Genomic DNA, 56,566 nt, shown 5'->3' on the forward strand with positions numbered 1-56,566 from the left:
CAATGTCTCCAGACGTCATGTCTTCAGCTGCCAACCAATGTCTTCAAACGAAGAGCGGCCGCCATAGCTCCGGCGGCCGCCGATGGCGAGGCTATATGCGCCCGAGAACAACCAGAATGATGATGATGATCAGCACCAGCCCGAGACCGCCGCCGCCATAATAGCCAGTGCCGTAAAACGGTCCGCCGCCGAGGCCGCTGAAGCCGCCAAGCAACGCGATGATAAGGATGATAATAAGAATGGTACCCAGGCCCATATGCCGTCTCCTTGCGCTGCCGCGCCATTCACGCCGCGCGGTTCGAAGACAGAAACTCGCGGCAAGCCGTCCTGTTCCCCAGCGATTTTCATGCGACGGCTAGGGAACGAAACCCATCATGACGGCGTTTGCTGAGGTTCAGGTGCAAGCCGCAGCGTGCATCGCGCCCTAGGCGGAGAATTCAGTGCGGGATCGCCCTTAAGACACAGCCTGCAGCTCATCGACCTGAACCCGCCGGTAGGCGGCGGCCGCCGCCATTCCCGACAGCAAGCTGGAGCGTGCCATCAACACCTTCATCCGCGACACAGAAACCGAACTGCTGTTCAACCGTTCAAGCCGCATCAAGCACAAGCCCGACACCACCTTCGGCAACGTCAAGGCCGATGTGATCGCCGGCAAGGAACCGCATTTCCACCGCGGCAATTTCTGCTCGGTTATCCGCAACTCCGCGTGGCGTTAGAGCAGCATCATTCTCGACGCGCATGATCAAGATCGGCGGCGGGCTGCTGCTGTTCTACGCATGGCTGCTATGGGGATCGAAGCCGCTGTTGTAGATTGAATTGCGGCCTAGAAAATGATCGCATGCGACCCGCGCTGCAAGGACCTTGGCCGGATCACGCAAGGTCGGGATGTAACGAGGCGCAGGAGGATCGATGGCTGACGCGTCGTCCGAGGGAAATTTCGGCTGCCAGCGCTGCTGGCCTATGTCGCCGGACGACACCTGGGAGGCGCGCGCCGGCCTGTCTCACCAGGCCACGCTCATCGACGAGTCGCATCTGATCGCCTCGGTGCTCGGCTGCCCCGTCTGTTCGCAGCGCTTCGTTTCCGTCTTCATCGAGACCATTGACTGGGTTGGCGGCGACGATCCGCAATGCTGGGTCCAACTGCCGCTGACGCCTGATGAAGCCGAGCGGCTGACACGCGAGCCTGTCACGGAAGGCGATCTTCACGGCCTCGGTGGCGACAGGCGCTCTCTCCTGAAAGGCTTCCTTAGGGGAGGTGTCGAAAAATGCATGTGGACCAAGGGCCTGTCCATTGGCTGGCACGACTAGCCGCGAAGGCGACCATCGGCTGAGCGCAGCGTCCGTCCTGCTCACGTCGCCTTGCCGGCCGGCGCGCCTGTGTCTTCCTCCGACATATCGTCGAACGAAGCGTAGTTCATGTTGTAGAGCCGCGCATAGAGACCCTTGGCCGCCATCAGCTGCTCATGATTGCCGCTTTCGACGATCTCGCCATTCTGCAGCACGATGATGCGGTCGGCGCCGCGGATGGTGGCAAGCCGGTGGGCGATGACTAGGCCGGTGCGGCCTTCCAGCAGCGTGACCAGGGCCTTCTGGATCAGCATCTCGGTGTAGGAATCGATGCTGGCCGTAGCCTCGTCGAGCACCAGAATCTTGGCGTCCGCCACCAGCGCACGCGCAAAACTGATCAGCTGCCGCTGGCCGAGCGAGAGATTGCCGCCGCGCTGCTCGAGCTCGGTGTCGTAACCGTCCGGCAAATGTTCGATGAAGTCATGCGCGCCGACGGCCTGCGCCGCCCGCACCACCTCTTCGCGGGTTGCGGAAGTCTTGTGGTAGCGGATGTTTTCCAGCACCGTTCCGGAAAACAGGAACGGCTCCTGCAGCACCATGGCCACCTGGTCGCCAAGCGAATCCTGCGTGACGTCGCGCACATCGTGGCCGCCGACCCGCACATCGCCCGACCAGACATCGTAGAAGCGGTGCACCAGCGCCATGCAGCTCGACTTGCCCGAACCGGTAGGGCCGACCAGGGCAACGGTCTCGCCGGGATTGACGCGGAACGAGACATTTTTCAGCACCGGCTGGTTCTGACGGTAGCCGAAGGTGACGTTCCTGAACTCGACTGAACCGTCCATGTCGCGCGTCAGCGCCACCGCGCCTTGCCTGTCGCTGACGTCGACCGGCACGTCCAGCACTTCGGAGATGCGCTGGCCCGACGCCATGGCGCGCTGCATGACGCTATACTGCATGGTGAGCGAGCGGATCGGGTCGAAGAAACGCTGGATGTAGAACAGGAACGCCACCATGACGCCGATGTCGAGGCTGTGCGACAGCACCATCGAGCCGCCGCCAACGATGACCGTCGCCATGGCAATGCCGGTCAGCGTGTCGACGATCGGCACCATCACCTGCGCATATTTCGCCGAGGTAAGGTGCGTTCTGAGATTGGCCAACACCTTCTCGTCATAGAGATCGAAATTGACGTGCTGGCGCTCCAGGCTCTGCACCGTGCGCACGCCATGGATGCCTTCGGCGAGCGCGCCATTGGCGATCGAATTGGTCTCATGCGCGGCCATGAAGGCGACCTTGGCGCGCGGCAGCCAGAACAGGCGCACGATGAACAGCGCCGGCATGGTCGATAGCGTCAGCAGGCCGAGCCGGAAATCGAGCCAGAGCAGAACGGTGACGATACCGAACAGAAGCACGATGTCGCCGACCGACATCACCGACGTCTCGAGGAACTCCTGCATCGAATTGACGTCGCCCTGCAGGCGCGACATCAGCCGTCCGACTTCGGTCTTGTCCATGAAACTGAGCGACACACGTTGCAGATGGCTGAACATGGCGCGGCGCAGGTCCGACAGCACGTTCTCGGCCACCTTGCCGACGACGCTTTCCTGGACATAGCTGGCGGCATAGTTGATCAGGATGATCAGGGCGAAAGCGCCGATCGCCCAGTTCATTACAGCGCGGTCGGGTCGGCCCGCCGCCATGCCATGGTCGATGGCGTAGCGGATGACCAGCGGGATCGCCAGCTGCGTCAGCGTGAACACCAGCACTGCGGCGACGGAGATGAAGATCCGGCCCTGATACGGTTTTACGAAGCTCCAGATGCGGCGCACGATGCGCGGATCGTAGGCCTTGCCGAAAACCTCTTCCTCGTCGCGATGCGAGCCGACGACGGCCTTTGTCGGCCGGCCGCTGGTGTCTTCCTTCTCGTCGTCGTTCTGTGTCGACATCATGCGGCTCCCACGGCCATCGGCAAATCGTCGTCCGGCCGCAGTTGCAGGTCGTAAAGCGCGCGGTAGCGTCCCTTGAGCGCCAGCAATTCCTCGTGCGTGCCGCGCTCGGCGATACGACCGTTTTCGACGAACAGGATCTGGTCGGCATGCATCAGCGAACTCAGCCGGTGCGAGATGATCAGTGTCACGCGGTCCTTGGCGAAGCGCTTCATCGCCGTGCGGATCCGCTGCTCGGTACCGGCGTCGACCGCCGCGGTAGAATCGTCGAAGACCAGAACCGAAGGCCGCAGCATCAGGGTGCGGGCGATGGTCAGGCGCTGGCGCTGGCCGCCGGAAAGCGAGGCGCCGCGCTCACCGACGACCGTGGTGTAGCCGGCCGGAAGCCCGATGATGTAGTTGTGCAGCTGGGCATACTCGGCCGCTTGGCCGATGCGGGTCTCGCGTGCCCACGGATTGCCATAGGCGATGTTGTTCTCGACCGAGGTGGTGAACAGGAACGCGTCCTGCTGCACGACGCCGACCGCCTTGCGCAGCGATTGCAGCGTGACCTCGCGGATGTCCTGCCCGTCGATGGTGATCGCGCCCGACGTCACGTCGTAGAAGCGCGGGATCAGATGCGCGATGGTCGACTTGCCACTGCCCGGCGGGCCGATAATGCCGACGCTCTCGCCGGACCTGGCTTCGAAGGAAATGCCCGACAGCGCCGGCCGGCCGCCTGTGCCCGCATAGCGGAAGCCGACATTGTCGAAGCGCAGCACGCCTTCGCTGACGACGAGATCCTTGGCGCCGGGCGCATCCTGGATGTCGAGTTCCGCATCGAGCAGTTCGAACAGCCTTGTGCCGCAGGTCGAGGCGCGGGCAAACGAATTGACCATCAGGCCGAGCTGGCGCACAGGCATCTGCAGGATGGTCATGAAGGTGAGGAACTGGGCCAGCGTGCCGACGCTGATCTCGCCCGCAATCACCTTCTGGCCGCCGAACCACAGCACCAGCCCCATGGCCGCCAGGAAGGAAAAATTCATCGCGCTGGTGTTGGAGACGCGGATGTCGACGCGCTGATCCGCAAGCTCCAGCGCCGACTTTTTGGCACGGTCGAATTTTTCAAGTTCGTGCCGTTGCGCGGCGAAGGCGCGCACGACGCGGATGCCGCCGAGATTCTCGTCCATCACCCGGCTCAGCACCGACAGGCGCTCTTGCAGCGTCAGCCAGGTGCTGCGCAACCTGAGCTGCGTGACCGAGGAGCGCCAGGCGACGAACGGCACAAAACTCAGGCTGAGCAGCCCGAGCTCGATATCGGTGCTGATCAGGAGGTAGGAGCCGACACCGATCAGCACACCGAGCAGCACCACGCGCAATATGCCGGTGGAAAAGAACATGCGCACGCCGTCGAGGTCGAGCAGGCCGAGCGTGATGAGGTCGCCGGTGTGGACCCTGTCATGGAAGGAGAAGCTCAGCCGCTGGATCTTCTCGTAGAAGGCCAGGCGCAGCTCATAGCCTGTGCGGTGGCCGACGGCCTCGCCGTAATAGTTCTGCGCCATGGTGAAGAGGCCGCGCAGGATCGAGACGACGAGCAGCGTGATTGCCGTCGTCCAAAGCGCCTGCTCCGCCGCCGCGCCGCCGCCAGCGGCCACCACGCCTTGCGCCTGGTCGATGGCGTGGCCCAGCAGGCGCGGGATGAACAGCTGTAGCGTCGCGGCGATGAAGGTCGAGACGATGGTGATCGCCACCTGCCAGGGATGGCGCAGCGTCATGCGCACGATGCGCAGCAGTGTGCTGAGGCCCTTTCCCCAGGAAGCCTCCGCCACATGGGCAAACGATTTGCCGCGCTTGGCCGCGCCGCTGGTTGCATCCGTATTCAAGGAAAATATCCAGCCCGATCCGGACATTAGCCCGGACGAATGAAAGCAGACTCAGTTTCAGATGCTGCGATGGTACGCCTCCATTTTGACCGTTCAAGGGCCAATGGCGGCATCGCACTGTGCTTGAGGGCGGCGCATGACATATGAGTTGAGGCTAAGATTGCAGGTTTGGCTTATGGCGCATTGCGAGGCATTGTCCCGCACGTGTCAGCCCGCCATCCAGCCGCCATCCACCATCAGATTGATGCCGGTGACATAGCTTGCCATGTCGCTGGCGAGGAACAGCGCGGCACCGGCGACGTCACTCGGCGTGCCGAGCCGTGGCCAAGGCGTGCGGCTGTGCGAATAGGCGAGCGCGTCGGGATCGTTGGCGACGCCCGGCTTGCCGGTGATGATCTTGCCGGGCGCGATCGCGTTGCACACGATCAGGTCCTCGGCATGGTCGACGGCGATCTGCCGCGTCATCTGCACGATGCCGCCCTTGCTCACCGAATAGGGAAAATCGCCTGGGCAGGCGACCATGCCGTGCTGCGAGGAAATGTTGATGATGCGGCCGCGAACCTCGTTCACCGGCGCCTGGCTGAGCATCTGCATGACCGCGCGCTTGGAGCCGTAGAAGAACCCGGTCAGATTGACGCCGATCACGCGGTTCCATTGCTCAGGCGTGGTCTCGACCAGATTGGTGCTGGTGTAGACGGCCGCATTGTTGACCATCACGTCCAGCCGCCCGAAATGCGCGGCTGTCGCGCCGACCAGCGCATCCACCGCGTTCCAGTCCGAAATGTCGGTTGCGACATGCATCGTCATCCCGTCGGTCGACTGGATCAGATCGACAGTGCTTTGGCCGCCTTCGATAGGCACTTCGACCGTGTCGGCAATGACGACGGCAGCACCTTCCGCCGCGAATTTGAGCGCGATGGCGCGGCCGATGCCGGAACTTCCTCCGGTGACGATAGCGACCTTGTTCCCGAGCAGAGGCATTTTTTCTCCTTTGAGCAATTCCAGGAAAAGTGTGAGCGGTTTTCTGTCCGGAATTGCGTAAAAACAAAGAGATAGAGCGGTTCACCGTTTCCCTGAAACGGTGAACCGCTCTAGTGTTCCCGGCGCACGACCTTGCCTTGCCCCGAACCGATCAGCGCCTGATCGCGCACGATCTCTCGCCCGCGCAGAAACACATTGGTCAGCCGCGCTTTGACGCTCCAGCCGTTGAATGGCGTGTAGGCCGCGCGTGAAACCTGCCCGGCGTCGGAGATGGAACTGGACTGGCGCGGGTCGACGATCAGCAGGTCGGCGTCATAGCCGGTAGCAATGCGCCCCTTGCGCCGGCCAAGCCCGAAACGCTCCGCCGGATTGCGTGCGCACATCCGCACCACATCAGGGTACGTGATCAGCCCCTCGTCGACCAGCTTCAGCATCACCTGAAGCAGCGTCTGCAGCCCTGGCATCCCCCCGGGTATATCGGCGAAAGCTGAGTAAACGGCGGCCTTTTCGGCCGGCGCATGCGGAGCGTGGTCGGTGGCGACGATGTCGATCAGCCCACCCTTCAGCGCAGCGCGCAAGGCTTCGACGTCCTGTCGCGATCGCAGGGGTGGCGAGCCCTTCAGCCTAGCGCCTTGCGTCTCGTAGTCGTCGGCGGTGAAGAACAGGTTTTGCGGTGTCGTCTCGACGCTGGCGTCCGCCCTGTCGCGCAGCCGGCTCCACGCTTCGACGCCCGGTTCCGAGTTGATCTGCCGGACGTGGATGCGCGCCCCTGTCGCGGCGGCGGCAAGCACGGCGCGCGCAACGCCGCCGGCTTCCGCCAGCGGTGGCCGGCTGTCGAGAAAGGCGGCGATAGTCCCCGTCTTGTTGCGCTCATTGGCGCCGGTCAGCATCGACTGATCGCCCGGCGAAATGCCGATCAGCGTATCGGCGTGGCCAAAATGTCTGAGCGCCTCGGCAACGCCGTCGAAATTCCGAAACAGGAAGTTTTCCGGCACATCGGCGGTGAACAGTTCGAACGACACGGGCGAGAGATCAAGCAGCCCGGCGATGCGCGACAAATCGCGGCTGACGACGGCCTGGAAGCCGACATCGACGTGGAGCCGGCCTGTCGCCATCGCCATCTTGTCGGCGAGCTCTTCAGCGCTGGCCGTCCACGGTTCGTCGGTCGGCATGTCGAGCACCGTCGTCACCCCGCCAAGGGCTGCGGCATGCGTGCCCGAGGAAAAATCCTCCTTGCGCGTCAGGCCCGGCTCGCGCAGATGCGCATGCGCGTCGACCAGCCCGGGCAGCAGCAGGCAGCCGGAAGCATCCAGCACCGTCGCGGCTTCCGCCGTGCCGCCGGGTGTGATCAGCGCCGCGATGCGGCCGCCGGCGATGCCGACATCGCGCTGCTCCTGCCTGTCGGCATTGACGACGGTCGCGCCCCTGATCAGCGTCTCGAACATGCCGCCTCGCTTCCGTTAGGCGCGCCGCTCGAAGCCGGCATGGTTCTCCAGCCAGAAGCGGGCGATGTCCTCGCGCCGCATGAAGGCGGCAGCCAGTTTCGTCTCCACATGCTCGATCACCTCGCGCAGCCCGGACGCCCGGTTGGGCTGGCCCATCCAGCGCGCATGGATGCCGATCGTCAGCATGCGGCCGCCGGTCTCGTCGGCTTCGTCGAGCATATAGTCGATCGCCGAGCGGCAATCTTCGGCGAAGTCGCGCGGATTGCTGTAGCCCGGCGCGACGAGGTAGCGGCTGTCGTTGAGCGTCTTGGAGTAGGGAACGACCAGGATTTCCGTGCCCTGATGGTCGAGGAAATACGGCAGGTCGTCATTGCAGGGATCGGAGTGGTAGAGAAACCCGCCTTCGCGCACCAGCAGATCGCGCGTGTTGACGCTCGGCAGCGAGCGGCAGTTCCAGCCCAGCGGACGCCGTCCCATCAGCTTCTGGTAGAGCGCGATTGCTTCATGCAGATGGCGCTCTTCCTCGCTGCGCTCCATCGTCGTGTAGTCGATCCACCGCAAGCCATGGCCGAGCAGATCGTGCCCGCGCGCATTCATCCATTCGGCCACCGCCGGGTTGCGTTGCAGCGCGACCGCGCAGGCGGAGACGGTGATCGGAATCTGGTAGCGGTCGAACAGCCGCGCCAGCCGCCACACGCCGGCCCGGCTGCCATATTCGAAATGCGTCTCGGTGCCGAGGTCGCGCACGGGCGGGCTGGAGGTGAGATTGTACTCGCCCCAATTGTCGTTGCGACCGTCGTCCAGCCAGGAATACTCCGAGCCTTCTTCATAGTTGAGCACCAGATTGATGGCGAGCTTCACGCTGCCCGGCCAGGTCATGAACGGCGGGCGCGGGCCGTAACCGACGAAGTCGCGCGGTTGCTGAAAATCGGTCGGCATCGGCTCTGCTCCTCAGCTTTCGTTGGCGGCGATCCAGTCGATGTAATCGTGGAAGGCCTGCCTCGCCGGCGTCGGTCGCCAGTCGGTATCGCGCTCGATGCGGGCAAGATCGTATTCGCCCCACATGCCCGTCTTCAGCACTGCGTTCATGGTGATGTTCGCCGTCTCCTGCGGGCTGACTTCGCTCTTCAGGCCGGGGAACCGTTCGGCGGCCCAGCCGATGAAATCGCCGACCGTCTGCGTGCCGCCGCTGCCGATATTGTAGTGTCGGTAGCGCAAGGTCTCGGCATCGAGCAGCGCCATGACAGCCTTGGCGACGTCGCTCGACAGCACATAGTCGCCGAGCGGCTCAAGACTGTTCGGCCGGATCGTCTCGTTGCTGAGCGCCATATGCGCGATGCGGTTCGGCAGATGACGCACATTGCGGCTGCCGGTGACGCGGTCCATCGACCCGTAGACCGAGGACAGCCTGACCGAGATGGCGGACAGGCCGAACAGATCAGCATAGCGGTTGGTGACCATTTCGGCGGCGAATTTCGAGATGCCGTAAAGCGTCAGCGGCGCGACATAGCCGTCCTCGGGCAATGGCTCGCCGCTCCAGTCAGGGCCGTTATGGCGATAGACCGAACCGGAGCTGACATAGACGAAACGCTTTATGCCGGGACGGCTGCGTGCCCATTCAAGCATCCGCACCGTGCCCATCAGATTGACGTCGACGATGGCAGCCGGATCGTTGGCTTCGGGCGGTTGCGTCGGGTCGCTCGGGCGCGAGTTCGGCGTCACCGTCGCGCCATGGACGATTGCCGTGATTCCATGCGCGTCGAGCGCTGCCGCCCATTGCTTGGAATCCAGTATGTCGGCGGTGAGCACGGTTAGGCGCTCCCGCACCGGCGCGAAGAACTTTTCCGCGATCGCGTCGAGGCCCGAGCGGTCGAGGATCACGGCGCGGGCTTGCGGATCACGATCCAGCCATTCGCGCGCCACCACGCTCATGACAAAGCCGGTGCCGCCGGTGACGAGCAGCGTCATGGGAACTCCCTTGAAATCGATCTGAAGGATTCAGCGCGTCGCATAGCCGCCATCCACGAGCATGTCGGAGCCGGTGACGAAGGACGCGTCCGGCGAAAGCAGGAAGGCAGCCGCCGCGGCGATCTCCTCCGGCTCGGCGATCCGGCCGAGCAGATGCGCCGGCCCGAGTGTGGCATTGGCTGCCTCGAAATCCGCGAAGCGGCGCAGCAGACGCGTCGTCGCCACCGCGCCCGGCGACAAGCTGTTGACGCGGACCTTGTCGGGCGCGTGGTCGACCGCCATGGCCTTGGCGAGATGGATCAACCCGGCCTTGGCGGCGCAGTAGGCAACCGCTTTGGTGGTGGCGACACGGCCGAACTGCGAGCCGATGAAGACCACCGAACCGCCGCCGCTTGCCGCGATCAGCGGCACCGCGAACTTGCTCATCAGGAAGGCGCCGGTCAGCCCAACATCGAGCTCGCGCCGCCACGCGCTCTCGTCGAGATCGACGACGGTGGCGTTGGTCGACGGGGCGGCAGCGTTGTGCACCAGCCCGTCCAGCCGACCGAATTTTTGTCGCGCGAATTCGACTGCGGCCCGGGCGGAACCGCTATCCGTCACATCGCATTGGCAGGCGGCCGCCGAAGGGCCGAGCTTGTCGGCAAGTTGCGTCGCCGGTTCGAGATCATAGTCGGCGCAGACCACACTTGCGCCCTCGGCAATGCACCGCCTGGCGATCGCCGCGCCGATGCCGCTGGCGGCGCCCGCGATCAGGATGACGCTGTCTTGCAGGCGGCTCATAGCGGTCGTCATTAAACCCGTTCCTCGACGGTTTGCACGATCTTCGCCGCGATCGGCCGGCGCAGCAGATTGTAGCAGGCGGCAAGCGTCACCAGAACCGCGCCGCCGCCCAGCAGCAGGAACATCGCCGGTGCGCCCATATGCGCCATCAATCCGGCGGAAACGCCGGGCGTCGCAACATTGCCGATCGAGTAAAGCAAAAGCAGCGTTCCGGAGGCGCCGACCATGTGCCGGCTATGCAGCTGCGAGGCGCCGAAGGCCATCGCCACCGGATAGATCGTCAGCGCCGTGGCGCCGTAGAGGAAGAACAGCACGAACAGCAGCGGTTCGGAGAAATTGCCAAGCCAGGCGATTGCCGCGCAAAGGATGACCGACAGCGCGCCTTGCGCCAGCAGGATGAGCCGTCTTTCAAACCGGTCCGACAGCCAGCCGACGGGCGTCTGCGCCAGCATGCCGGCAATGCTGATGGTCGTGACGAGGCCGACCGTCGTCCCCGCCGACAGCCCGATCTGGGCGCCGTAGATCGGCGTCAGCACGAAGATGTTCATGTTGGTGATGCCACCCTGGAAGATGGCGACGACCGTCACCGGCGCCAGCCGGAACAGCGCCAGCGGGCCGAGGCGCTTGACCGGCCCGCTCGCATGCTCCGGCTCGGTGGGAGAGGCGGGCAAGGCCGGCCAGCGTCCGCCGACGAATTTGGAAACCAGCGCCAGCAGCACCATCGCCGCCGCGACCGGAAACAGATGCGGCGATTGCGGCCCGACCAGCGCGACGAGAAGTTGTCCGAGCAGCACCGCGATCGCCGTCGTCAGCATGTACAGCGAGAACATCGCGCCGCGATTGTGCTGCTCGGCATAGAGGTTGATCCAGCTCTCGCAAACGACGAACAGCGACGCCATCGACAGGCCGCCGAGCAGGCGAAAGCAGATCCAGCTCGGCAGGAAATCGGTGAAGACGAAGCCCGCCGCCGCCAGCAGCGCCAGAACCAAGACCACAACGAACGTCCGCTCATGCCCGTAGTGGGCGACCGCCGGGCGGGTCACCAGACAGCCGACGAGAAAGCCGACGGGATAGGCGGTGAGCACGATCTGCACGACATCGGGGGAAACACCGGGCTTGCCGAGGTGCAGCGAGACGGCGGTGGTCAGCATGGCGCTGCCGATGCAGGCGAGACAGATACCGGTCATGATCGGCAGCAAAGCGCGCGAGCGCTGTGCGTTTTGCCACAGCCGCATCGCGGATTGGGCGATCGACCTCATGGCTGCGCTGCTCCCCTGGCCGCGCCGCCGCCGACGCCACCCTGAGCGAGAGGCTACACGGGGCAGCATTTGCTGCAAACGAAGATAGATACGGCTATGGCTTTGATTTTTTTGGCCATGCTGGCGACGGAAAGCGGCATCTTGGGCCGCGGCAGGGCTTTACAGCGGTTTTGTGCCGTCCATAGCATGGGTAAGTCGCCGACATCGCAAGCTGCCTGATCGAAAGCAGCAGGGAGGAATTCCATGACGATCGAACGTCTTGAAAACGGCCAACGCTTCTGCCGGGTGCTCCGTTACAACGGCACCGTCTATGTCGCCGGCCTGACGGCGGACGACCTTTCCGGCGATACCACGTCGCAAACCAAGCAGATCCTCGCCAAGATTGATGCCCTTCTGGCCAAGGCCGGCAGCGACAAGAGCAAAATCCTCAGCGCCCAGATCTGGCTGCGCGACATCGCCGATTTCGAGATGATGAATACGGCCTGGGACGCCTGGATCGACCGTAGCGCAATGCCGGTGCGCGCCACGGTCGAGGCGCACCTAGCCGGCGACCAATATCGCGTCGAGATCATGGTCACGGCGGCTGTCGGCTGAGGCCGTTGGGGCGGGCAAACCGAATGCATGAACTGGTCATCAAAGGTGGACGCGTCGCGCTCGACGACGGATGGGCCGAGCGCGACATCGGCATCGATGACGGCCGCATCTCAGCCATCGGCAATGGCCTGTCAGGCGAGACGCTGATCGATGCAGCCAAGCGCTGGGTCATGCCCGGCGGCATCGACGCGCACTGCCATCTCGACCAGCCGGTCTGGGGTGGGGCGGGTAATGCCGACGATTTCGAGTCCGGCACCATTTCGGCGGCCTTCGGCGGCACGACCTGCATCGTCCCGTTCGGCATGCCGGGTCCTGATATGTCGACCATTGGTGCCATTGATAGAGCGCTCGATCGTGCCGCGGGCCGCGCGGTGATCGACTACGGGCTGCATGCCGTGGTGACCATGGGCACCGGCGCCGATGTCGAGCAGCAGCTCTCCGAGCTTGCCGGCCGTGGCATCGCCTCGGTCAAGCTGTTCATGACCTACCAGGGCTTTGCCGTCGACGACGATCTTTTCTTCAAGGTGCTCGATACCGCCCACTCGCTTGGCTGGATCGTCATGGTCCATGCGGAGAACGACGCGGCGATCCGGCGCACGCGCCAGCGGCTGATCGATCTCGGCCGCACCGACATACGCTACCACGTCGTCGCCCACAGCGAGACCATGGAGCGCGAGGCAACGCATCGCGCGCTCGCCTTCGCCGAAATGACCGGCGCGCGCATGACCATCGTCCATGTCTCGTCCTGGCAATCGGCCGAAGAGGTGGCGCGGGCGCGGGTGCGAGGCGTCGACGCCATCGCCGAGACCTGCCCGCAATATCTCTTCATCAGTGGTGCCGACCTCGACCGCCCGGCAGTCGATGCCGCGCGCTTCGTCTTTTCGCCGCCGCCGCGTTCGACGCGCAGCCATCAGCATTTGTGGCAGGCGCTGATCGACGGCGGCATCGATCTCTGGTCATCCGACCACTCGCCCTATTTCTTCGCCGACAAGATCGGCAAGGCGCAAACGCCTGGCTTCACCACCACGCTGAGCGGCATTCCCGGCATCGAGACCCGTCTGCCGTTGCTGTTTTCGGAAGGTCTGTTGACCGGTCGGCTGACGCTCGACCGCTATCTCGATCTCACCTCGCGCAATGCCGCCGCTATCTATGGGCTCGCCGATCGCAAGGGCAGCATAGCGGTCGGGCTCGATGCCGATCTGGCGCTGTGGGACCCCGAAGCCACCTGGACGCTCGGCCATGCCGCTTTGCATTCGCGCGTCGACTTCACGCCTTACGAGGGCAGGAGCGTGACCGGCAAGCCGACCACCGTTCTGGTGCGCGGCGTGCCGGTGATCGCCGACGGTGTGTTGAAGGCACATCCGGGTTTCGGACAATTCCTGCCGCGCACCGCAGCCGATCCGGCCCGCTCCGGAAAACCAGTCGAGGAGACGACGCCATGGCTCGATGCCTGACCATAGCGGTCTGCCAGACCGGGCCGATCCAGCGCAGCGCCACGCGCGCCGAGACCGTCGGTCGCCTCGTCCATTTGCTGGAGCAATCGGCCGCAGCCGGCGCGCAAATCGCCATCTTTCCCGAAATGGCGCTGACCACCTTCTTCCCGCGCTGGCGCATCGACGATCAAGCCGAGATCGATGCCTTCTTCGAAGGCGCAATGCCCGGGCCGGAAACGCAACGCCTCTACGCCGCTGCTGCGCGCCTCAAGGTCGGCTTTGCGCTCGGCTATTGCGAACTCGCGCGTGAAGACGGCCGCACGCGCCATTTCAACACCATGGATCTTGTCGGCCCTGACGGGCGCTTCATCGGCCGGTACCGCAAGATGCATGTGCCGGGCTCGGCCGAACCGGAGGAAGGCACCACCACGCATCTGGAACGGCGCTATTTCGAACCGGGCAATCTCGGCTTTCCGGTCTTCGACTATGGCGGCGTTCGCGTCGGCATCGCGATCTGCAACGACCGCCGCTGGCCGGAAACCTATCGCATGCTCTGCCTCAACGGCGCCGAAGTGGCGGTGCTCGGCTACAACACGCCGCTGCTGCTCGACGAAGCGCCGGCGCTGGCGCACCTGCGAATGTTCCACAACCATTTGCCGATGCAGGCCGGCGCCTACCAGAACACGCTGTGGGTGGCGGCTGCCGCCAAGGCCGGGCTCGAAGACGGCCAGGCGCTCATCGGCGGCTCCTGCATCATCGCGCCCACCGGCGAGATCGCGGCGCAGGCGATTTCGCTCGGCGACGAGGTCATCGTCCATCGCGCCGACCTCGACCTCATCGCCACCTGCCGGAAAGTGAATTTCGACTTCGCGCTCTATCGCCGGCCGGATGAATATCGCCTCATCAGCGAGCCCGTCCGGTCGCATGTCTGACATGGCTCGCGATCGATCCGCTGGGTGCGCGACATGACGCCATCGCCGACAGTCCCGCTATCGCTCAGTGAGATCGTTGAGAACGGGCTGTGCATCGGCTGCGGGCTCTGCCAGTCGCTCGTCGGTCCGGCAGAGATCGAGATGATCATGACGCCGGAAGGGCGGCTGCGGCCAGTCGCCCGCACGGCGCTCAGCCATTCGACCCTGACGCGGATCAACGCCGTCTGCCCGGGAACGCGGATCGCGGGGCCGCCGCCGTCGCAGACGGATACCGCCGCGCTGACCGACACGGTGTGGGGGCCTGCCGAGCGTCTCAGCCTCGGCCATGCCGGAGATCCGACCGTGCGGTTCCAGGCATCGAGCGGCGGCGTGCTGACTGCACTCGGCCAGTTCCTGCTCACCTCTGGCCGCGTCAACTTCGTGCTCCACGTCTCCGCGTCGCGAACCGCGCCGATGCGCAGCGAGCGGCGGCTGAGCTTCGACGCCGCGTCCGTTCTCGAAGGTGCCGGCTCACGCTACGGACCAGTCGCGCCGCTTGGGGACTTCGGCGAGATCCTTAATCGTGGCGAACCCTTCGCGATGATCGCTAAGCCTTGCGACATTACCGCCGTGCGCAATCTGGCCCGGCACGATCCGCGTGTCGACGAACTCATGCGCTATGCGCTGGCCTTCGTCTGCGGTGGCGCTTCCGACCTGTCGAAATCCGAACAGGTGCTGCAACGTTTCGGCCTCGCCGAGGACGAGCTCGCGCTGTTCCGCTACCGTGGCTACGGCAATCCCGGTCTCAACCGAATCGAGACCAGCGACGGCCGCGCCTTCCAGCTCACCTACCGGCAGCTGTGGGAAGACGAGGACAGATGGATGATCCAGCCGCGCTGCAAGATCTGCCCCGACGCGATCGGCCAGGTCGCCGACATCGTCGCTTCCGATGCCTGGCTGAATGGCGGGCCGGCGGTCGATGACGAGGCCCTCAACGGCATCATCGTGCGCACCCCGCGTGGCCTGGAACTGTTCGATGCGGCAGTAGCGGCCGGTGCGTTGGCGATAAAGCGCGAGACCAGTTTTGCCGAACTGGGCGAACTGCAGTCGCATCAGACACGCAAGCGGCGCGCCGTGTGGGCGCGGCTGAAGGGCATCGAGATTGCCGGCAAGCCGGTGCCGGTGGTGACCGATCTTGCGCTGGAAGATTGCGCGCGGCAAAACACGCCGGCCGACAACCTCGCTGAGGGCCGCGGCGCCCGCGACCGCGCCAAGCGCGGAAGGCTGGGCGAGCCGCATCCCGTACCGCGCCCGAGCGAGACAGCGATGGTAAAGGATGGATGTCCATGAGCGAACAGACCGATGTGATCGTCATCGGCGGTGGCATGGCCGGCGCCGGCGCCGCCTTCGAGATCAGCCGGTCGGCCAAGGTGGTGCTGCTCGAGCGCGAAAGCCATTGCGGCTACCACACCACCGGCCGCTCGGCAGCAAGCTTCACCGAGAATTACGGCAACGGCGTCATCCGCCGTATCGTGCTGGCAAGCCGCTCGTTCCTGACCGAACCGCCGGCCGGCTTCGCTGACTATCCGCTGCTGAGCAAGCGCGGCATGATCACTGTGGCGCGCACCGATCAACTCGACCTTTTGTGTCAAGACCTCGAGGTAGCGCAGGCGCTGGTTCCGTCGATCGTCGCCATGACGCCCGCCGAGGCGATCGCACGCGTGCCGGTTTTGCGCGCCGACTATCTCGCCGGCGCCTATATCGAACCGCATTCGATGGACATCGACGTCAACGGCCTGCACCAGGGTTTTCTGCGCGGCGCCCGTGCGCGCGGCACGCGGATCGTCACCAATGCCGGCGTGAACGCCATTGGCCACCAAGGCAATCAATGGCGGGTTGACACTCCGGCCGGAGCCTTCCTTGCGACGCGCATCGTCAATGCCGCCGGCGCTTGGGGCGACGAGATCGCCGTCATGGCCGGCGTGCGTCCCGTCGGCCTGCAGCCCAAGCGCCGCACCGCTTTCAACATTCCAGCACCTGCTGGCGTCGATATCACCGACTGGCCGCTGGTCAACGATGTCGGCGCCGAGTTCTACTTCAAGCCGGATGCCGGGCAGCTGTTCGTCTCGCCGGCCGATGCTACTCTGTCGATGCCGATGGATGCCTATGCCGAGGACATCGATGTCGCCATCGGCGCCGAGCGTCTCGAACGGGCCACCACCATCGAGGTGCAGCGTGTGTCGCGGTCTTGGGCCGGGCTGAGGACGTTTGTCGCCGACGGTTCGCCCGTCGTTGGCCCCGATGACGAGGTGCCGGATTTCGTCTGGCTGGTCGGGCAGGGCGGCTACGGCATCAAGACCTCGCCGGCCCTGTCGCGCGTCTGCGCCAGCCTGATCGCCGGCGGCGGCCTTCCCGACGATGTTGCCAGGCAAGGCGTGTCCCTGGCCGATCTCACGCCGCACCGGCTTCGCGAATCGCAACGCAAACAGGTTGCTTCATGAGCGATACCGCTCTGACGGCTGGCGGCAGGCTGGCGGGGCGTTTGCTGGAGACGCTGGCGCAAGCCACCACCGATGCGCCGGGCATCACGCGCGTAGCCTACGGACCTGGCGAGCGCTTTGCCCATGATCTCATGCGCGACGAGGCCGAAGAACTGGGCACGGTCGCGCGCGTCGACGCGGCCGGCAATCTCTATTTGACGCTGGGAGGTCGCGACCCCGCTCTGCCGGCGATCGTCATCGGCTCGCATCTCGACAGCGTCCCGCATGGCGGCAATTTCGACGGCGCCGCCGGTGTCGTGGCCGGTTTGGCGGTGATGGCCGAACTGGTTGGACAGAGCATCCCGTTGTCGCGCGATCTGATCGTGCTGGCGACGCGCGCCGAAGAGGCCGTTTGGTTCCCGCTGTCGTACCCGGGCAGCCAGGCCGCCCTCGGTCTGCTGGACCCAGCAGCATTGGAGGCGAAGCGGTCGGACAGCGGCGGCACGCTGGCTGACCACATGCGGGAGGAAGGCTTCGACCCCGATGACGTGCGGCGTGGCGTGCCAGGCATCGATGCATCTCGCATCGCTGCTTTCGTCGAAGTGCACATCGAGCAAGGACCGCGCCTGATCGCCGCCGGCGTGCCGGTCGGCATCGTCACCGGCATCGCTGGCGGCTTCCGCTATGTCGACGCCAAGTGCTTCGGCGCCTACGCCCATTCCGGAGCGGAGCCGCGCTTTGCCCGGCACGACAGCGTGCTCGGTTTCGCCGATCTGGTCGTCGGCCTGGAAGTGGAATGGGATGCGCTCGAGCGCGACGGCCACGAGGCAACCATCACCTTCGGCCGCGTGCAGTCCGACCCTACACAGCATGGTGGCAGCCGCGTGCTCGGCCAAGTCGGTTTCACCCTCGATGTGCGCAGCGCCGAGGCCGTTGTTCTCGAACGGATCGAGGCGCGGCTGCACGCCCTCTTCGCCGAAGTCGGCACGAAGCGCGGCGTCACCTTCGAGGCCGGGCCGCGCTTCACCTGGGACCCAGCGACGATGTCGCCGACGCTGATTACAAGGCTGGACCGCGCTGCCGCTGATTTGCAGATGCAGGCACCGCATGTGCCAAGCGGGGCAGGACATGACGCGGCCACCTTCGCGGGCGCCGATATTCCGACCGCCATGCTCTTCGTGCGCAACGAGAACGGCAGCCACAATCCGCATGAAGCGATGGAGATCGCCGATCTCGATCAGGCGATCCGTCTGCTCCTGCGTTTCGTCATCGACTTCGACACGGACCAGCCATGAACCTCGCCGCCTTGCTCGTCATCGACCTGCAGAACGAATACCGCCCAGGCGCTGCCTGGCCGGTCGTTGGCTACGATGCCGTGCTCGCCAACGCCGCGCGCCTGATTGCTGCTGCCCGTGCAGCCGGCATTCCGGTCATTCACGCGCAGGCCTGGGTTAAGCCGGAGGAGCGCTCCGGCTATGCCAGGCAGGAAGAGATCCTGACCGAGGAGTTCCGCTCGGCCGTGGCCGGCAGCGAGGGCGCCGACATCTGCGCCGAAGTGGCTGCGCTGTCCGGCGACATCGTCGTCCACAAGCATTGGCCGAGCGCCTTTCGCCGCACCGATCTTTCGACGCGGCTTGCCGATCTCAAGGTGGAAAACCTTGTTGTCGCCGGCGTGCTCACCGACAGCTGTGTTACCGAGAGTGTGTTCGACGCGGTCTATCAGGGCTTTCGCGTTTGGCTGGTCAAGGAGGCCTGCGGCAGCATGAGCGAGGCCATGCACCGCACCGGCATGCTCGACATGGCCAACCGCCTCTATGGCGGCGGCATACTGCGCATGCCTGAGGCGCTCAAGGCGCTCGCCGGTCAGAGCTTCGACGGTTGGCGCTGCACAAGGCCGGTCGAGTTCGTCTACACGCTGGAGACCGTCGACCGGCTCTACGAAGCGCTGTGATCGGCGCCGCAGCCGCAGGCGCCTCTGACGATCGTCCTTGAAGCGGCGGGCTTGAGAACCGCGCCCGGCAGCGCCCCGGTCGCCTTGCCGTCACTCCATACGGATACGCCGTTGACGAAGACATGCTCGATACCGGCTGCTGGCTGGCGCGGCGCTTCGAAGGTCGCGGTGTCGATGATCGTTTCTGGATCGAAGATCGTCAGATCGGCGAAATTGCCGACCGCCAGCGTGCCGCGCTGCTCAATGCCGAATTCGCGCGCCGGCAGGCCCGTCATCCTGAACACCGCCTCCTCCAGGCTGAACAGGCCAACATCCCTGGCGTAGTGGCCAAGCACGCGCGGAAACGTGCCCCACAGGCGCGGATGCGGGTGGATGTCGTGCGGCAGCCCGTCTGACCCGACCATGCTGCGCGGATGGGCAAGGATGGTGCGGACATCGCTCTCGTCGAGCTGGAAATAGACCGCACCCGCCGGCAGCAGCCGCTCGCCCGCCTCGCGCTCGCTGCACTTCCATTCGCGGGCGATGTCGGCAATCTCGCGATTGGCCATTTCTGGATGCGGCGTCGACCAGGTGATGAGGACCTTGAGGCCGGTGTCGCAGCGCTCCAGCCGCAGCACGGTCGAGCTCGCCGCATAGGGATAGACATCCATGCCGATGTCCATCGTCGCGCGTGCCCGGTCGATCCGCTTCAGCGACGGGCCGCTCTTGCCGAAATTGGCGCGGCCTGTGCACTGGTGATGCGAAATGAACAGCTTGCCGCCGGCATGGCCGGCAATGTCGATCGCCTCCTCGATCGCCTCGTCCATCGTCTCGAAATAATTGCGCGTGTGGGTGACGTACGGCCCGCCGAGGCTTGCCGCCGTCGCCGCCAGCGCCTTGACCTCCTCGGTCGAAGAGTTGACCGCCGGCGGATAGTCGAGCCCTGTGCTGAGCCCGAACGCGCCCTCGGCCATCGCTTGTGCCACCGCCTCCTCCATCGCCGCCGTCTCCGCCGCGTTGGCAGGGCGATCGGTCACCGGCATGCAGCGCTGGCGCAAGGTGGTGTGGCCGACGAGCAAAGCCGCGTTGGTGGCGGTACCCAGCTTCTTCAGCTCAGCGACATAGTCGGCGAAACGGTCAAAGCGAAAGTTCTCTTGGCCGCCGACCAGCGTGAAGGGCGGCGGCGGCGCGCGGTCGAGCAGCAAAGGCGCAAGGCTGATGCCGCAATTGCCGGCGATTACCGTCGTCACGCCCTGGCTGATCTTCGGCACCATGCCGTCGGGCGCCAGCAGCGCGCCGTCATCATGCGTGTGCACGTCGATGAAGCCCGGCGCCAAAATCTTGCCCGCGGCATCGATCTCCTGCTTGCCATGCGCATCGGCCAGATCGCCGATGGCGGCGATCCGGTCGCCGTCGATGGCGAGGTCAGCCTGGAAACGATCCGAACCGTCGCCTGAAATCAGCGTCGCATTGCGGATGACGAGATCGTATAGCATCGGTCAGCCGTCCGGATTGGCGGCGATTTCTTCGCGGCGGCGCGCGACATAGGCGTCGAGCTCCTCGCGGATCGCCGGGTCCATCACCGGTTCCTCGTAGTCATGCAGCGCCTGCTGCCAGAGCTCTGTAGCGCGCTCCAGAGCATCCTTGCCGCCCGCTTCCTCCCAGGCGCCATGGTTCTGCCAATTGGACAGCATCGGCTGATAGAAGGCGGTGGTGTAGCGCGACATTGTGTGCTCGGCGCCGAAGAAATGGCCACCGGCCGGCACCGACTTGATGGCTTCGAAGCCGAGATCGTCCTCCTGGAACGGCAGCGGCCGCAGGAACTCCATCATGTTCTGCAGGATTTCGACATCGAGCACGAGCTTTTCGTAGGACGCCGTCAGCCCGCCTTCGAGCCAGCCCGCCGCGTGATAGATCAGATTGGCGCCGCCGAGCACCGCTCCCCATGTCGCCATCTCGGTCTCGTAGGCGGCCTGCAGATCGACGACGTTCGAAGCGTTCGCATTGGAGGTGCGGTAGGGCAGATTGTAACGTCGAGCCAATTGCCCGGCGATGATGTTGGCCTTGGCGTTCTCCGGCGTGCCGAAGGCTGGCGCGCCCGATTTCATGTCGACGTTCGACGTAAAGGCGCCGTACATCACCGGTGTGGCCGGATTGACCAGCTGCGTCAGCACCACGCCAAACAGCGCCTCGGCATTCTGCTGGCAAAGGGCAGCCGCCAGCGTTACCGGCGTCATCGCGCCCATCAGCGTGAAGGGGGTGACGGTCACCGGCTGGCCGTGCTCGGCCATCGCGATCAGGCCCTCGGCCATGGCGTCGTCGAACAGGCGCGGCGAGTTGATCGAGATGATCGTCGTCACGCCGGGCGAAGCCCGCATCTCCTCGACGCTGATGCCGCGCGCGATCGCCATCATGTTGATGCCGTCCATCGCCCGGGCACGGCCGATCGCCGTGCAATGGAAGGAGAGATCGCTCAGCGTCAGATTGGCGTAATAGGTGTCGAGATGGCGCGCATTGGCCGGCAGTTCCATCGGCGCCACCACCTGATTGCCGATGATGTGGATGGCGTTGAAGTGGTGCGCCAGCCGGATGAAATTCTGGTAGTCGGGCAGATTGCCCTGGCGGCGGCCATTGATCCGGTCATGCACATTGGGCGGACCGGCAACCAGCCCGAACACCAGCGAATTGCCGCCGAGATGCACCTGCTTTTCGGGATTGCGGCTGGTCAGCGTGAAGGATGACGGCACCGCGCGCAGCGCTTCAGTGACCAGGCTTTCATCGATCCTGATGGTCTTCTCCTCGCGGTCGACAATCGCGCCGGCCGCCGCGAACAGGTCCATCACCCGCTCGCTCATCACGCGGATGCCGAGCTCCGACAGGATGCGCATCGAGGTGTCGTGCAGCTGCTGCATCCGCTCCTCGTCCAGCAGCTGCATCGGCGGATAGGGGTTCTTCACATGCTGCCACGGCAGTTGCGCGATGCCGCCGCCGCTGCGCCCGAGCTTTGATCTGCGGCCACCGCCGCGCCTGTCCTGCGTCATCTCTTATCCCCCTCGGCTCTAATAGCCGCGCTCCGGATTGACTGTGTTTTCCAGCTTCTGGCCGCTGCGGTAGCGCTTCAGATTGTCGGCGAACATGCGCACGGATTTGACGTCCCAACCCTCGTAGACGGCCGCGCAATGCGGGGTGATGGCGACATTGTCGTAGCCCCACAGCGGATGGTCGGCTGGCGGCGGTTCGGTCGCAAAGACATCCAGTGCCGCGCCCTTGATCCGCTTGCCGTCGAGGGCTTCGAGCAGTGCCGCTTCCTCGGTCACGCCGCCGCGCGAAATATCGATGAGCACGGCGGACGGTTTCATTGCGGCGAAGGCCGCCTTGCCGAGCAGGCCGCGCGTGCTGGCCAGCAGCGGCACGCAGCAGACGATGAAGTCGGCGCGACCGAGCAGAGCAAGCAAGGCATCCGGGTCGTGCACCTCGTCGAGGCTCGGCATCGGCTTCGGCCGGGCGCGGATGCCGAGTGTTTCCATGCCCATCGCTTTGGCGCGGCTGGCGACGGCCGTCCCTGTCTTGCCGAGGCCGATGACGAGAACCGTCTTGCCTTCGATTGGCTCGACGCGGCCACCGCCCCACTGGCGCGCCAGCTGGCGGCGCTCGAAACCGCGCAGGTCGAGCGAGAAGGACAGCATGGCGCCCAGCGCATACTCCGCCAGCATGCCGGCGGCGACGCCGGCCGAATTGGTCACCGTGACGCGCGCCGGATCCCAGTGTCCGAGATGATCGGTTCCCGAACCGCCGACCGATACCCACTTCACCGTGGCGCTTTCGACAAGAGCCTTGCGCGGAAAGCGCGGCGTGCCGTCGAAGCGGACGGTGTAGACCACCTCCGCGGCTGTCTGCTCGATCAGAGCCGGCAAAGCCGCATAGGTATCACAGGCGTGGACGGTGAGATCCGGGTGCGTCTCCCCAAGCACCGCCACCGCTGCGGCTGGCCGGTCGGTGTGCAGGATGACGGTGGGGTGAGCCGACATTGCGCGAGCCTCAGCCGCGGCCAATATGATCGGCCAGAGGGCCGAGCGCCGTCAGCAGCGTCTTGCCGCTTTCCAGCGTTGCATTCTCATGCGGCGCGCGCAGGTTCAGCCAGCGCTTGTCGCCGGAGCGCACCGCCAGCACCGCCTTCATCGCCGGGATCAGGCCGGCGTCCTGGATGATCTTGCGGAACGCCTTGATCGCGGCATCCGCTTCGCTGACGTCCTTGCCCGCGATTGTCGCATCGTAAAGGGCGCGGATGGCGGCTGCGTTAAGATTGACGGTCGCCGAGATGCAGCCTGCAGCACCACTGGCGAGGCCTTTGGTCAGCTGCGCCTCCGAGCTCGGGAACACCGCGACATCAGGTGCGGCGGCAATCACCGCCGCCGTGTTGTTCCAGTCGCCGGCGCTGTCCTTGTAGGCGACGACCGTTTCGGGAAATGCCGTGCTCAGCCGGGCGGTCAAAGCCGGGCTGACCGGCACGCCGGAGTTCTGCGGGATATGGTAGAGGATCATCTTCAGCGCCGGGTTGGCTACCCGCTCGATCAGCTCGCTGTAGTAGCGCGCCTGGCCGTTGTCGCCGGCCGCGGTGTAGAAAAACGACGGCAGCACCATCACGCCGGCGCAGCCGAGGCCGACAGCGTGCTTCGATAGCTCGACCGTTTCAGGCAATGCGGTGACGCCGGTACCGGGCATCATCCGGGCAGGCGAAATGCCGGCCTCGACCAGCCACTCAAGCGCCTGCATGCGTTCGCTCAGCGAGAGCGACAGCGCCTCGCCCGTGGTGCCAAAGGGCGACAGGAAATGCGCGCCCTGGTCCAGCACCCATTTGGCGTGCGAGATCCAGAGATCGCGGGCGATGCGGCCATCGTTCTCGAACGGCGTCAGGATCGGGGCGATGGTTCCTTGCGGGCGGGTCATGGATGTCCTCTATGCCTGATGTTGCATGCAGTGCCTGGCCACCGCCTCTATGGTCCGGGCGAAATACGCTGACGCGGTGACGTCGAACAGTACATCGAAACCGGCTGGCGTGCGGAAGGTGACGGCTTCGATATGGCCGACGCGCGACTGGGCGATGTCTTCGGCGCTGAATTTCTCGGCGCGCAGATCGAGCGCGCAGAGCCGGCTCATCGCTTCGGCAACTGCGGGACCGGAAAGGCGCATCCACGCCCAGCCTTCTTCGCGCCAGGACGAATAGCCTTTCGGCCCGGCGTCACTTTCCCAGGCGCTTCTGAGTTCGGCCAGCGCCTCATCAGTATTTTCGCCAAGCAGCAGAATATCCTCGTTGCCAAGCCGCAGTACGCGTAGGCCGCGGTGGCTGCCGATGCGGTTGATCGCGGGCAGGGGAACACCATGCGCCGTGAGCCAAGCGGCGCTGCCGCCTCCCTTCAAGCCGAAACGCGGGGTGGCGGTGAGATCGGTTAGCGCAACAGTGCCGGACGGCAGCGCCGTGCCTTGCGCGGCGCCGCCTTGCATGAACGGAAATATGGGCATTGCGTCGAGGCCCGCCATCTACATCTCCTGCCGCGCATTGGTCGGGTCGAAGAAGGCGTGCCCAACCACAGGAACCTTGACCAGAGCGCCGTCGCGGCACTTCACCGTCACCCGGCTTCCCTCTGTGGCATCGTCGACATGGACATAGGCCAGCGCGATGTAAGAGCCGAGCGTTGGCGAAAAGCCGATCGAGGTGATCTGGCCGACGGGATCGTTGCCGCGCAGCACCAGGCAGCTTTCGCCGGGTATGTCCCCGGCGTCGGCGGGAAATTGCAGGCCGACCAGCTTGCGCGCCTGGCCGAGCCTCGCGCGCATTTCGATGGAACGCTTGCCGACGAAGAACGGCTTCTTCTTCGACACTGCCCAGCCGAAGCCGAGTTCGTCCGGCGTGGTGATCGCGTCCGTGTCCTGGCCGATCAGTATATGGCCTTTCTCCAGCCGCAGGATGCGCGACGCCTCCAGCCCATAGGGCGTGAGGCCATGCGGTTTGCCGGCGGACATCACCGCATCCCACAGGGCGGGCGCGAGGCTGGACGGGCAGTGCAATTCGAAGCTGAGTTCGCCAGTGAAGCCGATCCGCATGACACGCACCGGCACGCCGGCGACAACGCCTTCGCGGCCGCTGAGATAGGGGAAGGCTTCGCGGCTGAAATCGATGTTGCTTTCCAGCGCCTCGAGCACCGACCGCGCCTTCGGGCCGGTGACGTTCAAGCCTGAGAACGCGCCGGTGAGATTGAGCACGTCGACCTTGAGCCGCCACTGCGCGTTCCAGAACAGCATGTCGGCATAGACGCGCGCGACGGCACCGGTGGTGGCCGTGACATAGAAGCGATCGTCGGCCATGCGGTAGGCGACGCCGTCATCGACGACCGAGCCCATTTCGTTGAGCATCAGGCAATAGCGCACGCGCCCGACCGGCTGGTTGGCATGCGCCATGGTGTAGAGCCGGTCGAGGAATTCGCCGGCATCCGGCCCGCGTAGCTCCAGCTTGCCGAGCGTCGAAACGTCGAGCAGGCCGACGCCTTCGCGCACGGCCATGATCTCGTCGCGGACTGCCTTTTGCGCGTCCCTGGCATCGCCATAGAAATAGGGCCGCCTCCAGGCGCCGACCGGCTTCATCGCGGCGTTGAGCGCAAGGTGCCGGGCGTGCAGCGCGGTGCGCCGCTCCAGTGGCTCGTGATGGCCGGCAAGCACGCCGAGCATCTCCGGGCCGACCGGCGGACGCGCGGTGGTGATGCCGACTTCGGCCACCGTTCGGTCGGTCGCCTCGGCGACGATCCGTGCCGTCGCCAGCGCCGAATGGCGGCCTTGGCTCGGCCCCATGCCGACCGTGGTGAAGCGCTTGACCAGTTCGATCTCGCGATAGCCGTCCTTGATCGCATTGTGCAGATCCTTGACCTGCAGATCCTCGTCGAAATCGACGAAGTCGCGACCTTTGGCATTGGCAAGGATCGGCTGCACATGAGCCGGGCAGGATGCTTTCGCTGTGCCGAGGACTGCGTCTTGTGCAACCACATGGCCGAGCCGCTGCAATGCGATCGATGCCGCACGACGGGCGCCGGCAACAGCGCCCTCCAGACCATTGTCTCCGGCAACGGAGCCGGCAAGCTGTATTGATCCCCGCGCCAGCGTGAGCGTCATTGATCCGGTGACATCATCGTATCCGACCTTGGCGCCTGCCTGACACGGCAGCTGCCACGCCGGCACCTCGCCAACGGAGATCGTCAGCAGGTCGCATTCGACCCAGCGCCCGCCGATGCGGACGCGAGCCAGATGTCCAGCGCGGCCTTCGGCGACTTCGACCGTCGTCGCTTTCTGGATCGCAACGCCCTTGCCATGCAGTTCGGCTTCGAGCGGGCTCGGCACGCCGCCGGGGCGCGGATCGGCAACCAGCACGACCGAGACGCCGGCCTCGACGAGATCCAGCGCGACGGCATAGCCCTCGTCATTCCCGGTCAGCACTACGGCCTTTTGCCCGGGGCGCACGCCATAGTGGCGAATGAGCCGCTGCGCCGCACTGCCCAGCATGATCCCCGGCAGATCGTTGTTGCGGAAGATGGCGGGCTGCCCGATCGCGCCGGTGGCAAGGATGACCTCGCGCGCTCGTGTGCGATAGAGCCGGTCGCCCTGGATCAGCGGCAGCCAATTGTCCTCATACCAGCCATTGCAGAGCGTGCCGGTCATTACACGGAGATTGGGCAGCGCCTCGAGACGCACCGTCAGGCCCGCAAGCACCGCCGGGTCATGGCGGCCATAGGTCAGCGCCCCGCCGATCTCAGGGTTCTCATCGCAAAGCACCACGTCGGCACCGGCTTCTGCGGCAGCGATCGCCGCGCTCAGCCCGGCGGGGCCGGCGCCGACCACCAGCACATCGCAATGAAGATGCGACTTGTCGAAATGCCGGTGCTGGGCCTTGGTGCCGACGACGCCGAGCCCGGCCTTGCGGCGGATCATCGGCTCCCAGAATTTCAGCCAGCTGTCGCGGCGTGGTCCCATGAAGGTGCGGTAGTAGAAGCCGACCGGCAGGAAGCGCCCCAGCCTGTCGATGATCGCATCGCGGTCATGCGCGAGCGAGCCGTTGACGTTCTGTGCGCTGACCTGCAGGCCGTCGCTGACCGGCGTGCGGTCGGCGGCGACATTCGGCTCAGACGGCAGTTGCACCAGGGTGTTGGCTTCGGCGCCGTTCATGCTGAAGACGCCGCGCGGGCGATGGTATTTGAACGAGCGCGACAGCATCCATTGCCCCGACGCGGCGAGCGCGCTGGCGATGGAGTCGCCGGCATAGGCTTCGAAGCCTTTGCCTTCGAAGCTGAAGCGCAGCGGGCGCGTCCGGTCGATCCTGCTACCGAAAGGAGCGGGCAGGCGATTCATGACTGGCCGCTGCGTTGTGAGGCATCGAAGGTGCGGAGGATTTCGTTGCTGACCAGATCACGCTCGGCGAGGAAAAAGTAATTGCTCGGCACGTGCCGCCACCACTCGACCACAACGCCTTTGCGGTTCTCGGCGCGGAACAGATGCCGCGACCAGTCGGTGTCGGCGGTCCGTTCAGGGTCCAACTCATCGCGCACCGGTCCGAAGGACTGGAACTCGTCAATGTTGCGCGGGCCATTCATCGGGCAGGTCAGGATTTTCATCGTCAGTGTTGTTTCATGTTCAATGACTTGCCGCCGTGGCGCCCATCTCGTTGAGCAGCTGGAAGGTCTCGAACCGCTCCAGCGCGAACGGCTTCAGGATATCGGGGACGCGGCCAGTGGCGATGGTCTCCGCCATGCGCTTACCGGCAACCGGCGTTGCCTTGAAGCCCCAGGTGCCCCAGCCGCAGTCAAGCCACAGATTGTCGAGCGGGCTGGCGCCCATGATCGGGCTGTAATCCGGAGTCATATCGGTAATCCCGGCCCATTGCCGGAGCAGCCTGACACCTTGCAGGAACGGGAAGAGATGCACGGCGCCTTCGGCCAGATGCTCTTTCATGTCCAGCGTAGAGCGCGTCGAATAGAGCTGGTAGGGATCAGAGCCGCCGCCGATCACCACTTCGCCGCGCGACGACTGCACGAGATAGGTGTGCAGCGAGACCGAGGAGACCAGCGTGTTGAGCCATGGTTTCAGTGGCTGCGTCACCATTGCCTGAAGCGGATAGCAGCGGATCGGCAGCTCGACGCCGGCCATCAGCGCCACATCGTAGTTCATGCCGCCGGTCGCAATCAGCACCTGGCCGCAGGCGATGCGGCCGCGGTTGGTCTTCACCGCCTGGACCCGGTCGCTGACGATTTCAAAACCTTGCACCTCGGTGCGCTGGTGGATCTCGACACCGCGCCGCGACGCCTGCGCGGCATAACCCCAGGCGACCGCATCGTGCCGCGCGGTGCCGCCATCGGCATGCCAGAGACCGCCGAGGATTTCGAGCGCGCCGCCATAGTCCATGTTGAGGGACGGCACCAAGTCTTCGACTGTCTTCTGGTCGACCACTTCGGTGCGTGTGCCCAGATGCTTGCCCATCTCGGCGCGTGAGTGGAAGCTGCGCAGCGTCGCTTCGCTGTGTGCAAGTGTCAGCTGGCCGCGCTGCGAGAACATGACGTTGAAGTCGAGTTCCTGCGACAGCGTCTCGAACAGCGCCACACCTTCCTTGTAGAAGGCGATGCCTTGCGGTGTGATGTAGTTGGAGCGGATCGTCGTGGTGTTGCGCGCGGTGTTACCGCCGGCGAGGTAGCCCTTCTCGAGCACCGCGACACTGGTGATGCCGTGGTACTTCGCCAGATGATGCGCGCACGATAGGCCGTGGCCGCCGCCGCCGATAATGACGACATCGTAGGACGGTTTGAGCTCCGGCGTTGCGGGAATATCCTCGCTGGCCGGATAGTCCCGGCTGAGACCGTATTTCAGCAGTCTGAGCGGCATATCAGTCTACCACGCCGGCCGCTGAAGGATTTTGCTGATCACGGGAGGATCGTAGAGCAGGCCCGAAAGATCGCTGAAGCGGCTGTCGGGGTCGGTGAGCGACAGGATGGCATCGCGGATCGCCATGGCGCGGCCCCGTCCGAGCACGGGCGTTGCGAACTCCATATATTTGGCCTCGATGTCCCCTGACGTCAGCGGCGCTTCCGGGCCGCCGCGTGCATGGACATCGCCCGAGGTCAGCACCCTTCCGTCAGTCGTGGTGATGATGACATCGGCCCAGCGGCCCGCCGGGAAGCGGGCGCTGTGGCGCTCGTGCTCCGACACGCCGATACGGGCGAGCATCTCGGCGACAGCTGCATCCTCAAGGCCGGCGCCCGATATGTGCTCCAGCCCGATGCGACCATGCAGGATGAAGGTCGCAACGGCAAAGCGCAGGCTGTACTGGGCCTTCGACGTCGTGTCGGGCATGCCATCGAACAGCGTCGCGGCATAGTGGAAACTGTTGACCTGGACATGGCCGATGTCTGCCGGTGTCAGATGATGTGAAAGAACCAGTCCGCGCGTCGCGTCGATGGCCGCATGTGCCCAGCGGCAGATCGGGTAGGGCTTCACATATTGATGCAGCGCCTGCCAGAAGCTGCCGAGATCCTGCCAATGCACTGCGACTTCAGGTGCCTCGACGGTGATGGCCGGCGCGCCCGTGAAGCCGCGTTCGGCAAGCACCGCCGCCGACAGGCCGGTCAGCGCGCCGATGCCCGAGCCGTCATGCAGCATCGTCGGCGTGGCGATCTCGCGCATCATCTGGCTGCGCGGCCCATGATATTCGGCAATGCCAAGCGCCTCGCGCAACTGTCCGTCGCTTAGCCTGCGCAGACGCGCCGCCACGGCGGCGACGCCGAGCGCGTTCCAGGCCCCTGACGTATGGTAGTCCGACACCGTTGCATGCAGCGCGATGCCGGCGCGCCCGGCGACTTCGTAGCCGATGACCAGGGCGGCCAGCGCGTCAGGACCGCTGAGCTCCGGAAGCTGTTCGGCCAGCGCCGCCAGCGCCGGCACCACCACCACGCCGATATGGCCCTTGGTCGGGCTATAGCCGTCATGGCCGTCGAGATTGTCGATCTGCGTCGCGGCCGCGTAAGCCGCCCCCGCCGTCGAGGCGCGGCGGCCGTCGAAGAGCATGCGTGCGCAATGCTTGGGGTCGTTCGAATTGTAGAGGAGGGTCGCAGTATCGCGCGCAATGCGGCCGGCCTCCATCGGCCCCGCCGCAATCGCTATTCCAATCGTGTCGAGCAAGAGGTAGCGGGCCTGATCTAGCACCGCCGCGGGGAAGACCGATGCCGGCCGGCGTAAGACGAAGTCGGCCAGGCGCACGGCAGTTTCAGTGCTCGCGTCCGGCCCTTCACGGCGATGGGGCGACACGGCCACTTGCTTCACTCCCTCTGTCGTCACGACATCATTAATTTGGGTCCATCGCGCTTTCACGCAATTAGTTCAGCGGCTTTGGCCAAAAATATCTATGCCATGTCGCTTGCGTGCAATTGAACGCCAACGGCTCCATGGTCTACCTATTCTGGCACAGCGCAGGAGCCGGAGATGAAGCCACCCCCGCCTTTGAACTATATCAGGTCGTTCGAGAGCTCGGCCCGGCATCTGAGTTTCACCATGGCCGCCAAGGAGCTTGGCTACACCCAGGCCGCGGTCAGTACGCATGTCCGCTCGCTCGAACATTACATCGGCCGGCAATTGTTCATCCGCTATCCCCGCAGCCTCAAGCTGACCGAGATGGGCGAGGCGTTCCTGCCGACGCTGCGCCAGGCGCTCGACCAGATCGACCAGGCGACGGAAGCAATCGTCACCTCGTCGCGCAACCGCACGGTGGTCGTCTCCTGTCCGATGAGCCTGGCGGAGAACTGGTTGGCCGGCTGCATGGCCGCCTTCCGCAAGAAGCACCCCGAAATCGAGATCGTGCTGCATGGCACGATCTGGGAGGATCTCAGCGAACAGATCGCCGACATCACCATTTCGACGCGGCGCTTCGACGATCGCCCGCCCGCCGCGACCCCGCTCTGGAATGACGAACTGGTGCTGCTGTGCGCACCTTCGCTGCTTGAAGGCGAGCACGCCGTCAAAGCGCCGGAGGATATCCTCAAGGTGGACCGGATCTTCGTGCACGGCCGCCAGGAATACTGGCAGGTCGTTGCCACCGCGCTCGGCGTCGACATGCAGGATTTCGACAAGGGCCTGTCGACCAACGCCTCCAACATCGCGCTCGAGCTTGCCGCCATGGGCGCAGGACTCGTCGCCACCCAGCGTTCGCTTGCCCACGCCTATCTCACACGCGGACTGCTCGTCGAACCGTTTGCGGTCCGGCCGCCAAGCCCCTGGAATTACTACCTGACCGAGACCCAGCTTTCCAAGGGCAACATCGCCCGCACGGTGCGCGAATGGATTATAGCGCGGGCGCAGGAAGACAGCGCCTGAGGACTGGTCGCCGACATCGGCATGACCGCACGTGAAAAAATTTGAGACGCCAATGGCATTGTTTTATTAGGTCTCGCAGGCCGGTTTTCAGCGGTTTGTGAGGCCTCAAGCCCTTCCGGGATTTTTGCATCGCCTCTAACATTCTCCGCGCAATGGGGAATGAACGGGCGGAAAGCCCAAACCGGAGAAGCAACAATGGCACTTTTCAGGAGCAACGGTGACCGCGTCCCGGCGGTCATCGAAAGCTACGCAGATGAAGTCAGAAGCGGCAGGATGGACCGCCGCGAATTCCTCGCCATGGCGAGCGCGATGGGCGCCTCGACGGCGTTCGCCTATGCAATGGCAGGCCTTCCCACCCCTGCTGAAGCTGCAACGATGGAGCCCGGCAAGAAGGGCGGTATCCTGAAGATGCAGATGATCATCAAGGACATGAAGGATCCGCGCACATGGGACTGGTCGGAAATGGCCAACGTGCTGCGCCAGTGCAACGACTACATGATCCGCTACACCCAGGACTTCACCTTTGAGGGCCATCTCATCGAAAGCTGGGAGGTCAGCGACGACGCCACCGAATACACGCTGCATGTGCGCAAGGGCGTGAAATGGTCGAACGGCGACGAGCTCAACGCCGACGACATCGTCTTCAACATCGAGCGTTGGTGCGACAAGGCGGCCGAAGGCAATTCGATGGCTGGCCGCATGGCGACGCTGATCGATCCTGCCACCAAGAAGGCGATCGCCGGCGCCATCACCAAGGTTGACGACCACACGGTGAAGCTGAAATGCGGCCAGTCCGATGTCACCATCATCCCCGGCTTCGCCGACTATCCGGCCATCATCGTCCACCGCGACTTTGACAAGAACGGCGCCGACATGACCAAGACGCCCGGCACCGGCCCCTATGAGTTGATCTCCTACAAGGTCGGCGACTCGGCTTCGGTTCGGCGCCGCAAGGACTTCACCTGGTTCGGCGGTGAAACCTATCTCGATGGCGTCGACTGGACCGACTACGGCACCGACGCTTCAAACCCTGCCATCGCCAGCGCCTTCGAGGCCGGCGAGATCGACTGCAACTACCAGACCGTCGGCGGCACGGTGGACCTTTATGACGGCATGGGTCTGGTCAAGGAATCCGTCGTTACCGCCGGAACGATCGTGCTGCGCACCAATATCAGCAACAAGCCCTATGACGACAAACGGGTGCGTAACGCCATCCAGCTCGCGGTCGACAACGAGACGGTGCTGAAGCTCGGCTATAGCGGCCTCGGCCAGGTCGCCGAAAACCACCATGTCTGCCCGATCCATCCGGAATATTACGAACTGCCGAAAGTACCGCGCGACCTGGCCAAGGCCAAGGCGCTGATGACCGAGGCCGGCCAGATGGATCACGACTTCGAACTGATCTCCTATGATTCGGACTATGTGAAGGACCCTGCCGACGTCGTTGCCGCGCAGATGCGCGAGGCCGGATTCAAGGTCAAGCGCACGATCATCCCGGGCACTTCGTTCTGGAACGACTGGACGAAATATCCGTGGTCGACCACCGAATGGGGCATGCGTCCGCTGGGTGTACAGGTGCTGGCGCTCGCCTACCGCAGCGGCGAAGCCTGGAACGAGTCGGCCTACGCCAATCCCGAGTTCGACAAGAAGCTCAATGCAGCACTCGCCATCGCCGATACGGCCAAGCGCAAGGAGCTGATGAAGGATGTCGAGTTCATCCTGCAGGATTCTGGCGTTCTGGTTCAGTCATTCTGGCGCTCGCTCTACCGCCATCACGCCACCTATGTGAAAAACCTCAAAATGCATCAGACGTTCGAACTGCAACTGGAGAAGGTCTGGCTCGACAAGGCCTGAACTGCAAGCATCCAAGGGGCGGCATGACCGCCCCTTGGCATCAGCCAAGGCGACGCAACAATTCACCTGGCAGAACAGCGCAAACGCAAGGCGCGAAACGGTCGCCGAACAAAGGGAAGAAACCTCGATATGCGTACCCATGCACAAGCCGTTGTCATCGGCGGCGGCCTGATTGGCTGCTCGATCCTCTATCATTTGGCCAAGCATGGCTGGTCCGATGTCGTCCTGCTCGAGCGCGACGAGCTGACCTCGGGCTCGACCTGGCACGCGGCCGCCAACATTCATGGCCTGCATGACTCGACCAACATCAGCCGCCTGCAGCACTACACCATGGCGCTCTACAAGGAGCTGGAGACAGAGACCGGCCAGGGCTGCGGCATCTTCCAGCCGGGCTCGCTCTATCTTGCCCAGACCGAGGCGCGCGAGCACCAGCTGCGGCTGCAGGAGGCCAAGGCGCGGCGCTACAAGATGAATTTTTATGAAGTCGCGCGCGACGAGGCGGAGCGCCTGCACCCGCTGGTCGATTTCGACGGCATACGCTGCATCATGTACGAACCGGAAGGCGGCAATGTCGATCCGTCGGGCGTCACCGCGGCCTATGCCGCGGGCGCGCGCCAGCGCGGCGCCGAGATCCATCGCTTCACCCCGGTCACCGGCACGGAAGCGCAGCCCGACGGCAGCTGGATCGTGCGCACGCCGAAAGGCGATATCCACACGCAATGGGTGGTCAATGCCGCCGGCCTGTGGGGCCGCGAGGTTGCCGCCATGGCCGGCCTGCAATTGCCGCTGATCCCGACCGAGCATCAGTATTTCGTCACCGAGACCATCCCTGAAATCGCCGCCATGGGCCGCCGGCTGCCTTCGGTCGCCGACCGCGACGGCGAATATTACCTTCGCCAGGAAGGGCTCGGCCTGCTCATCGGCGCCTATGAACGCAACATGAAGTTCTGGGCCGAGGACGGTACACCGCTCGACTTCGGCCACGAATTGTTTCCCGACGATCTCGACCGCATCGAGGACAATATGATGCGCGCCATCGCGCGCGTGCCGGCGGTCGGCAAGGCAGGCGTCAAGCGCGTCATCAACGGCCCGATGATCTGGTCGCCCGACAGCGCCGTGCTGTTCGGCCCGGTCCCGGAATTGCAGAACTATTTCTGCTGCAACGGCATCATTCCCGGCTTCTCGCAATCGGGCGGCATGGGCAAGCTGGCGGCCGAGTGGATGATCGAGGGCGAACCGTCGCTCGACATGTTCGCCTGGGACATGGCGCGGTTCGGCCTCTGGGCCGGCAAGGCCTTCACCAAGGCCCGCGTGCAGGACCAGTACAGCCACCGCTTCAAGATCCATTTCCCCAATGAGGAACGCGCCGCCGGGCGCCCCGTCCGCACGCGGCCTGCTTACGAGATGCAAAAGCAGATGGGTGCTGTCTTCGGTCTCAATTTCGGCTGGGAGCATCCGCTCTGGTTCGCTGCCGAAGGCGAGCCGCGCGAGGAGACGAACGGCTTTGTCAGGCAGAATTGGTGGGGCCCGGTCGGGCGCGAGGCGCGCATGTTGCGCGAGCATGCCGGCATCATCGACGTCTCGAACTTCGCCAAATACGAGGTCAAGGGGCCGGGCGCCGAGGCCTGGCTGAATGCGCTGTTCGCCAATCGCATGCCGGCGGAGATCGGCCGCTCCTGTCTGACGCCATTGATCGGCAAGCGCGGCGGCATCGCCGGCGACTTCACCGTAACGAAGCTTGGCCAAGACGAATTCATGGTCTTCGGTTCCGGCATGGCCGAGCGCTTCCACCAGCGGTTCTTCAAGGCGGTTCCGTTGCCCGAAGGCACGACCTTCCGCTCGCGCACCGAGGAAATGGCCGGCTTCAACGTCGCCGGTCCGAAGTCGCGCGAATTGCTGCAGCGGCTGACCAATGCGGACCTGTCGAGCGAAACGTTTCCCTTCATGCGCTCGCGGCGGATCACCGTTGCCGGCGTCGACGTGGTGGCGCTGCGCGTCTCCTTCACCGGCGATCTCGGCTGGGAACTCTATTGCCCAGCGGCCGACCAGGTCGCGCTCTACGGCGCGTTGCTCAAGGCCGGCAGCGAAGTCGGCGCTGGCCCCGTCGGCTCGCGCGCGCTGATGTCGCTGCGCGTCGAAAAAGGCTATGGCAGCTGGAGCCGCGAATACTCGCCCGAATATTGGCCGCAGGAGGTCAAGTTCGACCGCCTGGTCAAGATGGACAAGGGCAACTTCCTAAACCGCGACGCCTATGCCGCCATCGCCGAAAAGCCGGCCCGCGACCAACTGATCATGCTGTCGATCGCCGCCAAGGATGCCGACGCCACCGGCGGCGAGCCTATCTTTCTCCCCGACGGCACGCCGATCGGCCAGGTCTCGTCAGGCGCGTATGGCTATTTCGTCGAGCAGTCGCTGGCGCTCGGCTACGTCAAGGCCGGCTCCGCCAAGGCTGGAGACAAGGTGTCGGTGGCGATCCTCGGCCGGCCGCATGAGGCGGTGCTGCTGAGCGAGCCGCCGTTCGACCCGGAAGGCAAGCGCCTGAGGGCATAGATATCGCCTCTACGAAAGAGGGAAGATTTCAACGACGAGAAAAAAGGGGAATCGCATGATCAAACGGCATCTGCTCAGCACCATGTTTGCCCTGCTTTTGACGTCCTCCGCGCACGCGGCGGACGTCAAGGTCATCAATGACGACGCCTGGTTCGCCGAAGGTCCGGTCTGGTATCAGGACAAGCTCTTCTACGTCGAATATGGCCGCGGCACCGTGGACGTATGGGACGGCAAGAAGAACGAGATCTTCTGGAAGATGGATGGCTGCGGCCCGTCGGCCGTGCTGCCGACGACGTCAGGCGATTTCCTCGTCACCTGCTATGACAGCAACTCGATCGGCCGCATCTCCGCCGACGGCAAGACGCTGCCGGCCTATGACAAGGACACCGACGGCAAGCCGTTCAGCGGGCCGAACGATTTCGCGCCCGACAAGGACGGCGGCATCTATTTCACCGGGTCGGGCAAGGGCGGTCCGCTGATCGACGCATCGGCCTACTACATCGGCAAGGACGGCAGCGTGAAGAAGGTCGCCGGCGACCTGCACAATGCCAACGGCCTCGTCATGTCGAATGACGGCAAGATCCTCTATCTGGTCGAGACCGAGGACAACAGGATCATCGAGTTCGATGTCCAGGGCGACCACGGCCTGAGCAACCGGCGTGTCTTCCTGCGCCTGGACGATCTCTTCCCCGACCAGCCGCACATCTGGCCCGACGGCATCAAGATGGACAAGGCCGGCGAGATGTATATCGGCCAGAGCCCGCGCTCGCTGGACGCGCCGGGCAAGATCATTGTCGTCGACAAGGACGCCAAGCTGCTGCGCACGCTTTCGGTGCCATCGCCGTCCATGCCGAATTTCGCCTTCGGCCCGGACGAGAAGGTGCTCTATGTGATGGCGCTCGACCAGATCGACGCAGCACCCTGGCACGGCAAGGTCTACGAGGTTCCGAACAAATAGGCGTTCGCCGCCTCAGCCGCCGAACCGATCCAGCCAATACTGGGCGAGATCGGAACGGCGGCAGATCCAGATGTCAGGATTGGCTTTGATCTTGTCGAGGAAACGGGCGAGGCCGATCATGCGGCCGGGCCGTGCGGCCAGCCGGCAGTGCAACGACACCGTCATCATGCGCGGTGTCGTCTCGCCTTCGGCCAGCAGCCAGTCCACTCCGTCGCTGACGTATTCGAAGAACTGGCTGCCGGTCTCCAGCCCCGAGCCGCGCGAGAAGCGACTGTCATTGTTGTCGAACGAATGCGGCACGACCAGATGCCGCTTGGCATCGACCTCGACGAAATAGGGCAAATCGTCATTGTAGTCGTCGCAGTCGAACAGGAAGCCGCCATGCTCCGCCACCAGCCGCCTGGTGTTAAGGCTGGGCCGGCCGGTGTACCAGCCGAGCGGCCGGATGCCGGTGATCCGCTGCACGGTGTCGACGGTCATGGCGATGTGCTCGCGCTCGTCCGCCTCGCTCAGCGGCGCATAGTCGATCCAGCGCCAGCCATGGCAGACGATGTCGCTGCCGAGTTCGGCAATCGCCTTGCCGGCGGCCGGGTTGAGTTCCAGCGCCCGGCCGACGACGTAGAAGGTCGGAACGATGCCTTTGTCCCGAAACAGCGCGGCTAGCCGCCAGACGCCGACACGCGACCCATATTCGTAGAGCGATTCCATGTTGCGGTTGCGCAGGCCCGGCACTGCGGGCGACACCGCTAGATCCGACAGGATCGCCTCGGAGACACCGTCGCCCTCGTCGATGCTGTACTCAGCACCCTCCTCGTAATTGACGACGATGTTGAGCGCCAGCCTGGCGCCGCCGGGCCATGCCGCGGCAGGCGGCTTTTCGCCATAGCCGATGAAGTCCCGGGCCGGCACATAGGACATCGCTCAAGTCTCCCTCTGATATCGCAAAGTCAGCCGCCGTGCAGGTCGGTCAGGATGCCAAGCGCCCGGTCCATCATGTCCTGCGGCCCGACCGTTGCGCGCAGGCAATCGGTCAGGCCATAGCCGCCGAGTGTGCGCACGATGATGCCGGCTTCGCGCAAGGCGGCATCGGCAGTCGTGGCTTTGGCCGCGTCGCGGAAGCGGATCAGCACGAAATTGGTCCGGCTTTCGGGAACGCTGTATCCCGCCGCTCGTAGGTCCTGCGCAAAGCGGTCGCGGATCGCGGCGGTGCGCGCCACCGTCTCGCGCATATAGGCCTGGTCCTCGATTGCCGCGACCGCCATGGCGAGGCTTGCCGTGGTAACCTGGTTGGAGTTCTGCAGCTTGCGGATTTCGGCGGCGATCGCGGGCGGAAACAATCCCCAGCCGACACGCGCGCCGGCCAGCCCATAGGCCTTGGAAAGGCTGCGCAACACGACGGTGTCGCCGCGTGTGACCAGCGCAAAGACCGGCTGCGGGTCCTGGTCGTCGAACTCGCCATAGGCCTGGTCGATCACCAGCAGCACGTCGCCGCGCAAGGCGGCGCGCAGGCGCAGCAATTCGGAATTGCGGATGCGGGTGCCGGTCGGATTGCCGGGATTGCAGATGAAGACGATCCGCGTTGCCGGCGTGACGGCAGCGAGGATGCTGTCGACGGACACGACGAAGTAGCGCTCCGCCGCCTTGACATAGACGGCATCGACCCGTGAGGCGGCGGAGGCCGCGAAATTATAGGCGTAAGCGGTGGCCAGCACCTCGTCGCCTGGACCGGCAAACGCCGCGACGGTGCAGGCGATCAGGTCCATGGAACCCGCACCGCACAGGATCAGCGCGCGTTCGACGCTATAGGCCTGCGCGATCGCTTTGCGCAGCACGGTCCAGTCCGGATCGGGGTAGAGATGGCTGAGCGCGATCGCATCCTGGCCGGCGGCGATCGCCTTGGGGCTTGGCGGGAAGGCGCTTTCGTTCTGGGCAAGCGTCGGCCGGTCATAGCCGCCGAAATTCGCCAGCGCGAAGGCCGACATCGCTTCGATATGCGCGGCAGCTTTCAGCGGCATGCCGCACCCCGGACAATCTTGCTGGCGTTCATTCCCCCAACTGCCTTTCGTAGGACCCGGCTCTCTGGCAAAGCTACAAGCCGCCGGTGCGTTCACAAGCAAAAACTCGCCGCGCAATGGCTGCGAAATTCTGGCCCTTCTGTCTGCTGCAATCGAATGGCATCGGCGTCAATGGTTGCAAATGGAGCGGCCAAGCCCGAAATATCGGACTGAGATCAGATCCGGAAACGGCATGCACCCAAGATTGCTCAAGACTTTCCTCGCCGTGGCGCGGCACCGAAACATCACCCGCGCGGCGCGGGACGTTCATCTGGCGCAGTCGAGCGTCAGCGATCAGATTCAGTCGCTGGAAAGCGAACTCGGCGTCGCCCTCTTCATCCGCTCGCGCCATGGCCTCGACCTGACGGCGGCCGGCGAAGCGCTGAAACCCTATGCGGAAGAAATTCTACAGCTGGCGGACGAGGCGCGAATTGCCGTGGAGGCAATGACGGGAACGACCGCCGCGACAGTGACGGTCGGAGCGCTGGAGACGATTGCCGCCGTGAAACTTCCGCAATGGCTGGCGGCCTTTCAGGGCGATCACCCGGAGATCGGTCTGCGGCTGAAAATCGCCGGCAGCGACGCCCTGCTGCGTCAACTCGAAGAAAGCGAGATCGACGTCGCCTTCTGTTTCGACAAGGGCGGTCTCGACGAACGCCTGGCCAGGCGCACGATATCGGCCGAGCCGCTGGTTCTTGTCGCCTCTGCCGAACATGCGCCTCCATCCAGGCCGAACGACTTGGCCGCGCTTGCGGCGATGCGTTTCGTGGTGACCGAGACCGGATGCGTCTATCGGCACCTGTTCGACACCGCCTTTGCCGAGACAGGTGTAGCAGCGCCAAGACTTGCCGCCGAAGTCGGCAGCGTCGGCGCCATTGCGGGCCTGGTGGCGACTGGTGTCGGCATGGGCCTGGTTCCGCGGCTGGCGGTCGCCGAGGCGCTCGATCGCGGCGAGATTGTCGAACTGCCGTGGCCGGGTTTGGCCCGCACGGCGTCGCTGGTCATGATCTGGCGCCGCCGCCGCGTGCAGCCGCCGGCGCTGAAATTGCTGCTGGCGGCAGAGCGAGACTTTCGCCTCGCTCAGATCAGCCGGTGACCGCCCTCGACATGCAGTATCGTCCCTGTCGTAAAGCCGTTGCCCATCAGGAACGCGATGGCGTCGGCAATGTCGTCTGGTTGCCCGACGCGCCCGACCGGCAGCCGCTTGGCCATGGCATCGAGCGTCTCATCCTTCTTGTCGCCGGCCACAAAACTCCAGATCGGCGTGTCGACCCAGCCCGGCGAGACGGCGTTGACGCGGATCGGCGCCAGTTCGACCGCCAAAGCCCGCACCAGCCCTTCCAGCGCCGCGTTGACGGCGGCGACGACCGCGCCCCGCGCCGCCGGCCGGTAGGCGGCAATGCCTGAGGTGAAGGTGATGGAACCATTGGCCGAAAGCTGCGGCGCACCATGCTTGGCGAGCAGCAGCGGCCCGTAGAATTTGCTTTCGACAACCCGCTGCGCCGCCTTCAGGTCGACCGCGGGCAATAACTCATAGGCGCCTTCGATATCGGCCGCGGTGCTGACGATATGGTCGAGCCGGCCGATCCGCCCGAACAGGTCAGCGACCTGATCTTCCCTCGCGATGTCGGCCGCGATGGCGCTCAAGCCGGCAGGGTTCTGCAAGGCCTCGCTGGCGCGCTTCAGCCGGGCTTCACTGCGGCCGATGATGATGACTTCGGCACCGGCGTTGAGGCACCGCCTTGTCAAGGCCAGCCCCATTCCGGAGCTGCCGCCAACGATAATGATTTTCGAATTTGCGATGTCTGCCATGATTTCCGTCCTGTCCTGAACCGCTTCGGGCGAGACTTCGCAGACCGGCGGCAGGAGTGGAAACGGAAGAAAACGATAGTGCCATCGGAGGCTCCGATGGCACTTGTCGTCAATGCAGGCAGTCCGGTCAGTAGCCGACCGTGAAGCGCTGGCGGATATGCGCCGGCTTTTCGATCTCGTCGGCCATGACGATGGCATAGTCCTCGAAGGAAATGCTGCTGCCCTTGTCGGACGTCAGCAGCGTGTCCTTGCCGATGCGGTATTTGCCGGTCCGCTCGCCGGCGACGAACAGCGCCGAAGGCGACAGCAAGGTCCAGTCGAGATCGCTGACGGTGCGCAGCGTGTCTAGGAAGTCGGCGCCCTTCTGCGCCTCGGCCTTGTAGATCGCCGGGAAGGTCGGTGTATCGACCAGGCGCTTGCCCGGCGCGACTTCGAGGCTGCCGGCGCCGCCGACGACGAGGTAGCGCTTGACGCCGGAAGCACGCACAGCAGCGATCAGCGTGTCGGGATCGCTGTCGAGGAAATGCACCGAGGTGATCACCGCATCATGCCCCTTGATCAGGGCGGCGAGGCCGTCCTTGTCGAAGACATCGCCCTTCTCTGCGGTTACGCCCGGAAGCGCTGCGATGTTGTCGGGGTTGCGGGCGATGGCGGTGATGGAATGGCCGCGATCGGAGAGCTCTTTCAGAAGGCGCGAGCCGACCTGGCCGGACGCGCCGATGAGTGCGATTTTCATGGGGATTTCCTTTCGTCTGGGGGAGGATGCTTTGGTGGATCACGCCGCCGCGATATGGGCGACGAGATTGTCGTAGCTGCCGAACAGTGCATTGGCGCCGATCAGGCGCGGTGCTGTCTTGCTGACCACCGCGAGCGCCGGAACGCCATTGGCGTTGAGTCGCTGGAACAGCGCCCGGCCGCGGCCGACGAGGTCGCGATGTGCTGCCATCAACGCATCGGTCGGCGCCTTCAGCATGTTGGCTGCATCGTTCATCCCGGCATCGGCCAGCACTGCAGCGACGCCATCCACCGTGACGATATCGCGGCCATCGACATAGCGGGCATGCTGGAGCGCCTTCAGGGCGGGCAGCCGGCGGTCTGGCTCGTCAAGGCCGGCCGCAACGATGCCGAGCGTGGCGGCACTGGAATCGAGCAAGGTGCCGGAAACGTTGAGCACATTGTCTAGATAGGCTCGCGTGAAGCGTTGTCCGCTCAGCCGCGCGATGCGCTGGTCGCTGTCCCAGGCATAGGTGGCGAAGCCGGCATCCAGGGGCCGCGCACCGGTGCCGGAGAACAGGCCGGTCGGCACAAGCTCGAGCGCGATGCCACTGTTGGCCAGCCTGTCCAGCATCGGCGTGGCGCCGTAGCACCAGCCGCAGAGCGGATCGAAAAGATAGGTCACGCTTGCGTCGGTCACGGCGGGCTCCATTCGTTGTCCGAAAGATGGCAGCCGACACGCTTGCGAAAAATAGCGATCAATCATACAAACTGTCTGATCAGATCAGACAATGAGCGATCCGTGACCGAGCTTCTGAACCTCAACCGGCTCGTCTTCTTCACCACCGTTGTCGAGACCGGCTCGTTCACGGCGGCCGCCGACCGGCTCGATGTCGCCAAGGCGGTGGTCAGCCATCAGGTCGGCAGACTGGAGCAGGAACTGGGCGCGACGCTGCTGCGGCGCACGACGAGGCGCGTTGCGCCGACCGAGGAGGGGCGCCTGTTCTACGATCGCGCCGCCATCATCCTGCGCGAGGCGGAAGCCGCCTATGGCGACATTTCGCAGAGCGCCTTGAAGCCGACTGGCATGTTGCGGCTGACAGCGCCGCTTGACTATGGCGAGAAGGTGGTAGCGCCGACCATCGCTGCCTATCTCAGAAAATATCCCAAGATGCGGATAGAGACGATTTTCGACGATGCCGTCAGCAATCTGGTCGACGAGCAGATCGACCTCGGCATCCGCGTCGGCTGGCTGGCCGATTCCAGCAATCTGGCGCGGCGGTTGGGCAGCCTGCAGCAATTTGTCGTCGCCAGCCCGGAGCTTGCCGCCAGGCTGCCTAGGGATGCCGGCCCCAGGCAGGCCAAGTCGCTGCCCTGGGTCGGCAATGCCCAGCTGCGCGGCGTCGGCCAATGGCTGTTCTCGAAGGACACCGAAACGGTGCTGGCCGAACTCAATCCGGTCGTCAGCTGCGACAAGACGCCGGGCGTGCTGTCCTGCGTGCTGGCCGGCATCGGGCTCGGCATCTTCCCGGATTACAGCGTCGCCGACGATCTCGCCCGGGGGCGGCTGGTGCGAGTGTTCGCGGACTGGACCTTGCCGTCCGGCGGCATCCATGCCGTCTTTCCGCCGGCGCGCTTCAGGCCGGCCAAGGTGCGCGCTTTCGTCGACCTGCTGATTGCCGCCGAAAGGCGGCGGGCGCGTAGCGCCGTTGTTGCCGGCTGATTTCGGCACCAGCCAGCAATGCCGCCAGGGAACCTTTGTTCGGCCGGCGCTTTTGGATATGCTGCGATTCCGAACCGTCAGAAGGGTGTTGCCGATGACCACCAAGATCTTTGCGACCTGCGCGCTCGTTCTCGCTGTCGGCTGCAGCCTGTCCAGCGCGGCCATCGCCAAGGAGAAGCACCGCCATCGTCAGCCAGAGCCCGAACGCTACGTTCCCGCCCATCGCGACCTCATCTACGCCCTGTTCGGCGGCCCGCGCTACTATGACAAGATGCTGATCACCACGGCGGCCGGCGCCTGCTCCTACAACCGGGTCGGACCGGACGCGAATGCGCTGAACAAGGTCAACGATCATCATTGCGGGAAATAGGCTGGGAACGAAGGCGGTGTCTTCCGTCTCTGGCCTGCAACGCTAGTTACCTCGGTAGGATATTTCGATGACGTTCGCCGATCAGAAATGGTCTCCGTCCGAAAAGAAGGTCGCCCGCAATGCCTATGACGCAGCGCTGAAGGTGGCGCTTGACAAGACGATGGCCGAACTCAAAAGCAAGGTCAGCGCGGTGGCGGTGCCTTCCGAGATGTGGGAAGTCGAAGACTTCCTGCGGCAGCAGCGACGCATGATCGACGAGCTATTCGACTATCGCTACTCACAGCTTGTAGAGGTCTTCGCCAATCTCATCCGGCAAGGCTATCTCGAAGAGAATCTCCTTGTGGGCTTGTCGGAAGACAAGCTGCAGATGATCCGAAAATACGCCAGCTGGAACGGTGGAGAGTAGGGCGCTGCTCATAGGGACGCGAGGCATCGCCAGCGCCGGCGCATCAGGAAGAGAAAATACGGGCCGCTGCGGCCCGCCATGCGTGCCGGCTCGAGGTCGATCCCCTTGATGATCTCGACATTGCCGTAGGATTTGCGCGCGCCGCGCAGCTTGAGCTCAGCCATGGCTTGCCTCACTGGCGTCAGCGGTCGCACCGCTGCACGTGTGGTCCTGCGCCATCGCCAGCGGCAAACCCGGTTCGCCTTCCCACAGGATCAGGCTGGCGGCGCCGATCAGCCCGGCGCGGTCGCCAAGCTCGGCCTGCACGATCGGCACGTCGCGATAGGCCGGCATTGCCCGCTGCTGGATGACCGCCCTGATCGACGACGCCAGCAGGCCGAAACCGTTGGAAAGGCCACCGCCCATGACGATCAGGTCGGGCGAATAGAGATGCAAGAGATTGGTGAAGCCGATGCCCAGCCATCTGGCTTCCGCCTCGATCAGCTCCAGAGCAACGGCATCGCCGCCCCGCGCTGCGTCGACGACATGCCTGGCCGAGACGTCGCCGTCGGCGGAAAGCCGCCGCAGCAGCGAGCCGTCGCCCGGAGCCGTCAATCGCGTGGCGCGACGTCCGAGCGCGGTTCCGGAAGCAACAGCTTCGAAGCAGCCGATGGCGCCGCAAAAGCAGCGGTCGCCTTCACCGGTGATAGTCATGTGGCCGATCTCGGCCGCCAGCCCGCGCCGGCCGTGATATATGTGGCCGTCGGCGACGACGCCGCCGCCGATTCCGGTGGACACAGTGACGAACACCAGCGATCCGCTGCCGCGTCCGGCGCCAAAACGCCATTCGCCGAGCGCTGCCGCATTGGCGTCATTCTCCAGCCGCACCGGCAAGCCGAAATGCTGCCCCAGAATGTCGATCAGCGGCACGTCGTGCCAGCCGGCCAGCGTCGGCGGCGCAATCACGATCCCCGCCTTGGGGTCGAGCGGCCCCGGCGCGCCGACGCCGATGCCGGCAATTTCAGCCTGCGGCTGTTGCCCAAGGAGATCGCCGGCGAGCGCAATGATCTGGCCGATCACGGCGTCGGACCCCGCACCCGCCATCGTTGGCGCTGAGGCATGAGCGACGATGCGGCCATCGCTTTCGACCAGCGCGCCGCGCAGCGCCGTGCCGCCGAGATCAAAGGCCAGCGCAAGCTTGCTCATCAGGCGACGACCTCCAGCCCGTGCAGCCAGGCCATGCGCCGGGCAAGGTCGGGGTCGCCGAAGGCGAGCGAGCCCAGGACCACGGTTTCGGCACCGGCGGCGCGCAGCAGCGGCACGGTCTCGTGGCGGATGCCTCCATCGGCGGCGAGCACGATCTCGGCCTCGCGGCCGGCCTTGCGCATCTGCGCGCGCGCCTCGATCAGGCGCGGACACGCCTGCTCCGACAGGCTCTGGCCCTTGACGCCGATGGAGGTACCGAGCAGCGTCACGAACGCTACCTCCGGCAGGAAAGGCGTGACAGCCGCGACCGGCGTTTCCAGCCGCAGCACGACACCGGCTTCGGCGCCGAGTTCATGCGCCAGCCGCACGGCGCGCAGACCGGCTTCGCCGTTTTCAGCATGGACGCTGATCAGATCGGCGCCGGCCTCGATGAACTGGCGCGTCTGTTCCTCGACGATGTCGGCTTCGACCATCAGATGCACATGGATCGGCTTTGCGGTGAGCTTGGCGATGCGCGCCACCAGGTCCGGGAAGAACAGGAAGCCGGGAGTAAAGCGGGCGTCGGCGACATCGACATGATGGATATCGGCATGCGCCTCGATGCGCCTCAAGTCGCGCTCCATATTGGCGAGGTCGGCAGACCACAGCGAAAACTCGCCGATCAGCCGGTTGCGTGGCAGAGCGGCGATTGCTGCGGGGCCGGACAGGGATTTCATCATCGTCTCAGGCTCCGTAATCGCGCATGGTCTGACGGTTGGTTTTGACCGCACCGGCCGGATCGGCGGCGGCAATCTCGGACTCTTCCTCCAGCACCAGCCAGCCGTTGAATTTGGGCGCGGCGCTGGCGATCTCGATCACTTTGGCGGTATCGCAGACGCCCTTGCCCAGCATCGCCCAGGTGCCGCTGGCATCGACGTCCTTCAGATGCACATAGCGGATGCGATCGCGATAGGTGGTGAGCGTATCCGCCATATCCTGACCGCCACGCAAGATGTGGCCGGTGTCCGGCACCCAGCCGACCAGCGAGACATCGATCAGCCCGAAGATGCGGTCGTAGTCGGCGCGATCGAACAGCAGCGTGTTGTGGTGCGAACTCGGATGCACGGCGACCTGGACACCGGTTTTGCGCCCGAGCTCGCCGGCTCGGTTATAGACCTCGGCAGCGGTGGCAAACTTGCTGTCGCGCGGTCCATCGGAAACGACGGTGGCCGATCCCATCGACACCAGCGCGCCGGGAAAGGCGGCGGCGAAGTCGATCCAGCGCTTGGCGGTCTCGAGATCGGCGCCGATCTGGTCCTGCAGCGTAAAACCGCTCTTCGAGCCGAAGGCAAAGGAGACAAGCGTCAGCCCGGATGACTTCAGCGCGGCCGCGAATTCGGCAGGCTTGCCGGCATAGCGGCCGATCATCGTGTCGGTGATCTCGATCCCGGCATAGCCGCCATCGGCGATCGCCTTCAACAGATCGTCGGGGCCGCCGGTGAACCGGTCGCCCAGCATTTCCCAGGTAAAGGTCTGGCACCCGACTTTCAGGTCTTTCACGGTCATCCTTTCATTCCTTGATTCCGCCTGCGTAGGCCCTTCGATGATGTGGCGCTGGAAGAACAGCACGAGCACGATCAGCGGCGCCATGACGACGGCCGACGCCGCGGCGATATCGCCTGCCGGCAGAGAAGGTGCAATCCATCGATTTCGATACGGGGCCTACTCCATCAGTTCTCCGTGAGAGGAACATCCTACTTGACCGAGCCCGCGGTCATGCCGGCGAGGAAGAACCTCTGGGCAACGAGGTAGATGACCAAGAGCGGTAGCGAGCCGAGCACGCTCATCGCCATCATCTGGTTCCATTCGAAGGCGTGCTGCCCCATCAACAGCTGGATGCCGATCGGGACGGTGCGCATGGACGTTGACTTCGTCAGCGTCAGCGCAAAGAGAAATTCGTTCCAGCACAACAGGAAGGTGTAGACCGACGTCGCCACGATTCCAGGCAGTGAAATCGGGACGATCACCCGCCAGAGTGCGGTCCAGCTGGTGCCGCCGTCGACAGCCACCGCTTCATCGAGATCGCGGGGCAAGGTGTTCAGATATCCCGTCATCAGCAGGATCGCGTAGGGCAGTGTAAACACCAGGTAAGTCAGGATCAGCGCGACGTAGGTGTCGAAGATGCCATACGAGACGACAAGCCCGAAGAAGGGGATCAAAAGCGTGATCGGCGGGATCGTCTGCGTGCTGATGATGAGTGTGTTGAGGCTGCCCTTGCCGCGGAAATTGAAACGGCTGAACCCATAGGCCGCCAGCAAGGCGATCAGCACCGTTAGCACGGTCACCGCTCCGGCCACGAAGTAGCTGTTGAAGAAGAAGCGCAGCTTTACCGGGTCGCCAAGGATGGCCGCATACGCTTCCAGCGTGAATGCCTTCGGCAGGACGGTTGGTGGCAGGGCAAAGATTTCGGTATTCGACTTGAACGAGCTGCTCAGCATCCAGTAGATCGGGAAGGCCGCGAAAAAGAGCCCCGCGGCAAGCGCGACATGGAGCGCGACGGTGATCAGCCTGTCTTTCGGCGTGTGCCTTTTCCTCATGGTGACTACCGAGCCTTTTGATAGCGGATGTAGAACAGCGTTAGGCCGAGAGAGATCAGCAGGATGACCACGGCGCTCGCCGACGCCTGCGACAGGTTGTAGCTCGAAAACGCCAGCTTATACGTGTAGGTGCTGAGGACCTCGGTAGAGTAGATCGGACCGCCGCCCGTCGTTATCCAGATCAATGGAAAGACCTGCATGGTCCAGATGAAGTCGAGCAGCGAGATGCTGATGATGATCGGCATCAGCTGCGGGATGGTGATGAAGATCAGCTTCTGGTAGGCCTTCGCCCCATCGATATCGGCGGCCTCGTAGAAATCCTTGGGAATGCCCTGCAAGCCTGCGAGCAGGCTGACCATGAAAAGCGGGTAGCCCGCCCAGATATTGGCGAAGGTGACGGCGTGCAGTGCGGTCGCGGGCGAGGAAAACCACTCGACCTTGGAACCGATGATGCCCATCTGCATGAGAACGCTGTTCACGACACCGTTCGGCTCGAGCAGGAGGCGCCAGATCACGGCGATGATCACCGCGGTGAAAAGCCAAGGCAGTATGTAGAGCACGCGCAGAATGTTGCGCAGCGTCGGATTGATGCGGTCGCTGTTCAGCATGAGTGCGAAGACCATGCCGATGGTCATGTGGAAGACGACACTCATACATGTGAAGTAGAGCGTATGCCACAGCGAAGCCCAGAACACGGGATCGTTGAAGATCGCCTGGTAGTGTTTCAGTCCGGCAAAGGACGGATCGCGACGCAGCACCGCGCTGTTCTGGAACGAATAGCCGATCACCGTCACCATCGGCAGCAGCATCAGAAGGCCGATTATGAGGAGCGAGGGCGACAGGTAGAGATAGGGTGCGACCGCTCGTTTCAGCCTGTGGTGGGAGCGCTTCTGCCGGGTCATGTGCCAACCTTGGGATACGCCTTCAAGAGAAGGTGAGCTTCGGAAACAGGTCCATCTCAAATTGCCGATCCGTTGTTGCCGGGTGGCCTGCCCGAAGTCGGGCCACCCGGTCGAAGATAGCAAACGGGAACAGGCCGATCAGAATTTCTCCATCCAGCCCTTTTGGGCGTTGGCTGCCGCTTGTTCCGGAGACTGCTCGCCGGCGAGCATCTTCTGGGCTTCCACGTCGAACTGGGTCATCAGGTCTTCAGCCACCGGCAGACCCGTGAACTCGTTGGCGAGATAACCGGTCTTGAAGATTTCGAAAGCCTTGCCGAAAGCCTTGTCCGAGGTCACGAAATCGGGCTTGGCGTTGACGTTGCCGGGGAAGGCGTTGGCAAGCGATACGAGCTTGGCGTTCACCTTTTCACTCATCAGATACTGGACGAGCTTCCAGGCTTCCTCCTGATGTTTCGAGGCCGCAGAGATGCCGATGCCCCATGAGGCGTAGGGAAGGCCGCGCTTGCCGCTGTAGTTCTCGACGACCGGGACCGGGATGAGGTCGAAGTTCAGCTTGGGATTGCGTTTGCGGATGAGGTTCACATGCGCGAGCGAGTCGATCATCATCCCGACCCGGTCGTTGACGAATTCCTCGACCTTTTCCTGCTCGGTCTTGGTGGCAATGCCGGGCGAGATGACGCCGGCGTCGTTCAGCGATTTGACGAAGGTGAGCATATCGACGACCGGCTTGCCCTCGAGAGCCGGCTTGCCGTCAGCCATCATCGATTGACCAGAGGCCCAGACCCACGACATCAGGTCGTTCTGGACACCGGACGGCGTTTGCAGCGACAAGGGCAGCACCCAGCCATACTGGTTCTTGTCGGCATGCGTCATCTTCTTGGCGGCTTCGAGAAACTCCGCGCGGGTCGACGGCAGCTTGGTGACGCCTGCCTGGGCGGCGAGGTCCATGTTCACGAAGACCGGATAGACGAACGAAGCCACGGGAAACATCACCGCCTTGCCGTCCACCTTGATGATATCCGCCACCTGGGTCTTGTCGAACCCGCTCGCATCCATCATCGGGTTCATGTCGGCCAGCGCACCCTGCGCGTTCAGGTTGTTCACCCAGGCGCCGTCGAGACCGACGACGTCGCTAAGCGTTCCAGTTGCGGCACCAACCGAGATCTGGTCTCGCGTGGTCGCATAGGGGCCGCTGACCAGCGTCACTTTGATTCCGGGGTTTGCAGCCTCGAAGTCATTCATGATTGCCCTGAGCGATCCGGCCGGCAATTCGGGCTCCCACCATTGGGTGAATTCCAGCGTCGTGTCCGCCATGGCGCCGGTTGCGCCAAGCAACCATGCGGCCGCGGCTATTTTTAGCATCGCGGGTTGTATCCGAAACATCATTTTCTCCTCCTTCTTTAAGATCGACCGCACAATGCGGACGATCGTCTGTTTTACTCAGAAGCCTTCTTGCAAGTATCTTCCGCAGGCACCCTCGCTCCCGCCCGCGGTCTTCCGCAGATCTTCAGATCGCCAGATGCGTTTCGGGATCGAAGAAATGGAACTTGGCATCATCCACGGCCAACCGGATTTCCGAGCCGGAGTGGACGGCGCTGATCGGCTCGAATCTCGCCACCGCGTTCGATGCCAGGCCGAAATCGTCCACCGCGTCCGGATCGCCGGAGTCCACCCGGACCGCGTCGATGTTCAGGTGGACGATCTGTTCGGAGCCGAGTTCTTCGATCGAAGTCACCTTTGCGGGTATCGTCTGATACTTGCGACCGGATTCGAGGCTGCTGTCATAAAGATCCTCCGGTCGGATGCCGAACACGATCTTGCGCCCCCCATACGACCGCAAGCCCGGCCTGCGCACGAAGGCTGCATCCTGCAGCCGGATGGCGAAGCTGCCGGACATCAGTTCGTCGCCCGTCAGGGTCGCCTCGAAAAGGTTCATCGAAGGAGAGCCGATGAAGCCGGCAACGAAGGCGTTCACCGGCGCTTCATAGAGTCTCTTGGGCGTGTCGACCTGCTGCAGCACGCCGCCTTTCAACACCGCGACCCTGTCCCCCATCGTCATCGCTTCGATTTGGTCGTGGGTCACGTAGATGGTCGTTACGCCGAGTTGCTTTTGCAGGCTGGTGATTTCGGCGCGCATTTGAACGCGCAGTTTCGCATCCAGGTTGGAAAGGGGTTCGTCCATGAGAAAGGCGGCCGGCTCGCGCACCATGGCGCGGCCCATGGCAACCCGTTGACGCTGTCCGCCTGAAAGGTTCGCGGGTTTGCTATCCAGCAAAGACGTCAGCTGAAGGGTTTTGGCGATCTCGTCCACGCGCTTCTTGCGCTCGGCCTTCGGCTTGCCTGCCAGCCGCATCGAAAAGGCGATGTTTTCGGATACCGTCATATGCGGGTAGAGCGCGTAGCTCTGGAAGACCATCGCGATGTCGCGGTCCTTGGGCGGCATGTCGACGACGTCGACTCCGCCGATCCGAAGGCTGCCGCTGGTGATGTCTTCCAACCCCGCGATCATTCGCAACGCGGTGGATTTGCCACAGCCGGACGGCCCGACGAGAATCAAGAACTCGCCGTCCTCGACCGACAGGTTCAATTGGTCGATTGCGTGAAAATTGTTCCCGTATGTCTTGCAGATATTCTCAAGAACGACTTCTGCCATATTCCTCCCTCCACAAGTCTAAGCCACTGATTTTTATGATTGTCCTCGGCTATGTTCACCTGCGAAATTTTTCGTCGGATAGTTCGGGCTATGTTCCGGTATCGAGCCGCGCATATTTCAGTTCGACTGCGGACGGCGCGTTCGTCGATGCCAGGAGTTCCGTGACCTGGTCGTCGGTCGGAAGCGCCTCGCGCCCGCCCCGCCCCGTTATCGAAAGGGCCGCCGCCGCGGCCGCGAATGCCACCCGGCCCGCGGTGTCGGCCCCGCGCGTCAACGCATGGGCATAGGCGCCATGAAAGCAATCACCCGCGCCGGTCGAGTCGACGACGGCAACCAGGTGCGGGGGCAGGTGCCAGGGACCTGTCTCTTCACGCCCGCGATAGTACACGCCCCTGCCACCATCGGTCAGAACCACGGCGGACCGCGACGGCAACCACAATGCATCGAGCATCTCGGCGGGCGATCGGCACCCCGTGGCAGTCCGCGCAAAGCCAAGTGGAAGAATGAGATGGTCGCAGAGCGCGATCAGCCGCTCCGTGCCTGCGCCGCTGCTCCATTCGATATCGCCGAGGATCGCAAGGCCGAGATCGCGAGCCCGAGCCACGACATCCAGCGACCGGATCGCATAGCTATCAACGATCAGGACGGTCGCGCGGCTGAGGATATCGTCCGGAAAGTCCGGAGCGGTGCCCAGCATCGCATCGTCGTCATACGCGATGAACCGTTCCCCGTCCGAGCCGACGGTGATCCGCGAGCGCACCGGGCGCGCGTCGGGATGGCGCGGCGCGAATGCGATTTCAATACCGCTCGCCACGAGATCGCGCATCACGGCGTCGTCATCGGCACTGCCCAGCCATCCGACGAACCCGGCGGCTCCGCCGAGCCGCACGACGGCGGCCAGCGCCGTCGCGACATTTCCCCCGAAAGCGCGGGCACTTTGCAGAACCTTCCCCTTGCCTGCCGACAACGGCTGATCGACGTAGACGATGTCGTCGATCGCAATAGCGCCGAAGCCGATGATCGAGGGGACGGTGTGCATCGTTCAGGCACCCGCCTTCGCCAGGGCGTCTTGCGCCGAAAGGCTGTCATGGATGACGCCGCGAAAGGCAAGCGCTGCCTTCTCCGGATCGCCATGCCCCCAGAGATTGCGGCCTACCACGGCACCGCGTGCACCGGCACGGATGGCGTCCGCCGTCTGCTGAAGCGCGCCGAGCAGCGTATCGGTCTTCGGACCACCCGCGATCACAACCGGCACCGGGCAGGTCCGGACGGTCTCTCGGAACGACTCGAAATCGCCCGTGTAGCCGATCTTGATCACGTCGACGCCGGACTCGTAGCCGATGCGCGCCGCATAGGCGATCTCGTCGGGGGTGAAGACGATTTTTGCACCGTCGGTGAAATCGCGAGGGTAGATATGCGCCACCACCGGCATGCCGTAGCGGGCCGCTGCATTTACCGAATCGGTCAGCCAGCGTATGTATTTGCCCTCGGTCGCGCCGCGCACCGGAATGGCCACGGCCAACGCATCGGCCCCCGCGCGCACCGCGTCCTCGGGCGTTGCGATCAACTCGCTGATGCGATCGTCTGGAGTGAAGCAGCCCGCCTGAATCACCAGGGAGGCTTTGCCCGCATATTGCGGCCACAGATGGCGCGCGGTGCCAGGCTGGATGCTGACGTAGTCGGGTTTGCCCGCCATGACGCGTGCGAGCGCACCCGGCAGGTCGGCAAGGCCGCCTTTGCGCACGTCGCCATAGCCGACGAAGTGGTCGACCGCACCGCCAAAAAGGTTCCCCGATGGATGCGAGAAGAGGCGCGCGAGACGCACCTTGGTTCCTAGGCTCATGAGTGCAAAATTCCTCGATCGGTTGTTTTAAAAATGCTCAATCCAGTGTTTCCGAAAGAAAAAAGAAAAACAATCTTTCGAAAGCTTTCGAAGCTGCATATTTTTGGTAAGGTGAGCCAAGGCCAGGGCGATTGCTTGGCGCAGGGAGGCAAAGGCAGGGCAATGTTGTCGGAGCAGAGACGCCAATCGATCTTGGGTGAAGTGCAACGCAACGGACAGGTTCGCATCAAGGACCTGTCAGACGGGTTTGGCGTGTCGGAGGTCACGGTGCGTTCCGACCTCGAGATACTGGACCGCAAGGGACTGCTGACCAAGACCCGTGGAGGGGCGGTGACCCGGACCACAGATTCGACCACGGCCGCGTTCGCCCGGCGGATGCAAACGAACCTCGACGCAAAGAAGCGCATCGCCCGGGCGGCGGTAGAGCTGTTCGAGGACAACCAATCGGTCATCTTCGACGGCGGCTCGACATTGATGCAGCTTGCCATGCAGTTACCGCCGCTCAGCAATGTCGTGGTCGCCGCCACGGCCATGAATATTGTGCAGCATCTTATGCATCGTCCCGGGCTCGACGTTCATATGATCGGCGGCCGGGTCTATCCCGACACGGTGAGCACGCTGATCACCGATGCCGATACGGCTCTCGGCGGCTTGGTGGCGCATCAGGTCTTTGTTGGAGCGCATGCGATAGACTCGTCACTGGATGTGGTCGACGTGAACGAAGACATGGCGCGAACGAAGCGAAACCTCGTTCGCATGGCCCGGCGCGTTGTCCTCCTCGCCGATTCGAGCAAATGGGGCGTCAGCGGGACCTCCAAGGCATTTTCGCTGTCGGCCGTCGATGTGGTGATCACCGACGATGGCCTGCCCGGTCCAATACGCAGCCAGCTTGATAGGATCGCGGCCAAGGTGATCTATGCCTGAACCCGTCTCGGTCTCTGACCGCGACGGAACGATCCAATGCGCGCATGACCCACGGGCTTCGTATCGGCGGTCGGCCGTCTTTCATGACAGTCATGTTCTCCTCCTCAGGCTGGCGGCCTCCCAATGCTGCGCCAGAATTGTCACATGCTCTATAAAAATTTTACGCGCGTCAACATTTAAAATCCTGTATAGCGGATTGTGAAGGTGGACTGCTGCAGCCGCGACGGTTCCCAAAGCATGCCAATGGCTTCGGAGGAAAAGCTGGAAATGCACGGAAAATCAAAGACAAAGCTCGGCATCGGTGTCATCGGATGCGGTAACATCTCGATGACCTATCTGCGCAATGCAGCGCTCTTCGGCGGCGTCGAGCTGCGCGCCTGTGCCGATGTTTCAGCCGACATGGCTCAACTCCGCGCCAGGGAATATGGCATCCGCGCGCTCGGCGTCGATGCGCTGCTCGCCGACCCCGACATCGACCTTGTGTTGAACCTGACCATCCCGGCGGCGCATTTCGACATTTCGTTGTCAGCGCTTTCGGCGGGCAAGCATGTCTTCACCGAAAAGCCGCTGGCTACTACCGCTGCCGACGGTCGCCGGCTTGTCGACGAAGCTGCAAAGCGCGGCCTGCTGATAGGCTCGGCTCCCGATACTTTCCTTGGCGCCGCTGGACGCCGCGCCCGCCGCCTGATGGACGAAGGCGCCATCGGCAAGCCGGTGACCGGCACCGCCTTCATGATGGGGCGCGGCATGGAGCACTGGCATCCCAATCCGCAATTCTACTACCAGCCCGGCGGCGGCCCGGTGTTCGACATGGGTCCCTATTACCTGACCATGCTGGTCAATCTGCTCGGTCCGGTCGAGCGTGTCATGGCGATGGCGACGCGCGGCCAGGAGGAGAGGCTGATCACTGCCGACGGTCCGTTCAAGAACACGACGTTCAAGGTCGGCACGCCGACCAATATCCTGTCGCTGCTCGAATTCCGTTCGGGCGCCACCGTCACTTTCGGCGCTTCCTGGGATGTGTTCAAACACTCCAACCATCCGATCGAACTGCACGGCACCGAAGGTTCGCTGAGGCTGCCAGATCCCGACACGTTCGGCGGCACCGTCTCGCTGTCGGCGCGCGGCGTCGACTGGGCCGATTTCGCCAGCGAGAGCGAACTCTACGGCGCCCGCAACTGGCCTTATGCCGCGCCTGACCGCGCCAACTACCGCATGCTCGGCGTCGCCGATCTGTCGCGGGCGCTGAGCACGGGAAGAAAACCGCGCGCGTCAGGCGAACTCGCCTTGCATGTGCTGGAGATCATGGAGGCAATCCTGGCTTCGGGCGAAAGCCGTGACTCGGTTGCCGTCAACGGCACCGTCGACCAGCCGCCACTGCTTGGCGAGGAGGAAGCGGCAAGCCTGCTTGGCTGATGGGAAGATTCAGGCTGATTGACGCATCACAAGGGCGGCGTCGAGGCTGACTTTCGGCGCGACGCTCGCTGTGTCCTCGTTGAGCAAGGCGAGCAGCGTCTCGACACTGCGCCCTGCCATGGCGGCAAAATCCTGCGCGATGGTGGTCAGAGCGGGGCAGGTGTAGCGGCTCAGCGGATGGTCGTCATGGGCGGCGACACGCAGGTCGCAGTCCGCATTGCGGCCAATCTTCTTGCCTTGCGCGAAGGCCGCCGCCATCACGCCGAAGGCCAGGCGGTCATTGGCGCACAGTATGGTCTTGCCCGGCAGGCCGCCAGCCCCAAGCATCCGTTCCATCTGCTCGTAGCCGATGCGCTCGAAATCCCATGTGTAGTCGCTTGTGTTGCCGATCACCACCGGCTCCTGGCCCAGCTGCTGCATGGCGCCGACATAACTGTTCAACCGCTCTGGCGAATTGTGGTTGACATGCGGGATATCGAAATAGACCGGCGCGTCGCCGGAGCGGCAGAGATAGTCGACGATGGTCGAGACGCTCTGGGCGTTGTTGTTGCCGACGAAGGGTACGCCGCCTTCGAGATAGGTGTCGAAATAGACGATCGGCATCGTCTGCGTCAGTTTCTCCAGCGTGCGGCGGTCCGAGCGCAAGCCGAGCGGCGCGATCAGCGCGCCTGAGACTTTCAGCGACTGGATGGTGCGCGTCGCCTCGACTTCGAGTTCGCGCGAGCCGTGCGAGGAAATGACGATCGGCCAGTAGCCCTCGTCGCGCAGCCTGAGCTCGATGCGGCTGACCATTTCGGAATAGAAGGGATCGGCCACTGTCGGCACGACAATGCCGATGGCGCGGGTGCGCTTGCGATTGAGGTTGCGGGCAAACAGATTGGGCTGGTAATCGGACGAGCGCAGCGCCTCCTCTATGCGCTTGCGCGTTGCCGGCTTGACGCTGGTCGGATCGTCGAAATATTTCGACAGCGTCGGCCTGGAGACGCCGCAGGAGCGGGCGAAATCCTCCATCGTCTTGTGCTTCGTCATTCTATCCCTCGTCTGGCGGGCGCCAGAACCTTGGTCATCCTTTGGCGTTGCCCACCGTCCTGTAGCCGGCGCGACGCCACGCAACCTTCAAGACGAAATTTACAGGAAACCTAAGTGGTTTCAACGCGCAATGACAAATTATACCGTGCGTAAATTTAATCAATTGACGCGAAAATTATCCCGCATCAAAGTCTCGACCGCAGCGAGCAAGCGAAATATCCAGGAACCATGACACAACAGATCGATCAGCTTCTTTCCCAGCTTTATCAGCGGCTCGACGCCGCTGCTGTTGTCACCGGCAATGCCGTCGATCCGCGCTATG

Annotated in this window: 54 protein-coding genes and 1 pseudogene (1 of these 55 running past the window's edge); 20 read left to right on the forward strand and 35 right to left on the reverse strand. The window is 64.1% G+C overall.

Translation table 11 applies throughout. The features are described from left to right. Positions 1–91: 91 nt before the first annotated feature. Positions 92–256 carry a DUF3309 family protein gene (locus tag AC1DYO_RS21100; RefSeq protein WP_477266441.1) on the reverse strand — a complete coding sequence of 55 codons (165 nt, stop codon included), beginning with the start codon at positions 254–256 and terminating at the stop codon, positions 92–94. A gap of 198 nt (positions 257–454) precedes the next feature. Then, on the reverse strand, positions 455–655 hold the full coding sequence (locus AC1DYO_RS21105) for a hypothetical protein (protein WP_477266442.1): 201 nt from the start codon (positions 653–655) through the stop codon (positions 455–457). Here AC1DYO_RS21105 and AC1DYO_RS21110 point away from each other — a divergent pair. Next, positions 597–716, forward strand: a pseudogene (locus tag AC1DYO_RS21110) (phosphohydrolase); the annotation flags it as partial. The gene AC1DYO_RS21105 and the pseudogene AC1DYO_RS21110 overlap by 59 nt on opposite strands. A 193-nt stretch (positions 717–909) precedes the next feature. Next, positions 910–1,308: a hypothetical protein gene (locus AC1DYO_RS21115; protein WP_477266443.1), complete on the forward strand. Its 399-nt coding sequence runs from the start codon at positions 910–912 to the stop codon at positions 1,306–1,308. A 41-nt stretch (positions 1,309–1,349) separates the two neighbouring features. On the opposite strand, the gene AC1DYO_RS21120 is transcribed toward AC1DYO_RS21115, so the two are convergent. The 8 genes from AC1DYO_RS21120 to AC1DYO_RS21155 all read right to left on the reverse strand — a co-directional run bounded on the left by AC1DYO_RS21120 (position 1,350) and on the right by AC1DYO_RS21155 (position 11,531). Beyond that, entirely contained in the window at positions 1,350–3,236 is a 1,887-nt protein-coding gene (locus tag AC1DYO_RS21120) for an ABC transporter ATP-binding protein (RefSeq protein ID WP_477266444.1), read from the reverse strand. Next, positions 3,236–5,125 (reverse strand): ABC transporter ATP-binding protein, encoded by a 1,890-nt coding sequence (locus AC1DYO_RS21125; RefSeq protein ID WP_477266445.1) that lies wholly within the window; start codon positions 5,123–5,125, stop codon positions 3,236–3,238. The genes AC1DYO_RS21120 and AC1DYO_RS21125 overlap by 1 nt, the downstream gene beginning before the upstream one ends. A gap of 180 nt (positions 5,126–5,305) precedes the next feature. After that, positions 5,306–6,079, reverse strand: coding sequence for an SDR family NAD(P)-dependent oxidoreductase (locus AC1DYO_RS21130; RefSeq protein ID WP_477266446.1), 774 nt, complete (start codon positions 6,077–6,079; stop codon positions 5,306–5,308). Positions 6,080–6,189: 110 nt separating this feature from the next. Then, complete coding sequence (locus AC1DYO_RS21135; RefSeq protein WP_477266447.1) at positions 6,190–7,524, reverse strand: dihydroorotase; 1,335 nt, start codon at positions 7,522–7,524, stop codon at positions 6,190–6,192. 15 nt (positions 7,525–7,539) lie between these two features. Continuing rightward, complete coding sequence (locus AC1DYO_RS21140; protein ID WP_477266448.1) at positions 7,540–8,463, reverse strand: polysaccharide deacetylase family protein; 924 nt, start codon at positions 8,461–8,463, stop codon at positions 7,540–7,542. Positions 8,464–8,475: 12 nt separating this feature from the next. Next, the gene (locus AC1DYO_RS21145) at positions 8,476–9,492 is read right to left on the reverse strand and encodes an NAD-dependent epimerase/dehydratase family protein (RefSeq protein ID WP_477266449.1); all 1,017 of its coding nucleotides are present in this window, start codon (positions 9,490–9,492) and stop codon (positions 8,476–8,478) included. A gap of 30 nt (positions 9,493–9,522) precedes the next feature. Then, positions 9,523–10,284 (reverse strand): SDR family NAD(P)-dependent oxidoreductase, encoded by a 762-nt coding sequence (locus AC1DYO_RS21150; protein WP_477266450.1) that lies wholly within the window; start codon positions 10,282–10,284, stop codon positions 9,523–9,525. Next, positions 10,284–11,531: an MFS transporter gene (locus AC1DYO_RS21155; RefSeq protein WP_477266451.1), complete on the reverse strand. Its 1,248-nt coding sequence runs from the start codon at positions 11,529–11,531 to the stop codon at positions 10,284–10,286. The genes AC1DYO_RS21150 and AC1DYO_RS21155 overlap by 1 nt, the downstream gene beginning before the upstream one ends. Before the next feature lie 243 nt (positions 11,532–11,774). On the opposite strand from AC1DYO_RS21155, the gene AC1DYO_RS21160 reads away from it, so the two are divergent. The 7 genes from AC1DYO_RS21160 to AC1DYO_RS21190 are packed head-to-tail and all read left to right on the forward strand — an operon-like array spanning position 11,775 to position 18,900. Further along, entirely contained in the window at positions 11,775–12,125 is a 351-nt protein-coding gene (locus tag AC1DYO_RS21160; protein ID WP_477266452.1) for a RidA family protein, read from the forward strand. Between the two features lie 23 nt (positions 12,126–12,148). Next, positions 12,149–13,579, forward strand: a complete 1,431-nt coding sequence (gene hydA / locus AC1DYO_RS21165) for a dihydropyrimidinase (protein WP_477266453.1) — start codon at positions 12,149–12,151, stop codon at positions 13,577–13,579. After that, on the forward strand, positions 13,564–14,490 hold the full coding sequence (locus AC1DYO_RS21170; protein ID WP_477266454.1) for a nitrilase-related carbon-nitrogen hydrolase: 927 nt from the start codon (positions 13,564–13,566) through the stop codon (positions 14,488–14,490). The genes hydA and AC1DYO_RS21170 overlap by 16 nt, the downstream gene beginning before the upstream one ends. Positions 14,491–14,523: 33 nt before the next feature. After that, the gene (locus AC1DYO_RS21175; protein WP_477266455.1) at positions 14,524–15,819 is read left to right on the forward strand and encodes a Coenzyme F420 hydrogenase/dehydrogenase, beta subunit C-terminal domain; all 1,296 of its coding nucleotides are present in this window, start codon (positions 14,524–14,526) and stop codon (positions 15,817–15,819) included. Then, entirely contained in the window at positions 15,816–16,970 is a 1,155-nt protein-coding gene (locus tag AC1DYO_RS21180; RefSeq protein ID WP_477266456.1) for an NAD(P)/FAD-dependent oxidoreductase, read from the forward strand. Before AC1DYO_RS21175 ends, AC1DYO_RS21180 begins: the two co-directional genes overlap by 4 nt. Further along, positions 16,967–18,244, forward strand: coding sequence for a Zn-dependent hydrolase (locus AC1DYO_RS21185; RefSeq protein ID WP_477266457.1), 1,278 nt, complete (start codon positions 16,967–16,969; stop codon positions 18,242–18,244). Before AC1DYO_RS21180 ends, AC1DYO_RS21185 begins: the two co-directional genes overlap by 4 nt. Continuing rightward, positions 18,241–18,900, forward strand: a complete 660-nt coding sequence (locus AC1DYO_RS21190; protein ID WP_477266458.1) for a cysteine hydrolase family protein — start codon at positions 18,241–18,243, stop codon at positions 18,898–18,900. The genes AC1DYO_RS21185 and AC1DYO_RS21190 overlap by 4 nt, the downstream gene beginning before the upstream one ends. Here AC1DYO_RS21190 and AC1DYO_RS21195 read toward each other — a convergent pair. From AC1DYO_RS21195 to AC1DYO_RS21235, 9 genes are read right to left on the reverse strand one after another with little or no spacing between them, the layout of a single operon-like run. Beyond that, a complete protein-coding gene (locus tag AC1DYO_RS21195) occupies positions 18,885–20,375 on the reverse strand; it encodes an N-acyl-D-amino-acid deacylase family protein (RefSeq protein WP_477266459.1) in 1,491 nt (496 codons plus the stop codon). The two genes, AC1DYO_RS21190 and AC1DYO_RS21195, sit on opposite strands and share 16 nt — an antisense overlap. A gap of 3 nt (positions 20,376–20,378) precedes the next feature. Continuing rightward, positions 20,379–21,920 (reverse strand): trimethylamine methyltransferase family protein, encoded by a 1,542-nt coding sequence (locus tag AC1DYO_RS21200; RefSeq protein ID WP_477266460.1) that lies wholly within the window; start codon positions 21,918–21,920, stop codon positions 20,379–20,381. Between the two features lie 18 nt (positions 21,921–21,938). Next, positions 21,939–22,907, reverse strand: a complete 969-nt coding sequence (locus AC1DYO_RS21205) for a D-2-hydroxyacid dehydrogenase (RefSeq protein WP_477266461.1) — start codon at positions 22,905–22,907, stop codon at positions 21,939–21,941. Positions 22,908–22,917: 10 nt separating this feature from the next. Continuing rightward, positions 22,918–23,826 (reverse strand): dihydrodipicolinate synthase family protein, encoded by a 909-nt coding sequence (locus AC1DYO_RS21210; protein ID WP_477266462.1) that lies wholly within the window; start codon positions 23,824–23,826, stop codon positions 22,918–22,920. A gap of 9 nt (positions 23,827–23,835) precedes the next feature. Further along, on the reverse strand, positions 23,836–24,417 hold the full coding sequence (locus AC1DYO_RS21215) for a hypothetical protein (protein WP_477266463.1): 582 nt from the start codon (positions 24,415–24,417) through the stop codon (positions 23,836–23,838). Continuing rightward, positions 24,418–27,270, reverse strand: coding sequence for a 2Fe-2S iron-sulfur cluster-binding protein (locus tag AC1DYO_RS21220; RefSeq protein WP_477266464.1), 2,853 nt, complete (start codon positions 27,268–27,270; stop codon positions 24,418–24,420). Continuing rightward, on the reverse strand, positions 27,267–27,533 hold the full coding sequence (locus AC1DYO_RS21225) for a sarcosine oxidase subunit delta (RefSeq protein WP_477266465.1): 267 nt from the start codon (positions 27,531–27,533) through the stop codon (positions 27,267–27,269). The genes AC1DYO_RS21220 and AC1DYO_RS21225 overlap by 4 nt, the downstream gene beginning before the upstream one ends. Positions 27,534–27,552: 19 nt before the next feature. Beyond that, the gene (locus tag AC1DYO_RS21230; protein ID WP_477266466.1) at positions 27,553–28,794 is read right to left on the reverse strand and encodes an FAD-dependent oxidoreductase; all 1,242 of its coding nucleotides are present in this window, start codon (positions 28,792–28,794) and stop codon (positions 27,553–27,555) included. A gap of 6 nt (positions 28,795–28,800) precedes the next feature. Next, positions 28,801–30,219, reverse strand: coding sequence for an MmgE/PrpD family protein (locus AC1DYO_RS21235; protein ID WP_477266467.1), 1,419 nt, complete (start codon positions 30,217–30,219; stop codon positions 28,801–28,803). A gap of 168 nt (positions 30,220–30,387) precedes the next feature. Here AC1DYO_RS21235 and AC1DYO_RS21240 point away from each other — a divergent pair, with 168 nt between their 5' ends. The 4 genes from AC1DYO_RS21240 (at position 30,388) to AC1DYO_RS21255 (ending at position 36,637) form a co-directional block, all read left to right on the forward strand. Beyond that, positions 30,388–31,275 carry a LysR substrate-binding domain-containing protein gene (locus AC1DYO_RS21240; RefSeq protein WP_477266468.1) on the forward strand — a complete coding sequence of 296 codons (888 nt, stop codon included), beginning with the start codon at positions 30,388–30,390 and terminating at the stop codon, positions 31,273–31,275. Positions 31,276–31,470: 195 nt separating this feature from the next. Beyond that, the gene (locus tag AC1DYO_RS21245; RefSeq protein ID WP_477266469.1) at positions 31,471–33,129 is read left to right on the forward strand and encodes an ABC transporter substrate-binding protein; all 1,659 of its coding nucleotides are present in this window, start codon (positions 31,471–31,473) and stop codon (positions 33,127–33,129) included. A gap of 129 nt (positions 33,130–33,258) precedes the next feature. After that, positions 33,259–35,679, forward strand: coding sequence for a GcvT family protein (locus AC1DYO_RS21250; protein ID WP_477266470.1), 2,421 nt, complete (start codon positions 33,259–33,261; stop codon positions 35,677–35,679). 55 nt (positions 35,680–35,734) lie between these two features. Further along, a complete protein-coding gene (locus tag AC1DYO_RS21255; protein ID WP_477266471.1) occupies positions 35,735–36,637 on the forward strand; it encodes an SMP-30/gluconolactonase/LRE family protein in 903 nt (300 codons plus the stop codon). Positions 36,638–36,649: 12 nt separating this feature from the next. Here AC1DYO_RS21255 and AC1DYO_RS21260 read toward each other — a convergent pair whose 3' ends face one another. Then, positions 36,650–37,555, reverse strand: a complete 906-nt coding sequence (locus AC1DYO_RS21260; RefSeq protein ID WP_477266472.1) for an allantoinase PuuE — start codon at positions 37,553–37,555, stop codon at positions 36,650–36,652. A 29-nt stretch (positions 37,556–37,584) separates the two neighbouring features. Continuing rightward, entirely contained in the window at positions 37,585–38,652 is a 1,068-nt protein-coding gene (locus AC1DYO_RS21265; protein ID WP_477266473.1) for a pyridoxal phosphate-dependent aminotransferase, read from the reverse strand. A gap of 232 nt (positions 38,653–38,884) precedes the next feature. On the opposite strand from AC1DYO_RS21265, the gene AC1DYO_RS21270 reads away from it, so the two are divergent. Beyond that, positions 38,885–39,787 (forward strand): LysR family transcriptional regulator, encoded by a 903-nt coding sequence (locus AC1DYO_RS21270; RefSeq protein ID WP_477266474.1) that lies wholly within the window; start codon positions 38,885–38,887, stop codon positions 39,785–39,787. On the opposite strand, the gene AC1DYO_RS21275 is transcribed toward AC1DYO_RS21270, so the two are convergent. From AC1DYO_RS21275 to AC1DYO_RS21285, 3 genes are all read right to left on the reverse strand, one after another. Next, positions 39,772–40,503 (reverse strand): SDR family oxidoreductase, encoded by a 732-nt coding sequence (locus AC1DYO_RS21275; protein WP_477266475.1) that lies wholly within the window; start codon positions 40,501–40,503, stop codon positions 39,772–39,774. The two genes, AC1DYO_RS21270 and AC1DYO_RS21275, sit on opposite strands and share 16 nt — an antisense overlap. Positions 40,504–40,630: 127 nt before the next feature. Continuing rightward, positions 40,631–41,239, reverse strand: coding sequence for an NAD(P)-dependent oxidoreductase (locus AC1DYO_RS21280; protein ID WP_477266476.1), 609 nt, complete (start codon positions 41,237–41,239; stop codon positions 40,631–40,633). A 39-nt stretch (positions 41,240–41,278) separates the two neighbouring features. Continuing rightward, positions 41,279–41,917: a DsbA family protein gene (locus AC1DYO_RS21285; protein ID WP_477266477.1), complete on the reverse strand. Its 639-nt coding sequence runs from the start codon at positions 41,915–41,917 to the stop codon at positions 41,279–41,281. Positions 41,918–42,019: 102 nt separating this feature from the next. Between AC1DYO_RS21285 and AC1DYO_RS21290 the strand changes: the two genes are divergently transcribed. From AC1DYO_RS21290 to AC1DYO_RS21300, 3 genes are all read left to right on the forward strand, one after another. Next, positions 42,020–42,940 (forward strand): LysR family transcriptional regulator, encoded by a 921-nt coding sequence (locus AC1DYO_RS21290; RefSeq protein ID WP_477266478.1) that lies wholly within the window; start codon positions 42,020–42,022, stop codon positions 42,938–42,940. 94 nt (positions 42,941–43,034) lie between these two features. Beyond that, entirely contained in the window at positions 43,035–43,310 is a 276-nt protein-coding gene (locus AC1DYO_RS21295) for a hypothetical protein (protein WP_477266479.1), read from the forward strand. A 67-nt stretch (positions 43,311–43,377) separates the two neighbouring features. Next, positions 43,378–43,716, forward strand: a complete 339-nt coding sequence (locus AC1DYO_RS21300) for a hypothetical protein (RefSeq protein ID WP_477266480.1) — start codon at positions 43,378–43,380, stop codon at positions 43,714–43,716. Positions 43,717–43,724: 8 nt separating this feature from the next. On the opposite strand, the gene AC1DYO_RS21305 is transcribed toward AC1DYO_RS21300, so the two are convergent. From AC1DYO_RS21305 to AC1DYO_RS21350, 10 genes are all read right to left on the reverse strand, one after another. After that, on the reverse strand, positions 43,725–43,880 hold the full coding sequence (locus AC1DYO_RS21305) for a hypothetical protein (RefSeq protein ID WP_477266481.1): 156 nt from the start codon (positions 43,878–43,880) through the stop codon (positions 43,725–43,727). Continuing rightward, positions 43,873–44,901, reverse strand: coding sequence for an ROK family protein (locus AC1DYO_RS21310; RefSeq protein ID WP_477266482.1), 1,029 nt, complete (start codon positions 44,899–44,901; stop codon positions 43,873–43,875). Before AC1DYO_RS21310 ends, AC1DYO_RS21305 begins: the two co-directional genes overlap by 8 nt. After that, positions 44,901–45,620, reverse strand: a complete 720-nt coding sequence (locus AC1DYO_RS21315) for a ribulose-phosphate 3-epimerase (protein WP_477266483.1) — start codon at positions 45,618–45,620, stop codon at positions 44,901–44,903. The genes AC1DYO_RS21310 and AC1DYO_RS21315 overlap by 1 nt, the downstream gene beginning before the upstream one ends. A gap of 4 nt (positions 45,621–45,624) precedes the next feature. After that, on the reverse strand, positions 45,625–46,446 hold the full coding sequence (locus AC1DYO_RS21320) for a sugar phosphate isomerase/epimerase family protein (protein ID WP_477266484.1): 822 nt from the start codon (positions 46,444–46,446) through the stop codon (positions 45,625–45,627). 188 nt (positions 46,447–46,634) lie between these two features. Continuing rightward, positions 46,635–47,477, reverse strand: coding sequence for a carbohydrate ABC transporter permease (locus tag AC1DYO_RS21325; RefSeq protein ID WP_112566025.1), 843 nt, complete (start codon positions 47,475–47,477; stop codon positions 46,635–46,637). 5 nt (positions 47,478–47,482) lie between these two features. Beyond that, complete coding sequence (locus AC1DYO_RS21330) at positions 47,483–48,379, reverse strand: carbohydrate ABC transporter permease (RefSeq protein WP_477266485.1); 897 nt, start codon at positions 48,377–48,379, stop codon at positions 47,483–47,485. Positions 48,380–48,517: 138 nt separating this feature from the next. Then, positions 48,518–49,765 (reverse strand): ABC transporter substrate-binding protein, encoded by a 1,248-nt coding sequence (locus AC1DYO_RS21335; RefSeq protein ID WP_477266486.1) that lies wholly within the window; start codon positions 49,763–49,765, stop codon positions 48,518–48,520. 121 nt (positions 49,766–49,886) lie between these two features. Then, positions 49,887–51,032 (reverse strand): ABC transporter ATP-binding protein, encoded by a 1,146-nt coding sequence (locus AC1DYO_RS21340; protein WP_477266487.1) that lies wholly within the window; start codon positions 51,030–51,032, stop codon positions 49,887–49,889. A gap of 88 nt (positions 51,033–51,120) precedes the next feature. Further along, positions 51,121–52,071: a PfkB family carbohydrate kinase gene (locus AC1DYO_RS21345; RefSeq protein WP_477266488.1), complete on the reverse strand. Its 951-nt coding sequence runs from the start codon at positions 52,069–52,071 to the stop codon at positions 51,121–51,123. 3 nt (positions 52,072–52,074) lie between these two features. After that, entirely contained in the window at positions 52,075–52,875 is an 801-nt protein-coding gene (locus tag AC1DYO_RS21350; RefSeq protein ID WP_477266489.1) for an aldolase, read from the reverse strand. A gap of 162 nt (positions 52,876–53,037) precedes the next feature. Here AC1DYO_RS21350 and AC1DYO_RS21355 point away from each other — a divergent pair, with 162 nt between their 5' ends. Together AC1DYO_RS21355 and AC1DYO_RS21360 are read left to right on the forward strand one after the other, a co-directional pair. Then, on the forward strand, positions 53,038–53,799 hold the full coding sequence (locus tag AC1DYO_RS21355; protein ID WP_477266501.1) for a DeoR/GlpR family DNA-binding transcription regulator: 762 nt from the start codon (positions 53,038–53,040) through the stop codon (positions 53,797–53,799). Between the two features lie 267 nt (positions 53,800–54,066). Further along, positions 54,067–55,215, forward strand: coding sequence for a Gfo/Idh/MocA family protein (locus AC1DYO_RS21360; protein ID WP_477266490.1), 1,149 nt, complete (start codon positions 54,067–54,069; stop codon positions 55,213–55,215). A gap of 9 nt (positions 55,216–55,224) precedes the next feature. Here AC1DYO_RS21360 and AC1DYO_RS21365 read toward each other — a convergent pair whose 3' ends face one another. Then, positions 55,225–56,244 (reverse strand): LacI family DNA-binding transcriptional regulator, encoded by a 1,020-nt coding sequence (locus tag AC1DYO_RS21365; protein WP_477266491.1) that lies wholly within the window; start codon positions 56,242–56,244, stop codon positions 55,225–55,227. A gap of 228 nt (positions 56,245–56,472) precedes the next feature. On the opposite strand from AC1DYO_RS21365, the gene AC1DYO_RS21370 reads away from it, so the two are divergent. Continuing rightward, positions 56,473–56,566, forward strand: partial view of an FAD-binding oxidoreductase gene (locus AC1DYO_RS21370; protein WP_477266492.1) — the beginning only. It continues 1,292 nt past the right edge of the window; the window shows 94 of its 1,386 coding nt (coding positions 1–94); the start codon lies at positions 56,473–56,475; its stop codon lies off the right edge, out of view.

The organism is Mesorhizobium sp. P2_F5, assembly GCF_056403715.1.

Coding starts and splice junctions, on each gene's coding strand:
- AC1DYO_RS21100 (WP_477266441.1), bottom strand. CDS start 256: ATGGGCCTGGGTACCATTCTTATTATCATCCTTATCATCGCGTTGCTT.
- AC1DYO_RS21115 (WP_477266443.1), top strand. CDS start 910: ATGGCTGACGCGTCGTCCGAGGGAAATTTCGGCTGCCAGCGCTGCTGG.
- AC1DYO_RS21120 (WP_477266444.1), bottom strand. CDS start 3,236: ATGTCGACACAGAACGACGACGAGAAGGAAGACACCAGCGGCCGGCCG.
- AC1DYO_RS21125 (WP_477266445.1), bottom strand. CDS start 5,125: ATGTCCGGATCGGGCTGGATATTTTCCTTGAATACGGATGCAACCAGC.
- AC1DYO_RS21130 (WP_477266446.1), bottom strand. CDS start 6,079: ATGCCTCTGCTCGGGAACAAGGTCGCTATCGTCACCGGAGGAAGTTCC.
- AC1DYO_RS21135 (WP_477266447.1), bottom strand. CDS start 7,524: ATGTTCGAGACGCTGATCAGGGGCGCGACCGTCGTCAATGCCGACAGG.
- AC1DYO_RS21140 (WP_477266448.1), bottom strand. CDS start 8,463: ATGCCGACCGATTTTCAGCAACCGCGCGACTTCGTCGGTTACGGCCCG.
- AC1DYO_RS21145 (WP_477266449.1), bottom strand. CDS start 9,492: ATGACGCTGCTCGTCACCGGCGGCACCGGCTTTGTCATGAGCGTGGTG.
- AC1DYO_RS21150 (WP_477266450.1), bottom strand. CDS start 10,284: ATGACGACCGCTATGAGCCGCCTGCAAGACAGCGTCATCCTGATCGCG.
- AC1DYO_RS21155 (WP_477266451.1), bottom strand. CDS start 11,531: ATGAGGTCGATCGCCCAATCCGCGATGCGGCTGTGGCAAAACGCACAG.
- AC1DYO_RS21160 (WP_477266452.1), top strand. CDS start 11,775: ATGACGATCGAACGTCTTGAAAACGGCCAACGCTTCTGCCGGGTGCTC.
- hydA (WP_477266453.1), top strand. CDS start 12,149: ATGCATGAACTGGTCATCAAAGGTGGACGCGTCGCGCTCGACGACGGA.
- AC1DYO_RS21170 (WP_477266454.1), top strand. CDS start 13,564: ATGGCTCGATGCCTGACCATAGCGGTCTGCCAGACCGGGCCGATCCAG.
- AC1DYO_RS21175 (WP_477266455.1), top strand. CDS start 14,524: ATGACGCCATCGCCGACAGTCCCGCTATCGCTCAGTGAGATCGTTGAG.
- AC1DYO_RS21180 (WP_477266456.1), top strand. CDS start 15,816: ATGAGCGAACAGACCGATGTGATCGTCATCGGCGGTGGCATGGCCGGC.
- AC1DYO_RS21185 (WP_477266457.1), top strand. CDS start 16,967: ATGAGCGATACCGCTCTGACGGCTGGCGGCAGGCTGGCGGGGCGTTTG.
- AC1DYO_RS21190 (WP_477266458.1), top strand. CDS start 18,241: ATGAACCTCGCCGCCTTGCTCGTCATCGACCTGCAGAACGAATACCGC.
- AC1DYO_RS21195 (WP_477266459.1), bottom strand. CDS start 20,375: ATGCTATACGATCTCGTCATCCGCAATGCGACGCTGATTTCAGGCGAC.
- AC1DYO_RS21200 (WP_477266460.1), bottom strand. CDS start 21,920: ATGACGCAGGACAGGCGCGGCGGTGGCCGCAGATCAAAGCTCGGGCGC.
- AC1DYO_RS21205 (WP_477266461.1), bottom strand. CDS start 22,907: ATGTCGGCTCACCCCACCGTCATCCTGCACACCGACCGGCCAGCCGCA.
- AC1DYO_RS21210 (WP_477266462.1), bottom strand. CDS start 23,826: ATGACCCGCCCGCAAGGAACCATCGCCCCGATCCTGACGCCGTTCGAG.
- AC1DYO_RS21215 (WP_477266463.1), bottom strand. CDS start 24,417: ATGGCGGGCCTCGACGCAATGCCCATATTTCCGTTCATGCAAGGCGGC.
- AC1DYO_RS21220 (WP_477266464.1), bottom strand. CDS start 27,270: ATGAATCGCCTGCCCGCTCCTTTCGGTAGCAGGATCGACCGGACGCGC.
- AC1DYO_RS21225 (WP_477266465.1), bottom strand. CDS start 27,533: ATGAAAATCCTGACCTGCCCGATGAATGGCCCGCGCAACATTGACGAG.
- AC1DYO_RS21230 (WP_477266466.1), bottom strand. CDS start 28,794: ATGCCGCTCAGACTGCTGAAATACGGTCTCAGCCGGGACTATCCGGCC.
- AC1DYO_RS21240 (WP_477266468.1), top strand. CDS start 30,388: ATGAAGCCACCCCCGCCTTTGAACTATATCAGGTCGTTCGAGAGCTCG.
- AC1DYO_RS21245 (WP_477266469.1), top strand. CDS start 31,471: ATGGCACTTTTCAGGAGCAACGGTGACCGCGTCCCGGCGGTCATCGAA.
- AC1DYO_RS21250 (WP_477266470.1), top strand. CDS start 33,259: ATGCGTACCCATGCACAAGCCGTTGTCATCGGCGGCGGCCTGATTGGC.
- AC1DYO_RS21255 (WP_477266471.1), top strand. CDS start 35,735: ATGATCAAACGGCATCTGCTCAGCACCATGTTTGCCCTGCTTTTGACG.
- AC1DYO_RS21260 (WP_477266472.1), bottom strand. CDS start 37,555: ATGTCCTATGTGCCGGCCCGGGACTTCATCGGCTATGGCGAAAAGCCG.
- AC1DYO_RS21265 (WP_477266473.1), bottom strand. CDS start 38,652: ATGCCGCTGAAAGCTGCCGCGCATATCGAAGCGATGTCGGCCTTCGCG.
- AC1DYO_RS21270 (WP_477266474.1), top strand. CDS start 38,885: ATGCACCCAAGATTGCTCAAGACTTTCCTCGCCGTGGCGCGGCACCGA.
- AC1DYO_RS21275 (WP_477266475.1), bottom strand. CDS start 40,503: ATGGCAGACATCGCAAATTCGAAAATCATTATCGTTGGCGGCAGCTCC.
- AC1DYO_RS21280 (WP_477266476.1), bottom strand. CDS start 41,239: ATGAAAATCGCACTCATCGGCGCGTCCGGCCAGGTCGGCTCGCGCCTT.
- AC1DYO_RS21295 (WP_477266479.1), top strand. CDS start 43,035: ATGACCACCAAGATCTTTGCGACCTGCGCGCTCGTTCTCGCTGTCGGC.
- AC1DYO_RS21300 (WP_477266480.1), top strand. CDS start 43,378: ATGACGTTCGCCGATCAGAAATGGTCTCCGTCCGAAAAGAAGGTCGCC.
- AC1DYO_RS21305 (WP_477266481.1), bottom strand. CDS start 43,880: ATGGCTGAGCTCAAGCTGCGCGGCGCGCGCAAATCCTACGGCAATGTC.
- AC1DYO_RS21310 (WP_477266482.1), bottom strand. CDS start 44,901: ATGAGCAAGCTTGCGCTGGCCTTTGATCTCGGCGGCACGGCGCTGCGC.
- AC1DYO_RS21315 (WP_477266483.1), bottom strand. CDS start 45,620: ATGATGAAATCCCTGTCCGGCCCCGCAGCAATCGCCGCTCTGCCACGC.
- AC1DYO_RS21320 (WP_477266484.1), bottom strand. CDS start 46,446: ATGACCGTGAAAGACCTGAAAGTCGGGTGCCAGACCTTTACCTGGGAA.
- AC1DYO_RS21325 (WP_112566025.1), bottom strand. CDS start 47,477: ATGAGGAAAAGGCACACGCCGAAAGACAGGCTGATCACCGTCGCGCTC.
- AC1DYO_RS21330 (WP_477266485.1), bottom strand. CDS start 48,379: ATGACCCGGCAGAAGCGCTCCCACCACAGGCTGAAACGAGCGGTCGCA.
- AC1DYO_RS21335 (WP_477266486.1), bottom strand. CDS start 49,765: ATGATGTTTCGGATACAACCCGCGATGCTAAAAATAGCCGCGGCCGCA.
- AC1DYO_RS21340 (WP_477266487.1), bottom strand. CDS start 51,032: ATGGCAGAAGTCGTTCTTGAGAATATCTGCAAGACATACGGGAACAAT.
- AC1DYO_RS21345 (WP_477266488.1), bottom strand. CDS start 52,071: ATGCACACCGTCCCCTCGATCATCGGCTTCGGCGCTATTGCGATCGAC.
- AC1DYO_RS21350 (WP_477266489.1), bottom strand. CDS start 52,875: ATGAGCCTAGGAACCAAGGTGCGTCTCGCGCGCCTCTTCTCGCATCCA.
- AC1DYO_RS21355 (WP_477266501.1), top strand. CDS start 53,038: ATGTTGTCGGAGCAGAGACGCCAATCGATCTTGGGTGAAGTGCAACGC.
- AC1DYO_RS21360 (WP_477266490.1), top strand. CDS start 54,067: ATGCACGGAAAATCAAAGACAAAGCTCGGCATCGGTGTCATCGGATGC.
- AC1DYO_RS21365 (WP_477266491.1), bottom strand. CDS start 56,244: ATGACGAAGCACAAGACGATGGAGGATTTCGCCCGCTCCTGCGGCGTC.